At 63.6% G+C, this 54,690-nt stretch carries 54 protein-coding genes, 1 pseudogene and 1 riboswitch (1 of these 56 running past the window's edge); of the genes and pseudogenes, 22 read left to right on the top strand and 33 right to left on the bottom strand.

Annotated elements, in window-relative coordinates; all coding sequences use genetic code 11:
• Positions 1-286: 286 nt before the first annotated feature.
• Positions 287-1,249 carry a phosphatase PAP2 family protein gene (locus AB4Z53_RS07865; protein ID WP_441595467.1) on the bottom strand — a complete coding sequence of 321 codons (963 nt, stop codon included), beginning with the start codon at positions 1,247-1,249 and terminating at the stop codon, positions 287-289.
• A gap of 850 nt (positions 1,250-2,099) precedes the next feature.
• On the opposite strand from AB4Z53_RS07865, the gene AB4Z53_RS07860 reads away from it, so the two are divergent.
• A complete protein-coding gene (locus tag AB4Z53_RS07860; RefSeq protein ID WP_441595466.1) occupies positions 2,100-2,450 on the top strand; it encodes a hypothetical protein in 351 nt (116 codons plus the stop codon).
• 163 nt (positions 2,451-2,613) lie between these two features.
• Positions 2,614-3,630 carry a glycoside hydrolase family 26 protein gene (locus tag AB4Z53_RS07855; RefSeq protein ID WP_441595465.1) on the top strand — a complete coding sequence of 339 codons (1,017 nt, stop codon included), beginning with the start codon at positions 2,614-2,616 and terminating at the stop codon, positions 3,628-3,630.
• Between the two features lie 142 nt (positions 3,631-3,772).
• On the opposite strand, the gene AB4Z53_RS07850 is transcribed toward AB4Z53_RS07855, so the two are convergent.
• From AB4Z53_RS07850 to AB4Z53_RS07840, 3 genes are all read right to left on the bottom strand, one after another.
• The gene (locus AB4Z53_RS07850) at positions 3,773-4,012 is read right to left on the bottom strand and encodes a DUF982 domain-containing protein (RefSeq protein WP_057253209.1); all 240 of its coding nucleotides are present in this window, start codon (positions 4,010-4,012) and stop codon (positions 3,773-3,775) included.
• A 130-nt stretch (positions 4,013-4,142) separates the two neighbouring features.
• The gene (locus tag AB4Z53_RS07845) at positions 4,143-4,865 is read right to left on the bottom strand and encodes a GntR family transcriptional regulator (RefSeq protein WP_113540466.1); all 723 of its coding nucleotides are present in this window, start codon (positions 4,863-4,865) and stop codon (positions 4,143-4,145) included.
• Between the two features lie 103 nt (positions 4,866-4,968).
• Positions 4,969-5,763: a DUF1194 domain-containing protein gene (locus tag AB4Z53_RS07840; RefSeq protein WP_113540441.1), complete on the bottom strand. Its 795-nt coding sequence runs from the start codon at positions 5,761-5,763 to the stop codon at positions 4,969-4,971.
• Positions 5,764-5,920: 157 nt separating this feature from the next.
• On the opposite strand from AB4Z53_RS07840, the gene AB4Z53_RS07835 reads away from it, so the two are divergent.
• Entirely contained in the window at positions 5,921-7,228 is a 1,308-nt protein-coding gene (locus AB4Z53_RS07835; protein WP_441595464.1) for a glucoamylase family protein, read from the top strand.
• Entirely contained in the window at positions 7,225-8,073 is an 849-nt protein-coding gene (locus tag AB4Z53_RS07830; RefSeq protein WP_441595463.1) for a ferric iron reductase, read from the top strand. Before AB4Z53_RS07835 ends, AB4Z53_RS07830 begins: the two co-directional genes overlap by 4 nt.
• 44 nt (positions 8,074-8,117) lie before the next feature.
• Here AB4Z53_RS07830 and AB4Z53_RS07825 read toward each other — a convergent pair whose 3' ends face one another.
• From AB4Z53_RS07825 to AB4Z53_RS07815, 3 genes are all read right to left on the bottom strand, one after another.
• Complete coding sequence (locus tag AB4Z53_RS07825; RefSeq protein ID WP_113540439.1) at positions 8,118-8,915, bottom strand: CbtA family protein; 798 nt, start codon at positions 8,913-8,915, stop codon at positions 8,118-8,120.
• A 197-nt stretch (positions 8,916-9,112) separates the two neighbouring features.
• Complete coding sequence (locus tag AB4Z53_RS07820; RefSeq protein WP_034791966.1) at positions 9,113-9,289, bottom strand: CbtB domain-containing protein; 177 nt, start codon at positions 9,287-9,289, stop codon at positions 9,113-9,115.
• A 42-nt stretch (positions 9,290-9,331) separates the two neighbouring features.
• Positions 9,332-9,595, bottom strand: a riboswitch (cobalamin riboswitch).
• Entirely contained in the window at positions 9,594-10,286 is a 693-nt protein-coding gene (locus AB4Z53_RS07815; protein ID WP_441595462.1) for a TetR family transcriptional regulator, read from the bottom strand. It overlaps the preceding riboswitch by 2 nt.
• 104 nt (positions 10,287-10,390) lie before the next feature.
• On the opposite strand from AB4Z53_RS07815, the gene AB4Z53_RS07810 reads away from it, so the two are divergent.
• Entirely contained in the window at positions 10,391-11,221 is an 831-nt protein-coding gene (locus AB4Z53_RS07810; protein ID WP_441595461.1) for an NAD(P)H-binding protein, read from the top strand.
• Positions 11,218-11,697 (top strand): anthrone oxygenase family protein, encoded by a 480-nt coding sequence (locus AB4Z53_RS07805; protein WP_291150861.1) that lies wholly within the window; start codon positions 11,218-11,220, stop codon positions 11,695-11,697. Before AB4Z53_RS07810 ends, AB4Z53_RS07805 begins: the two co-directional genes overlap by 4 nt.
• A gap of 69 nt (positions 11,698-11,766) precedes the next feature.
• Here AB4Z53_RS07805 and AB4Z53_RS07800 read toward each other — a convergent pair whose 3' ends face one another.
• Genes AB4Z53_RS07800 through AB4Z53_RS07790 form a run of 3 tightly spaced genes read right to left on the bottom strand, consistent with a single transcriptional unit; the run spans position 11,767 to position 13,558 of the window.
• Positions 11,767-12,333 carry an SRPBCC family protein gene (locus AB4Z53_RS07800; protein WP_113540435.1) on the bottom strand — a complete coding sequence of 189 codons (567 nt, stop codon included), beginning with the start codon at positions 12,331-12,333 and terminating at the stop codon, positions 11,767-11,769.
• A complete protein-coding gene (locus AB4Z53_RS07795) occupies positions 12,330-12,692 on the bottom strand; it encodes an ArsR/SmtB family transcription factor (RefSeq protein ID WP_291150864.1) in 363 nt (120 codons plus the stop codon). Before AB4Z53_RS07795 ends, AB4Z53_RS07800 begins: the two co-directional genes overlap by 4 nt.
• 50 nt (positions 12,693-12,742) lie before the next feature.
• Positions 12,743-13,558: a crotonase/enoyl-CoA hydratase family protein gene (locus AB4Z53_RS07790; protein WP_441595460.1), complete on the bottom strand. Its 816-nt coding sequence runs from the start codon at positions 13,556-13,558 to the stop codon at positions 12,743-12,745.
• An 83-nt stretch (positions 13,559-13,641) separates the two neighbouring features.
• On the opposite strand from AB4Z53_RS07790, the gene AB4Z53_RS07785 reads away from it, so the two are divergent.
• Together AB4Z53_RS07785 and AB4Z53_RS07780 are read left to right on the top strand one after the other, a co-directional pair.
• Entirely contained in the window at positions 13,642-14,262 is a 621-nt protein-coding gene (locus tag AB4Z53_RS07785) for a TetR/AcrR family transcriptional regulator (protein WP_441595459.1), read from the top strand.
• 122 nt (positions 14,263-14,384) lie between these two features.
• Positions 14,385-14,735: a VOC family protein gene (locus AB4Z53_RS07780; protein ID WP_441595458.1), complete on the top strand. Its 351-nt coding sequence runs from the start codon at positions 14,385-14,387 to the stop codon at positions 14,733-14,735.
• Positions 14,736-14,781: 46 nt separating this feature from the next.
• Here AB4Z53_RS07780 and AB4Z53_RS07775 read toward each other — a convergent pair whose 3' ends face one another.
• Both AB4Z53_RS07775 and AB4Z53_RS07770 read right to left on the bottom strand, forming a co-directional pair.
• Positions 14,782-15,237 (bottom strand): hypothetical protein, encoded by a 456-nt coding sequence (locus tag AB4Z53_RS07775; protein ID WP_441595457.1) that lies wholly within the window; start codon positions 15,235-15,237, stop codon positions 14,782-14,784.
• Positions 15,237-16,520, bottom strand: coding sequence for a cystathionine gamma-synthase family protein (locus AB4Z53_RS07770; protein WP_291150876.1), 1,284 nt, complete (start codon positions 16,518-16,520; stop codon positions 15,237-15,239). Before AB4Z53_RS07770 ends, AB4Z53_RS07775 begins: the two co-directional genes overlap by 1 nt.
• 126 nt (positions 16,521-16,646) lie before the next feature.
• Between AB4Z53_RS07770 and AB4Z53_RS07765 the strand changes: the two genes are divergently transcribed.
• From AB4Z53_RS07765 to AB4Z53_RS07755, 3 genes are all read left to right on the top strand, one after another.
• On the top strand, positions 16,647-17,105 hold the full coding sequence (locus tag AB4Z53_RS07765) for an Lrp/AsnC family transcriptional regulator (protein WP_441595456.1): 459 nt from the start codon (positions 16,647-16,649) through the stop codon (positions 17,103-17,105).
• Between the two features lie 136 nt (positions 17,106-17,241).
• On the top strand, positions 17,242-18,531 hold the full coding sequence (locus AB4Z53_RS07760; RefSeq protein ID WP_441595455.1) for a mechanosensitive ion channel family protein: 1,290 nt from the start codon (positions 17,242-17,244) through the stop codon (positions 18,529-18,531).
• A 220-nt stretch (positions 18,532-18,751) separates the two neighbouring features.
• Positions 18,752-20,437, top strand: coding sequence for an alpha/beta hydrolase (locus AB4Z53_RS07755; RefSeq protein ID WP_441595454.1), 1,686 nt, complete (start codon positions 18,752-18,754; stop codon positions 20,435-20,437).
• On the opposite strand, the gene AB4Z53_RS07750 is transcribed toward AB4Z53_RS07755, so the two are convergent.
• Positions 20,431-21,345: a LysR substrate-binding domain-containing protein gene (locus AB4Z53_RS07750; RefSeq protein WP_441595453.1), complete on the bottom strand. Its 915-nt coding sequence runs from the start codon at positions 21,343-21,345 to the stop codon at positions 20,431-20,433. The two genes, AB4Z53_RS07755 and AB4Z53_RS07750, sit on opposite strands and share 7 nt — an antisense overlap.
• A 136-nt stretch (positions 21,346-21,481) precedes the next feature.
• Between AB4Z53_RS07750 and AB4Z53_RS07745 the strand changes: the two are divergent.
• The 4 genes and pseudogenes from AB4Z53_RS07745 (at position 21,482) to AB4Z53_RS07730 (ending at position 24,060) form a co-directional block, all read left to right on the top strand.
• Positions 21,482-22,142: pseudogene (locus tag AB4Z53_RS07745) on the top strand (cysteine hydrolase family protein).
• 98 nt (positions 22,143-22,240) lie between these two features.
• On the top strand, positions 22,241-22,543 hold the full coding sequence (locus AB4Z53_RS07740) for a GYD domain-containing protein (RefSeq protein WP_441595452.1): 303 nt from the start codon (positions 22,241-22,243) through the stop codon (positions 22,541-22,543).
• Positions 22,544-22,554: 11 nt separating this feature from the next.
• Entirely contained in the window at positions 22,555-23,370 is an 816-nt protein-coding gene (locus tag AB4Z53_RS07735) for a transporter substrate-binding domain-containing protein (protein ID WP_441595451.1), read from the top strand.
• A gap of 18 nt (positions 23,371-23,388) precedes the next feature.
• Complete coding sequence (locus AB4Z53_RS07730; protein ID WP_291150896.1) at positions 23,389-24,060, top strand: amino acid ABC transporter permease; 672 nt, start codon at positions 23,389-23,391, stop codon at positions 24,058-24,060.
• A gap of 15 nt (positions 24,061-24,075) precedes the next feature.
• Here AB4Z53_RS07730 and AB4Z53_RS07725 read toward each other — a convergent pair whose 3' ends face one another.
• Positions 24,076-24,951, bottom strand: coding sequence for a LysR family transcriptional regulator (locus AB4Z53_RS07725; RefSeq protein WP_441595450.1), 876 nt, complete (start codon positions 24,949-24,951; stop codon positions 24,076-24,078).
• A gap of 124 nt (positions 24,952-25,075) precedes the next feature.
• On the opposite strand from AB4Z53_RS07725, the gene AB4Z53_RS07720 reads away from it, so the two are divergent.
• From AB4Z53_RS07720 to AB4Z53_RS07705, 4 genes are all read left to right on the top strand, one after another.
• On the top strand, positions 25,076-27,523 hold the full coding sequence (locus tag AB4Z53_RS07720; protein WP_441595449.1) for a GcvT family protein: 2,448 nt from the start codon (positions 25,076-25,078) through the stop codon (positions 27,521-27,523).
• Positions 27,520-29,967, top strand: coding sequence for a GcvT family protein (locus AB4Z53_RS07715; RefSeq protein ID WP_291150905.1), 2,448 nt, complete (start codon positions 27,520-27,522; stop codon positions 29,965-29,967). Before AB4Z53_RS07720 ends, AB4Z53_RS07715 begins: the two co-directional genes overlap by 4 nt.
• A gap of 362 nt (positions 29,968-30,329) precedes the next feature.
• Entirely contained in the window at positions 30,330-31,874 is a 1,545-nt protein-coding gene (locus AB4Z53_RS07710) for a trimethylamine methyltransferase family protein (protein WP_441595448.1), read from the top strand.
• A 304-nt stretch (positions 31,875-32,178) separates the two neighbouring features.
• On the top strand, positions 32,179-33,411 hold the full coding sequence (locus tag AB4Z53_RS07705) for an aromatic ring-hydroxylating oxygenase subunit alpha (protein WP_441595447.1): 1,233 nt from the start codon (positions 32,179-32,181) through the stop codon (positions 33,409-33,411).
• Positions 33,412-33,453: 42 nt separating this feature from the next.
• Here the strand turns inward: AB4Z53_RS07705 and AB4Z53_RS07700 are convergent, their stop codons facing one another.
• Entirely contained in the window at positions 33,454-33,897 is a 444-nt protein-coding gene (locus AB4Z53_RS07700; RefSeq protein ID WP_291150915.1) for an Lrp/AsnC family transcriptional regulator, read from the bottom strand.
• Positions 33,898-34,011: 114 nt separating this feature from the next.
• On the opposite strand from AB4Z53_RS07700, the gene AB4Z53_RS07695 reads away from it, so the two are divergent.
• On the top strand, positions 34,012-34,596 hold the full coding sequence (locus AB4Z53_RS07695) for an isochorismatase family protein (RefSeq protein ID WP_441595446.1): 585 nt from the start codon (positions 34,012-34,014) through the stop codon (positions 34,594-34,596).
• Between the two features lie 117 nt (positions 34,597-34,713).
• On the opposite strand, the gene AB4Z53_RS07690 is transcribed toward AB4Z53_RS07695, so the two are convergent.
• From AB4Z53_RS07690 to AB4Z53_RS07645, 10 genes are all read right to left on the bottom strand, one after another.
• Positions 34,714-35,238, bottom strand: coding sequence for a hypothetical protein (locus AB4Z53_RS07690; protein WP_441595445.1), 525 nt, complete (start codon positions 35,236-35,238; stop codon positions 34,714-34,716).
• A gap of 215 nt (positions 35,239-35,453) precedes the next feature.
• Positions 35,454-36,593 (bottom strand): ABC transporter substrate-binding protein, encoded by a 1,140-nt coding sequence (locus AB4Z53_RS07685; protein WP_441595444.1) that lies wholly within the window; start codon positions 36,591-36,593, stop codon positions 35,454-35,456.
• A 3-nt stretch (positions 36,594-36,596) separates the two neighbouring features.
• Positions 36,597-37,352 (bottom strand): siderophore-iron reductase FhuF, encoded by a 756-nt coding sequence (fhuF, locus tag AB4Z53_RS07680; RefSeq protein WP_441595443.1) that lies wholly within the window; start codon positions 37,350-37,352, stop codon positions 36,597-36,599.
• A 237-nt stretch (positions 37,353-37,589) separates the two neighbouring features.
• Positions 37,590-38,081, bottom strand: coding sequence for an ester cyclase (locus AB4Z53_RS07675; RefSeq protein ID WP_291150927.1), 492 nt, complete (start codon positions 38,079-38,081; stop codon positions 37,590-37,592).
• A 60-nt stretch (positions 38,082-38,141) separates the two neighbouring features.
• Positions 38,142-39,569 carry a gamma-aminobutyraldehyde dehydrogenase gene (locus AB4Z53_RS07670; protein ID WP_441595442.1) on the bottom strand — a complete coding sequence of 476 codons (1,428 nt, stop codon included), beginning with the start codon at positions 39,567-39,569 and terminating at the stop codon, positions 38,142-38,144.
• 24 nt (positions 39,570-39,593) lie between these two features.
• Entirely contained in the window at positions 39,594-40,409 is an 816-nt protein-coding gene (locus AB4Z53_RS07665; protein ID WP_441595441.1) for an ABC transporter permease, read from the bottom strand.
• The gene (locus tag AB4Z53_RS07660) at positions 40,399-41,349 is read right to left on the bottom strand and encodes an ABC transporter permease (protein WP_441595440.1); all 951 of its coding nucleotides are present in this window, start codon (positions 41,347-41,349) and stop codon (positions 40,399-40,401) included. Before AB4Z53_RS07660 ends, AB4Z53_RS07665 begins: the two co-directional genes overlap by 11 nt.
• Positions 41,346-42,344: an ABC transporter ATP-binding protein gene (locus AB4Z53_RS07655; protein WP_441595439.1), complete on the bottom strand. Its 999-nt coding sequence runs from the start codon at positions 42,342-42,344 to the stop codon at positions 41,346-41,348. Before AB4Z53_RS07655 ends, AB4Z53_RS07660 begins: the two co-directional genes overlap by 4 nt.
• A 247-nt stretch (positions 42,345-42,591) precedes the next feature.
• A complete protein-coding gene (locus AB4Z53_RS07650) occupies positions 42,592-43,752 on the bottom strand; it encodes an ABC transporter substrate-binding protein (RefSeq protein WP_113540409.1) in 1,161 nt (386 codons plus the stop codon).
• Positions 43,753-43,935: 183 nt separating this feature from the next.
• Positions 43,936-44,844: a LysR family transcriptional regulator gene (locus AB4Z53_RS07645; RefSeq protein ID WP_113540408.1), complete on the bottom strand. Its 909-nt coding sequence runs from the start codon at positions 44,842-44,844 to the stop codon at positions 43,936-43,938.
• A gap of 159 nt (positions 44,845-45,003) precedes the next feature.
• Between AB4Z53_RS07645 and AB4Z53_RS07640 the strand changes: the two genes are divergently transcribed.
• Positions 45,004-45,918, top strand: coding sequence for an alpha/beta hydrolase (locus AB4Z53_RS07640; RefSeq protein WP_441595507.1), 915 nt, complete (start codon positions 45,004-45,006; stop codon positions 45,916-45,918).
• 63 nt (positions 45,919-45,981) lie between these two features.
• Here AB4Z53_RS07640 and msrA read toward each other — a convergent pair whose 3' ends face one another.
• Positions 45,982-46,701, bottom strand: coding sequence for a peptide-methionine (S)-S-oxide reductase MsrA (msrA, locus tag AB4Z53_RS07635; RefSeq protein WP_291150940.1), 720 nt, complete (start codon positions 46,699-46,701; stop codon positions 45,982-45,984).
• A 154-nt stretch (positions 46,702-46,855) separates the two neighbouring features.
• Between msrA and AB4Z53_RS07630 the strand changes: the two genes are divergently transcribed.
• Positions 46,856-47,257 (top strand): ACT domain-containing protein, encoded by a 402-nt coding sequence (locus AB4Z53_RS07630; RefSeq protein WP_441595438.1) that lies wholly within the window; start codon positions 46,856-46,858, stop codon positions 47,255-47,257.
• 13 nt (positions 47,258-47,270) lie between these two features.
• Here AB4Z53_RS07630 and AB4Z53_RS07625 read toward each other — a convergent pair whose 3' ends face one another.
• From AB4Z53_RS07625 to AB4Z53_RS07595, 7 genes are all read right to left on the bottom strand, one after another.
• Entirely contained in the window at positions 47,271-47,690 is a 420-nt protein-coding gene (locus AB4Z53_RS07625) for a GFA family protein (protein WP_441595437.1), read from the bottom strand.
• Positions 47,691-47,795: 105 nt separating this feature from the next.
• Positions 47,796-49,394: an MFS transporter gene (locus AB4Z53_RS07620; protein WP_441595436.1), complete on the bottom strand. Its 1,599-nt coding sequence runs from the start codon at positions 49,392-49,394 to the stop codon at positions 47,796-47,798.
• Positions 49,387-49,851, bottom strand: a complete 465-nt coding sequence (locus AB4Z53_RS07615) for an SRPBCC domain-containing protein (protein ID WP_113540403.1) — start codon at positions 49,849-49,851, stop codon at positions 49,387-49,389. Before AB4Z53_RS07615 ends, AB4Z53_RS07620 begins: the two co-directional genes overlap by 8 nt.
• Positions 49,852-50,030: 179 nt before the next feature.
• A complete protein-coding gene (locus tag AB4Z53_RS07610) occupies positions 50,031-50,597 on the bottom strand; it encodes a TetR/AcrR family transcriptional regulator (RefSeq protein ID WP_441595435.1) in 567 nt (188 codons plus the stop codon).
• Positions 50,594-51,088, bottom strand: coding sequence for an HPP family protein (locus AB4Z53_RS07605; protein ID WP_441595434.1), 495 nt, complete (start codon positions 51,086-51,088; stop codon positions 50,594-50,596). The genes AB4Z53_RS07610 and AB4Z53_RS07605 overlap by 4 nt, the downstream gene beginning before the upstream one ends.
• A gap of 109 nt (positions 51,089-51,197) precedes the next feature.
• The gene (locus AB4Z53_RS07600) at positions 51,198-53,192 is read right to left on the bottom strand and encodes a CocE/NonD family hydrolase (RefSeq protein ID WP_441595433.1); all 1,995 of its coding nucleotides are present in this window, start codon (positions 53,190-53,192) and stop codon (positions 51,198-51,200) included.
• A gap of 74 nt (positions 53,193-53,266) precedes the next feature.
• Positions 53,267-54,690: the 3' portion of an ABC transporter substrate-binding protein gene (locus AB4Z53_RS07595; RefSeq protein WP_291150960.1), read on the bottom strand. 166 nt of this gene lie beyond the right edge of the window; the window shows 1,424 of its 1,590 coding nt (coding positions 167-1,590); its start codon lies beyond the right edge, outside the window; it ends in the stop codon at positions 53,267-53,269.

The raw sequence follows: 54,690 nt of genomic DNA, 5'->3' as shown, positions 1-54,690 counted from the left end.
CGACAAGAGCGGGCGGAAAGATTTCCTGTCCCACTTTCTGCTAACTCATTGATTTTCAGTGGTTATGGCGCGACCTCCGGGCCCACCAAATTTAATCTATTCACAGACTTGTTGGGTGGTTAGCCACTCGGCTAGGCTGCCGATCCTTTGTGCGAACCAGCCTTTTTGCACCGAGCCGTTAGGTCGCGACATCGTCGAGATCGTCGCCTTTGGGAGAGGTACTGACTGGCGTCGCGGAGAATGCCTCCCGCAGTGCTATGAGATGTGACAGCCTGGAGTATTTCGCCTAGGCGACTTGAGGCGTTAGCCTTCGGGATTGGAACCGTGAGGCGATCCCGTACCAGATCACCAGCGTTGCGGCATAGGAAACGTAGGCGTCGACGGCATAGTGCCAGCCGAGGTGTATCGACCCCAGAAATATCAGCGCGCAATGGACCTTGAGCGCCCATTGTATGGCGGGGTGAAAGCTCCTTGAAGCCAGGACCATCAAGAGCGCCGTCGCATTGTGAAGGCTGGGCATGGCAGAGATGCCCATTTCGGTGCCGGCACCCGCGTAGCCCTGCCAGAGCAGGTTCTGTACGTTGAGAGCAAAAATCGGCGCGTTTTGGTCGGCGGCCCTTAGATAGGACATCAGATCGGCATATGGATTTTCCCCGAGGCCGAGATTGCCGAAGAAGCACGGGCCGGCGGATGCGAACGCGGTCGCCAGGAAGCTGCCGAGAATGATCCATGACAAGGCGAAAGTGACGAGAAATTGCATGCGCTGCGACCGCTCGCTGAACGCGACGGCCATCCAGAAGGTCCACATCACCATGAACCAGATGCTGTAGTTGATGCTGAGCAGGAAGGTGATGGGCCAATAGCCGAGGACCGGCTGAAGCCATTGCCACGGGAGCCAGCCGAAGTGGAGCGCTCGGTCGAGATCACTCAGCGTCTGGTCCCAGGAGAAGACAGGCAGGCGAGTCTTCCACTGCCAGAATACGCTGGTGAGGATCACTTGCGCGACGGCAACGGGAAAATAGGAGACTGCCGTTGCGAACGGCACGCTGCGGATGTCACGGACGATCGCCGTAATCGGGCGGTCCTCGCGATTGACCAGAACATGATAGGCACCCCGCACGCCCGCCGCGAACAATGCCGTAATCGCGACAAGACCCATCAGGGAAACGCCGAAATACCAGAACCACGTGCTGGGGGGCACTTCAAGCAGGCTGAAAGCCAGAAGCAGATAGGCGATCGGCAAAGACACGACGACAGCGTCTCTGCGTACACCGGAAAGCAATGCGCCCATAAATGTTCGAGGATCAAGCATAGCCGCCAAGAAATCCCGATTAATTTAGCAATTAGGATATTATCAATACCTGAAATTCCTCTTAATCATCAAACGATGATGCGCGTTCTCGATCAGGAGTAGGCTTCGTGTGCGCGCATAAGCACCGCGCCAGGTATCGGTGCCTCACCAAAGGGACGGGAAGGTGAGGGGGGCGGCACGAGGAAGGTCAGCTCTCAGCGCAAAAAAATGCCCGCTCGACGCGGGCAGTTTTGGAGTGGGCGCATACGCTCAACATGTTGCGCCTCGCACCAAGGTGGCCGTCATAGGTCAACGAACTGTAAATGCGTGATGGCTAAATATGAGGAAGGACGGTGCTGCGTCCGTTGCCGCTGTGTGCCGCTTGATCGACAAGCGTGGCGGTTTCTCCGCCAGTGCGGCCGATTTTGCGCCTTCATGCGAAAAAAATTTCCTTGCGAACCATCCGGCGTTTCCGGCGGCGCAGCTACCACCGGGCGTGGTGGACGGCGGTGCGGGTGGGCCTGCAAGTGGCGGGCGGGTTCGCCTTCGGGTCGGCCGTCGGGCAAGCATCTGGTTTTCCTGATTTGTCTTCCTGATCCTCGTGCGGCGCTCCAAGCCCAGCATGTGCCCAATCAGCGGCCGCATTTGCGCCTGGTGCCGGTGCCATTCGCTGCAACCGTCGGAAGAACGCCCTACGAAAGAATTCGTTAATTTTAGCAATTTATAATGGAGAGGGGGTTGAACAACGCCGCCATATCCCCCAAAGGAGGCATCGGGCGGCCAAGGTCGCTAATTCGAAAGGATGCTTATGCGAGATAAGACCGCATGTGCCGGCGCGAGCCGCACCCCCATTTCGGGTTTCAAGTATCTCGTACCGACCGCCTCAATTCTTGGCATTCTGCTGCTTTCCGGCTGCTCGTCGACGGTTATTGGAGAAACGCCGTTGTTCGCATCGGGCCATTCCAGCGCTTACGCGAGCCCTTCGGTCAAGATCCGCAAGGAAGAGAAGCAGCTGCAGGTCGCCGAAGCGGATGAGGATGTGGTCGCACCGCAGCCTGTGAGGAAGACCACCGCCGCCTATCTCGGCCGCGCACCCTACATCTGCTCGCCGAGCGGCTTCGGCCGTACGTCGCACTGCTTCCTCCGAGCTTCGCTCTAGCGGGATTGTCTCTGTTCGAGTTTGCGTAATTCCGGCGCGGCGAAGCCGCTCGGGAACGTTTGGGGGATCGGGGTCCCCGTCTTCGGCGGTGACTGACCGTCGCATGCGTGATGCGTCCGATTTTATTTGCGGCGTCGAGAGACGATCCGCCGGAGAAAGTTCGTTGTCTGCCAGGCTTTTGAGATCAGCCCTTGCCGCGGGAACACTGGCGCTTCTCGCCGTTGCCGGTACGCCGGCGGCGCGCGCGGACGATCCGGCCGATGGTATCGACCGGGGGCTGACGACGGCTGCGATCACGCCCGAGCCAAAGGGCGCGACGAAGCGGGCGGTTGCCATCGGCGTCTACGATCCGCATGACGCCGTTGCCGACAGTGATGCGCTCGAGCTCGAGCATGTGTTCGTCTATTGGCAGAAGCCGGACCGGGCGCTCTTGAAGCGCAAGATCGCGATTGCGGCGCGGCAGGGGCGAGCCCTGATGCTCTCGGTCGAGCCCTATACCCATGCGTCCGACTGGCGCGCCGGCGGCGAAAGGCTGTTTGCCGATATCGGCAAGGGCCGCTTCGACCGCGAGATCGGCGACGTCTGTGCCCGCGCGGCCGCCTTCGATGGCCCCGTCTATGTGCGCTGGGGGCACGAGATGGAGGACCCCGATGGCCGCTATCCCTGGGCACGTCGCGATACGGAAGGCTACAAGAAGGCGTTTCGCTATTTCGTTGGCAAATGCCGGGAGCTCGCGCCGCAAGCGCGGTTCGTCTGGTCGCCGAAGGGCCACCGCAATCTCGCCGGCTACTATCCGGGTGACGATGTCGTCGATGTCGTCGGAATCCCCATCTGGGGCTTGCAGAAAATGGATGTCGACTATTGGGGCCGCGAGCGCCGCTTCGCAGAAGCGCTGAACGAAAAGTACCAGCGTGTGGCAGGCTTCGGCAAACCGGTCATGATCGCCGAACTCGGCGTCTCGGGTTCGGCCGACTACAGGCGCGCCTGGTACAAGGAAATCCTCGATCAGCAGACCTATCGCCGGGCTTTCCCGCTGCTGACCACCGTCGTGTTCTTCAACGACAAGGAGCCTTACAAGTGGCCGCTCGGCTACGGCTCGCCGGATTGGCGGCTCGACAGGGAAGCACTGAAGGCGCTAGCCGAGCGTCAGGCGAAGCAAGCGGCAGAACTCGCCGACTGATCGTGCATAACATCCGTGGAAAAGTCAGGTAGCGCTTGTGCGATGGCGCAGCGCCTTTGGGGGGCGATGCGCCGATCGTCCTTCGGCGCATCGTAAAGACCCGATCTACGAACACATGGCCCCGGATCTTGGGACTTCCGCGTCAGGCCAGAAGCAGGCCCGATTCGCGGGCAGCGGCAGCAAAGCAGCGGCTGGCCCGGTCCGTACTCGTCAATCCATCCAGCGCGTCCAGGCAGCGCCTGAGAGCCGCGCGGTACTCCCGTCCACGGCGCCCAGGCCATTGCCGCAGCAACTCGACGGCTTCGAAGACCGTTCTGACGACGGTCTGCCGTTTTGCGGATAACCGGAGGGGGATGGGAGTGGCGAAGAACTTCTCGCTCATTTGCTTATCCTCGTTCTCAGTCTTTTTCGAGCGCGAGGCCAACGCTGTGGCGCGGCAATGGTTCCGTCGGATCACCGACTTTTTTCAGCCCGTGACCTTTTCGTGATTCGGCGCGTGCCGGGGGCGAGCTCTAAAGCTCGAGTGCAGCCTTGAGGTCGCTCGACTTGTGCGCGCGAAGATCGAGATCGGCTTCGATGTGGTCGATATGGTGGACCATCATCTTGGCAGCCAGGTCGATGTCGCCGCGTTCCAGCGCATTGACGATCTCGTCATGTTCGCTGTGGCCGCAGCTTGAAACGGTCGACTGGCCGTAAAGCGCGATGACGAGGGAAGAGCGGGCGACGAGCTCATCCATGAAACGCCGGAGGATGGCGTTGCCGCTGAGATCGGCGAGTGCCAGGTGAAAATCGCCCGAGGCCTTGATCTCGGCGCGGCGGGCCGACTGGCCGCGCTGTTCGGTGAGCTGCCGCTCCTCTGCCAGCATGCGCCGGAGCTCGCCGAGCTCGGTCTTGCCGATATTCGCCGCTGCAGCCCGCACGACGCCGGGCTCGATCAGGCGGCGGGTGGCGAAGATCTGGCGCGCCTCGTCGATCGAGGGATGGGCGACAAAGGCGCCACGGTTCTTCTCGACGCTGACGAGCCCTTCATAGGAGAGCGCCTGCAGTGCGGCGCGCACCAGGGTGCGGCTTACATTGAAGAGTTCGCCGACATCGCTTTCCGAAAGCTTGGTGCCGGGGGTAAGCCGCCGCTCGACGATCGCATCGCGCAACGTGTCGCGGATATGCTGACTGCCGGTGTCGGTGGCCGGGTCTGCGGCCATGTCGGCCGGTGGGGGCGTAGTGGTCAAGGACATGAATCGATCCGCGAAGCAACGGCTCATCTTATCGCCGGACGAAGCGAAGGGAAACGACAATCTGACGCGCGTGGGTTGCGCGGCAACAACTAGGCGGTGAAGCCTATTTGTCGAGTTCGGGATAGACACGGTCGAGGAAACCGGGCCTCAGCTTCTCGCCGATCAGGCAATCGGATGCCGGCAGCGCATCGGCCAGGCGAACGGTTGGCGGCGGCTGCAGGCCGCTGACCTCGAGCACCAGCTTCTGGCGGATGGCGATCGAAAAATCCTCCGGTTCGTGCACCGGCAGCACGAAGGAGCCGGGGCCACCGATGACGCATTCGGCGTAATACTGGTCGAGCGGGCCGGTCGAGACCGAGGGGCGAATGAGGATCGCCAGCCCGTTGATGGTGATGCCGCGGGCGATCGCGGTCTCGCGGGCCGGGATGACCGGCGGGCCGATGTTGTTCGGGCCGTCGCCGGAAACGTCGATGACCCGGCGTATGCCGTTGAAGGCGTTCGAATCGATCAGCGCCGTACCGTAGGTGATCGCGTTCGAGATCGACGTGCCCCGCCTGGTGCCGACCGGGCGTGCCTCGATCAGCTTGGCAAAGGCATCGGCGTCGGCGGCGGTGGAGATCACTTGCCAGGCGACGACGGAGGATTCGTTCACCGTGCCCGCCCATTCGAAATAGCCGATGGCGATCTTGCCCAGTTGCCCGCTTCCGACCGCGTCCAGGAAATCGCGGTGCCGGAGCGCCTCGACGTAACCGGCGCGCTGGATGCGCGCCTCATCCAGATCCATCGAGCCGGACATATCGACGGCCAGGATCAGTTCGACATCGACATCGGTCGGCACGGCGGTCGATGGGCTCGTGCCACCACTCAATGAGAGGATCAACGCCAACACGCTCAACATCGCTTCAACCAGTCATTGCGCGCGGTCAGATTAGAAGAATGTAACACAGGATTGGATTTCGGCGACCATTTGGGTGTAGTTGGCCTTCAACAAAGAGTGATTTTGTCGGGGTCGGCCCGGAAATATACTTGCGGCCGGCCAGGGCCGGAAAGGCGGAATGCTGAAACCGACGGAAAATGCCGAACTATTTCAGATCGATAGTCTGCAGAGGGCGGCGTTCGGCTACTTTCTCGAATATGTGGATCCAGTCACCGGATTGATCGCGGATACGTCGCTTCCGGGTGCGCCGTCGAGCATTGCGGCGACCGGCTTCGGCCTTTCCTGCTATCCCATCGGCGTCGAGCGCGGGTGGATCTTGCGCCGCGAGGCGGTCGGGCGGGTGTTGACCACGCTGCGTTTCCTGGCCGAAAGCCCGCAGTCGCGCGACCAGGGCGCGAGCGGCTATCGCGGGTTCTACTATCACTTTCTCGATATGCGGACCGGCGCGCGCACCTGGCGCAGCGAGCTTTCGACCATCGACACGGCGCTGCTGATCGCCGGCTGCCTGACGGCTTCGGCCTACTTCTCCCGCGAAGATGAAGAGGAAGGCGAGATCCGCGCGCTTGCCGAACGGCTCTATGCGCGGGTCGACTGGTGCTGGGCGTTGAACCGGAGTGAGACGCTGACGATGGGCTGGCGCCCACCGGGCCGATTCCTGAAGTATCGCTGGCAAGGGTATAGCGAGGCGCTGCTGCTCTATGTGCTGGCGCTCGGGGCGCCAGAGCACGCAATCGAACCGGAGCATTATACCGTCTTTACGGACGATTATGACTGGATCGCGGTTCAAGGCGGGTGTCATCTCCACGCGGCGCCGTTGTTCATCCACCTGTTCCCGCAGGCCTGGCTCGATCTTCGCGGCCTCGGCGATCGGCCGATGCGGGGGAGGGGAACCGACTATTTCGAAAACAGCCGGCGAGCTATGGGGCTGCAGCGTGACTATGCGCGGCAAAACCCGGGCCGCTTCGCCGGCTATGGCGAAGACCTCTGGGGGCTCAGCGCCTGCCACGCGCCACATGGCCAGCTGCGCCTCAAGGACGGGCGCTGGCAGCGACTTCGGGGCTACGCCAATCGCGGCGCACCTTTCGGTCCGGATGACGGCACGCTTGTGCCCTGGGCGGCGGCGGCCTGTCTGCCGTTCTGTGCGGATGCGTCGCTATCGGCGCTCAGCCACATGACGGCCAGCTACCCCGGGCTTCTGAAGGCGGGGCGCTTTCCGGGCGGCTTCAATCCGAGCCTCCCGGGCGAGGGGCCGGAGGGGTGGATCGACGCGCGCGTCGTCGGCCTTGACCAAGGGCTCGTCGTGATGATGATCGAGAACTGGCGGAGCGGCTTCGTCTGGGAGTTGACGCGTAGTCTGCCTGCGATCCGGCACGGACTTGAGCGTGCGGGATTTGAAGGTGGCTGGCTGGCGACGGAGACGGTATGAATTTGGGAGGCCAGCAACAGATTGCGCAGACCGGGGAAGGATATCCGCCCCGGGTGCTGGCAGTGGTCGAGCGGTTGTGCGCTCAGTTCCCTGACGCCGGTGTCTCGCTCGGGCCGGCGGACGGAGCCTTCAGCGCACCGGCCGGCTTCTGGGCTGCGGGCGGGGCCGGGATCGAGGAGAGCCTCGCCTATCAGGACTTTTTCGCAGTCGGCATGACGGACCGGATCCGGGCCGCGCATCTGATCGCCTTTTACAGTCGCCAGGTAAGTGTGGTTCTCGGCGCGCTCTATCTCGGTGCGGGCGTCCAGGCTGAGATCGCCGGCATTCGCTTAGAAGACTGGAGCCGCCTTCACCAGGACCGCGCGGTTGCCGGCAAACGCTATCATTTCCAAGTGGATCTGGCGGAGAGATTGCAGCAGCCGGAATGCATCGGCGTTTTCGAGCGCGGCTTCACAGCCCATCTGGCGCCGGTCATCGCGATCCTGAAGAAACGCTCGGGGCTTTCCTCCGGGGCGCAGTGGCGGCTGGCGGCGGATTCGCTTGCCGGCGCGTTCCTGGAGATCGGACGGGCGATCGGGGACGAAGCGCGCGGCATGGCTGAGGCGCTCGCGATCGTCAAACGGCCGGGTTCGCGGCTGTTTTCGGAAGAGATCGGCTACGAGGAGATCTCCGCCACCGATCCGGCAAGCGGCGCGCAACTGTCGCGCCAGTACCGAATCCGCTGCGGCTGTTGCCTCTATTTCAAGACGGAGGGCGGCAGCATCTGCGATACCTGCGTCCTGCTGGAGCCGGACGATCGCCGCGTGCGGCTGGCAGCGCGTCTGACGCAAAACGGCGGGGCTTGAACCCCGCCGTTTTATGTTCTGGTGCCTGCTAAGGCGCATTGGGTTCAATGCGATTTGAGGAAGCGCTCGTTGATGAAGCCGGAGACAACGCCGAGAACGATCCAGAAGGCGAGCGTGGTGGCGAGCGCGGCGACCGCGAACTCGGCGCCGAGCACGGCCGGGACGTTGCTGGAGATATCGAGTGGCTGCGGCGCGCCGTAGACATGGGGTGCGGCGATCAGCACGAGGCCGGCAACCTTGGATACGATTTCCTCGCGCAGAACCAGGAGATAGAGGCCGACTGCGGAGAGAGCGACGGTTGCCAGCCACCAGGTTTGGCGGTCGCCGAGTTCGGCTGCCGGGAAGCCCGGCAGTTCCGGCGGCAGGCCGATCGCCGGCAGCATGTGCACCGCGAGCCAGCCGCAAGCGCCCCAGAGCGCGCCGTTCCTAAGCGTGATCGGATAGCCGATCACCAGGCTGACGCCGGCGAGCAGCAGGCCGAAGCCGGAGCCGGTGACGAGGTTTGCCATCAGCGTGCCGGAGAAGCGGCTCAAACCGAACATGATGCCGCCTTCCTCATGTTCGCCTTCGTGCGCATAGGCCGGCGTGATCGGCGACAGCGCGTCGAGCACGGCGCCAAGCGGCGATACCGCCTTCAGCGACGAATGCTGGTCATGGCCCTCGGCGGCCGGCTGTGCCGCACCCGGCTGGCTGGCCGGCTGTTCGGCCGCGGCCGGAGCCTCGCCTTCGAATTGCTCCGCATGCAGGATCAGCGGCGTTACCCGCAGTTCCTGGGCGCCGGTCATGAAGACACCGGCAATCAGTCCAGCCACGATCGCGGCCAGAAGCGTTCTGACAATCATCTTGAATTCCCTCGATAACGGCAAACGCCACGCGTTTCGGCGTGGTTGTTGAGCCTTCCCATTCGCTGTGCCACACGGACGGTGCTTGCATGTTCGCCAAAGTGCCATGCGCAAACGCCGACATCCGGCGTGAGCCGGATGCATTCAGGTCCGTAGCTATTTCGATGCGGAACGTTGTTCACGTTCCGGCGCATCGTTTAGTGGCAGGGGAAGCCGTAGGAGTGGCGGGTGTCGTGCGCGGTGTCGTGCAGCACGGCCGAATTGGCCAGGCCGGCACCGAAGACGAGGAATGCGCCGATGAAAAGGGCGATGACGCCAGCGGTCAGACGATCGCTGAGGGAGAGCGGGGTGCTCGAAATGGTAGACGTAGCCATGACAACCTCCGTGATGGCATCGGGAAATTCCCGGTGTGGGCCCTATGCCCGTATCGAGTGGCAGGTTTCCTGGCTCACGGCGCTGGGCGAAATGCCCGGGATCTGCCTCGCCTTCCCAGTTCGACCCCCCTCTCGGGGCCTGTTCCAGTGGCTTCTTCCGGATTGCTCCGGAACGGCAAGATCAACGTCGCTCTACAGTCGCGGGGTCGGCCGTGATTTGAATGCCCAGCATGGGTCCATCCGTCACGTTCCCGTTTACTCCCGAAACGCGTTCGCGTCCCGGGAACCAATCGATCCAAAATGATTAGGAGCGTGTCATGGCATTGTCAATTGAGCCTGCGCCGCCGGCCGCTTCATCCGCGACAAAATCGCGAAGCATCATCTGCTTGTAGGCCTCGACGATGCGGTCGCCCTCCGGCCGATCGACCGAGACGGCAAGTCGCATGGTGCAGTCGCCGAGATGCATGATCAGGAAGGCAGCGCTGTCGATCGTTTCGCGCGGCGTCTCGGGCGCAAAGCGGGCCCAGACATCGGCCAGAAGCTTGCCGCCGGTGCGGCTTTGCTGGAGGTCGACCTCACGCAGCGCCTTGTCGGCCTGCATCGCCGACCAGATGTCGCGCATGACAGGCTCGGCCAGGAACATGTCGTAGTAGATGTCGAACAGCAGTGAGAAGGCGTCGCGCAGTTCTGCCATCGACGTGACCTTGGCCAGTTCGGCGGCGATGCACTCGTTGCACACGGCATTGTAGCGCTCGGCCAGCGTACGCACGATCGCCGCCTTGTCCGGGAAGTACTGGTAGAGCGACCCGATCGAAATCCCCGCCTTTTCAGCGACTTCGCTCATGCGCATGGCGTCGCTGCCCTTCTCCTGGATGAGTGCCGTCGCGCAGGCAAGGATCTGCTCCACGCGCTCGCGGCTGCGCTTCTGGCTGGGCGTCCGGCGCAACGTGGTCTCGTCGTCGGCGGGAAGTGTGGCGGGGCTTGCATCTGGAATCATGAGTAATGCTCACATTTTGACTTGACTCCTAAAATACGAGGATTTATCACATTTGCAAATGTGAGAGATGCTCATGTTTGTTGGTGAAACCTCAGGAGGAAAYGATGTCTCAGAAAGTCACACTGGTTTTGGGCGGTACCGGCAAGACGGGGCGGCGGGTGGCCGAGCGCCTTCGGGAGCGGGGCATAGCGGTGCGCATCGGCGCCCGTTCGGCGTCGCCGTCCTTCGACTGGACGGACGAGGCGACCTGGGCGCGCGTCCTTGAAAATGTCGATCGCATCTATGTCTGCTACCAGCCGGATCTGGCGGTGCCGGGCGCCGTCGACGTCATCGACCGGTTCTCGAGCCTTGCCGTTCGCTCGGGCATCAAGCGGCTGGTGCTGCTGTCGGGCCGCGGCGAGGACGAGGCGGAAGCGGCCGAGCGCGCGCTGCAGGCCTCCGGCGCCGACTGGACGGTCATCCGTGGCAGCTGGTTCTTCGAGAATTTTGACGAAGGCTTCTTGGCCGATGGCGTGATGAGCGGGTCGGTCTTCCTGCCGGTGGACGAGGTCACTGAGCCCTTCGTCAGCTGCGACGACATTGCCGATGTGGCGGTCGCGGCGCTTCTGGACGACGCACATATCGGCAAGGTCTATTCGTTGACCGGCCCGCGGCTGATGACCTTTGCCCAGGCCGTGGCCGAGATCGCCGTCGCGGCCAACCGCCGGATCGCCTATCAGCCGGTGCCGATTGACGATTTTGCGGCACAGCTCAAGGCCGACGGCGTGCCGGATGACTATGTCGCACTCATCCGCTATCTCTTCTCCTCGGTGCTCGACGGACGCAATTCCAGCATGACGTCCGATGTCGAGCGCGTGCTTGGGCGGCCCCCGCGCGACTTTGCGGATTATGCCCGGGAAACCGCAGCAACTGGTGTTTGGAGTATTGCCGCATGATCCCGCTGATCCCCGCTCTGGCGTTCGCCGCCGCGATCGGTTCCGGCCTGATGGCCGGACTGTTCTTCATCTTCTCGGTCTGCATCATGCAGGCCCTGTCGCGGCTGCCCCCGGAGCAGGGGATCGCCGCGATGAACGCGATCAATGTCGTCATCCAGAACCCGATCTTCCTCAGCGCCTTCATGGGCACCGCGCTGCTCGGTCTGGTGCTCGTCGTCATGGCCTTCCTCTCTGGCGGCGAGGGCAGGTGGTGGCTTGCCGCCGGCGGCATCGCCTATGTCGTCGGCGTGCTTCTGGTGACGATCATCTTCAACGTGCCGATGAACGATGCGCTCGCCGCTGCAGCCCCCGGTCAGGCGGCGACCGATCTCTGGCATGAGCGCTATCTGACCGATTGGGTCTGGTGGAACCACGTGCGCACCTTCGCATCGATCGGCGCGCTGGCGCTCTTCGTTCTCGGTTTCGCCCGCGCCTGACGAAAAGCGCCGGCAAGTCGATCCTTGCCGGCGCCTGTAGGCGTCTTGACCTCTAAGCCCATTCCGCCGTCACGGCTTCGGAATACGCGCGTCATATTGCGCTTCCAGGTCGGCAAACTTGCTCCAGAAGGCTGCCGGCTTTTCGCCTTCGAGCAGAGCGCGCAAAATGTCGAGATGCACGTGCCAGCCGGCGGAAAAGCTGGTCATGATGGCACGATCGGCGATGCGTTTATGGGTGACAACGAGCAGCACCTTGTCGCCGCGAGGGCTGAGCTCGAAGCGGACCTCCGAGGGCGTGCCGGTCTCTTCGTTCCAGGTATAGGCGAGCAGCCGCGGCGGCTCCCAGGCGAGCACGTGACCGTAATTGCGCACCTCGCCGGCATGCGCGGCATATTTCTGCGGCGGCCGATCGTCTTCCGCTGTCAGTTCCGAGTGGCGGAAGACGTGCTCGACCGCGGCACCTTCGCACGAGCCGATCGTGCCCGATGCCATCCAGAGCCGACGCTTGCTTTCCTCGGTCAGATAGGACCAGACCCGCTCGATCGGGCCCGGCAGCAGGCGTTCGATGCGCACCGCGTCCGGTGCGATGACGCGACCGTAATCGGTACCGGCAAAGGCTGTGGCAGACGAAGTCATGGCTTTTCCTCCGGATCATTTTGGATAGTGGCGTCTTCGGCCAGAAGCAGCGCCTCGAGTGCGTCGATGCGGGTCCGCCAGAAGGCTTCGTAATGGCGCATCCACTCCATGCCTGCATGCATCGGCGCGGCATCGAGCCGGCACACATGCGTGCGACCTTTCACTTCGCGGCGCACCAGACCTGCTCCTTCCAGCACCTTGATGTGCTTCGATGCCGCGGCCAGCGAGATCGAGAACGGCGCCGCAAGCTCACCCACCAGTCTTTCGCCCTGCGAAAGGTCCTGGAGCATGGCGCGCCGCGTCGGGTCCGAAAGCGCGTGAAACACGGCATCGAGATGTGCGTTCTGATATTCAACCATATCGTTGAATATCGTCGCGATCGAGCTCATTGTCAACCGTTCGGTTGAATTTAGGAGTATCGCGAAAAGAGACCGGGCCGCGGTGGATCGTCGTGGACGCGCCGTCCCTTCCAGGCAGCGAGCGCATCCGCGAGATCGTCGGTTGGCACCACCAGGGCAAACTGTTCGCTTTCGACCAGCAACCCCTCGGCGATCGACATGTTGAGGCCGCGGGTTACGGCATTGATGATCGAGCGGATGGCGAGGGGGGAGTGCGCCATGATGCGTTTTGCCAGGTCACGGGCGGAAGCGATCAGTTCCTCATGCGGGACGACGCGGTTGACGAGCCCTAGCTCCAGCGCGCAATCGGCCAGGAAATCCTCGCCGGTCAGGAGCAGTTCGATTGCGCGCTTGCGGCCGGCCAGCCGCGGCAGGCGCTGGGTGCCGCCGAAGGTCGGCGGCATGCCGAGCTTGATCTCCGGCTTGGCAAAACGTGCCTTGTCGCTAGCGATTGCCAGATGCACGGCCTCGGTAATCTCACAGCCGCCGCCATAGGCGAGCCCGTTGACGGCGGCGATCACCGGTTTCGGGAAGGCTTCGAGCCGGGCCGTCAGGCCCTGACCGCGGCGAACGAAATCGCGTACGGCCGGGTTCACGCCCTTGGCCACGCTTTGCGAGAACTCATGGATATCGCCGCCGGCGGAAAAGGCTCGCTCGCCGGCGCCGGTGATGATCACCGCGCCGATCTCGTCGTTCACTTCGATCTCGTCGAGAAGGCTCATGAGCCGGTCGATCAGCTCGTAGTTGAGCGCGTTGAGTTTCTGCGGACGGTTGAGAGTGAGGACGGCGATGCCCTCTGATATCTGCATCAGCACAGTGTTCGACATGGTTGCTCTCCGGCAGGTGTTGACGGGGAGAGGCTAGGTGAGGGAAGATGCGATGTATATTCACTAGTCGGTATACATCAGAGATGGCGAAACCAGAGAAATCGACCCGGGACGTGATCGTCGCAGCGGCGGAAAAGCTGTTTTATGCCGAGGGCATCCGTGCCGTCAGCGTCGATGCGGTGGCCGAGGCGGCGGGCGTGACGAAGCGCACGCTCTACTACCACTTCGAAAGCAAGGACGAGCTGATCGCTGCCTATCTCGAAGGTCGCGACCAGCCCAATCTCAAGCTCTTTCGGAAGTGGTTCGACACGGGCGACGGGGACCTTGCCGACAAGGTCGAGGCGATCTTCGTCAATCTGGCGCGGGCGGCGCGCCACCCGAAGTGGAAGGGCTGCGGTTTCCTGCGCACCTCTGCCGAGCTTGCCAACATGCCAGGACATCCGGCGATCCGGATCGGTGCGGCTCACAAGAAGAAGTTCGAGGCGTGGATGGCCGAGACCTTCACCGACGCCGGCGCCGCCGAGCCTGCCATGCTGGCAAAGCAGATCCTGCTGCTGCTCGACGGCAGCTTCGCCGTGGTGCTGCTGCACCGGGATGCCAGCTATATGGAGATGGCGGGCAACGCAGCGGCGACGCTGGTGCGGGCGGCGCTTGCCGACGCGAACCCGCACGCGTCATCGAAGCACGCGGGGGCTGCTTTCTGAAGCGATGCGTTTTCGCTTCAACTGAGTGCACTTGGCAGGCAGTATAGGCTGTATCGCGTTCAACAGAACAACTGGGGAGTGCCGATGTAGCCGTGTTGCGGCTCACCGGAGGAGAGCAATCCATGACCGTCAAGCGTATCGTCCCCAACCTCTACGCGCCGGACCCGCAGGCGGCACGCGCCTTCTACGGTGACCTCTTGGAACTGGACGTGGTGATGGATCACGGCTGGATCCTGACCTTTGCCGCCGAGGGCAAGGCGGCGATGCCACAGGTGAGCATCGCCAGCGAGGGCGGCAACGATACGCCCGTGCCGGTGCTTTCGATCGAGGTCGACGACGTCGACCGGGCCTATCAGCGCGCCAAGGCCGCCGGTGTCGAGATCGTCTACGACATCACCAACGAGCCCTGGGGTGTGCGCCGTTTCTACATGCGCGACCCGTTCGGCAATATCGTCAACATCCTGGCGCACTAAAGCAATTCCAGGAAAAGTGCGCAGCGGTTTTCCGTCCGGAATTGCGCTAGCCAAGCGAGCCAATTCCAGGAAAAGTGCGCAGCGGTTTTCCGTCCGGAATTGCGCCAGCCAAGCGAGCCAATTCCAGGAAAAGTGCGCAGCGGTTTTCCGTCCGGAATTGCGCCAGCCAAGCGAGCCAATTCCAGGAAAAGTGCGCGGCGGTTTTCCGCCCGGAATTGCGCCAGTCAAGCGAGCCAATTCCAGGAAAAGTGCGCAGCGGTTTTCCGTCCGGAATTGCGCCAGCCAAGCGAGCCAATTCCAGGAAAAGTGCGCAGCGGTTTTCCTCCCGGAATTGCGCCAGCCAAGCGAGCCAATTCCAGGAAAAGTGCGCAGCGGTTTTCCGCCCGGAATTGCGCCAGTCAAGCGAGCCAATTCCAGGAAAAGTGCACAGCGGTTTTCCGTCCGGAATTGCACATTTCAATTCAGCGAAGCGGCCGCCGGCTCGACCGGCGGCCGCTTGCATCAGGAGACCGACAGGGCGTTTGAAAGATCCGCGACGAGATCATCCGGATGCTCGATGCCGATCGACAGGCGGATGGTCGATTCCAGCACGCCGATACGGTGGCGCACCTCGATCGGCACGCCGGAATGGGTCATGGCCGCCGGGTGGCTGGCGAGCGATTCCGTGCCGCCGAGGCTGACGGCGAGCTTGAAGATCTGCAGCGCATTCAGGAAGCGGAAGGCCGCTTCCTGACCGCCCGTAATGTCGAAGGAGAAGGTCGAACCGGCGCCGGTGCACTGTGCCTTGAAGGTGCGGCCGACGGGCGTATCCTCGCCATGGAAGGGCAGGTAGTGGATACGCTCGACCTTCGGGTGCTCGCGCAGGAACTCGGCGACGATGCGGGCATTGTCGTCGGCCTTCTGCATGCGCACCGAGAGCGTTTCCAAGGAACGGCCGAGCATCCAGCAGGAATGCGGATCGAGCTGGGTGCCGATCGCGCCGCGCAGCGCCTTTACCTGCTTCATCACCGCCTTGGAGCCGAGCGCCGCACCGGCGATCAGGTCGGAATGGCCGCCGACATATTTGGTCAGCGAATAGAGCGAGATGTCGGCGCCGTGTTCGATCGGCCGCTGGAAGACCGGGCCGAGCAGCGTGTTGTCGCAGGCGACGATCGGCGTATGGCCCTGCTTTCGGCCGATCGCGTCGGCAACGCGGCGGATCATGGCGACATCGACGAGGCTGTTGGTCGGGTTCGCCGGCGTTTCTATCAGGATCACCGAGACACGGCCCTTGGCCATCGCCTCTTCGGCGGCGGCCGTCACCGCCGCTTCGTTGACGCCATCGGCAAAGCCGACGGCGGCGACGCCGAGATTGAGGAAGGTGCGGGCAAGCAGTGTCTCGGTGCCGCCATAGAGCGGCTGGCTGTGTAGCACCGCGTCACCCGGCTTGACGAAGGCGAGCAGGGTCGTGGCGATCGCCGACATGCCCGACGAGAACAGCGCGCAGCTCTCGGTGCGCTCGTAGACGGCCAGGCGGTCTTCGACGATCTCGCTGTTCGGATGGTTGAAGCGCGAATAGACGAGGCCGGCGCCGACGCCCGCCGGCGGCTCGCGGCGGCCGGAAACGAAGTCGAAGAAGTCGCGGCCCTCTTCGGCCGAGCGGAACACGAAGGTCGAGGTCAGGAACACCGGCGGCTTGACGGCGCCCTCGGACAGTTCCGGATCGTAGCCATAGTTCAGCATCTGCGTTTCGGGATGCAGCTTGTGGTTTCCGATATGGGTCTTGGAGGGATGAGGTGCGGTCATGACTTGTCTCCTGATGGGAAGCGGACTCGACTGACAGGCAAATTATATCAGATGCTTGGACTGATCCTTGCTATTTCCGGCTCGATGTCTTTGAGTTGCGCAAAGATCTGGCTGAGTTGAGAAGATATGGCACAGAAAATTGCCGACGAGATGGATCGCAGGATTTTGAAGGAACTGGTGGGGGATGCCCGCCTTACCAACAACGAGCTTGCCGAGCGGGTGGGGCTGTCGGCTTCGCCCTGTCTTCGCCGGCTGCGGCGGCTGGAGGAGACCGGCGTCATCCGCGGCTATACGGCGCTGATCGATCCGGCGATCGACGGCTGGACGATGACGGCGATCGCGACCGTCAGGCTCAGCCGCCAGCACGAGGACGAGATCGTCATGTTCGAGGAGGCAGTGCGCGGCTGGGACGAGGTGCTCGAATGCCATCTGGTGACCGGCTCGCGCGATTATGTGCTGAAGGTGATGAGCGCCGGCCTCGATCAGTACGAGCGCTTCATCAAGGAGAAGATCGCAAGGCTCAAATGCGTCGCCTCGATCGAGACCAGCTTCGTCATGAACACCATCAAGGAGCGGCGGATCTAGCGTCCACGCTTCACAAGTCTTTGAAGACGTTCGACTTTCTCCGGTCGGCTTTGAAAGCGTCGAGGATGCCCTAGATTCAAGGGGTCAGGGCGTCCCCAAACGCTCGGCGGGCGCCTTGATCTCTCGGAGAGAGACGATGGATTTCGCAACAGCGTTCGATGCCGTCGCTTCCTGGTTGCGCACGGTCCTTTTGAACGAGTGGACGTATTATCAGCTCGCCATCATCGTCGCCGGTCACCTGATCTGCGGCGCGCTGGCAAAGCGGACAGAGCCGCTGGTCGAAGCGCGCGCCCGCCTGATCAAGGGTAACCCGGACCTGCTGCGCGTGATCATCGCCTTCATGCGGCGGCTGCGGTGGCTGTTTCTGATCATCTGGCTCTGGATCGCCGACGGGATGATATTGCGCTTCGGATGGCCTTCCTATCGCTGGTTGGTGGCCACTGCGCTGACGCTGACGGCGGCATGGTTCGTCATCTCGGTGCTGACACGCATCATCCGCAACCAGATGCTGGCGCGGGTTACCGCCGTCGTCGGCTGGATCTATTTTGCGCTCTTTGCGGTCGGGCTCGATCGGGTGATCCTGACGACGCTCGACAGCGTTGCCATCAATTTCGGCGCGGTTCGTCTGTCGCTGCTGCTGGTCCTCAAAGCCATCGTGCTTTCTTCCGCGCTGGTCTGGCTTGCGGTGCTGATCGGCAACGTCTCTTCACACTGGATCCAGCGTTCAGCGGATCTGACGCCCTCCTTCAAGGTGCTGATCAGCAAGTTGGTCAAGATCGCGCTGATCGGCTTTGCCGGCGCAATCGCGCTGTCGGCAACCGGCATCGACCTGACGGCGCTGACGGTCTTTTCCGGGGCGGTCGGCGTCGGTATCGGTTTCGGTCTGCAGAAGGTGGTCTCCAACTTCATATCCGGCATCATCATCCTGCTCGACAAATCCATCAAACCCGGCGACACGATCACGCTCGGCGATACCTTTGGCTTCGTGCGCGACCTGCGCTCCCGCTTCGTCTCCTTCATCACCAGGGACGGAAAGGAGTACCTCATTCCGAACGAGGACTTCATCTCGCAGCAGGTGGTGAACTGGTCGTTCTCCAGCGACTTCGTCCGCATCGAGGTCAGTTTCGGCACCTCCTATGACAGCGATCCGCACGAGGTGGCGCGCATTGCCATTGCGGCTGCCAAATCGATCCCACGGGTTGCCAGCGGCCACGCGGAGCCGGTCTGCTGGATGACCGGCTTCGGCGCATCGTCGCTCGATTTCAAGCTGAGGTTCTGGATCTCCGATCCGAGCAACGGGCTCACCAACATTCGCGGTCAGGTGCTGATGGCGCTGTGGGATGCCTTCAAGGCGGCGGGTATTTCGATCCCGTTCCCGCACCGCGAAATCATCATGAAAACACCGGTCGAGGTGACCCACGTGTGAGGGCCGGAGTGCCGTTGACAGGTCAGGGCTCGCGCGTCTTCCGGTTGCGGCGATTGACTGGACACGAGCGGAAGGCGACATTGCTGCCGGCGCCTGCTGCACATTTCGTCAAATCGTCGCCGATTTGAGGATAAATGTGCAGCAATTCAAAGTGATACGGGACCTTCGCCGGACGGCCTCGGCCGTTGGGGGGACATGTCTGCATAGGGTGGGATCGGCCATGGCAAATCTTCAACAGACGCGACTGTCGAGACTGCCGGTGCCGCGCTTCGTTTCGGCGCTGCTTGCATCCTTCTCGACCTCCGGCCTGATTGTCGGCGTCTTCTTCTTTGCCATGTCGCTGACGCCGAGCCTGATCCCGCGCCCCTATGTGGTGCAGGCGGTAATCTCTGGCCTGTCGCTTTCCGCCGGCTATGCGATCGGCGTGCTCATGCGCTGGCTATGGTCCTTGCTCGACCTGCCGGAGATCCGCGGGCGCACCGGTTTCACCGTGAAGGTGGTGGCGGCGTTCGGCTGCATCGCGGTTGCGCTGACCTTCCTCTGGCGCACAGCCTACTGGCAGAACACGGTGCGCGAGATCATGGGGATGCACCCGGTCGAAAGCGCCGAGCCGTTCAAGCTCGGCCTGATCGCGGCCGTCGTCTTCGTCGTCGTCGTGCTGTTGGCGCGCCTGTTCCGGCTGACCTTCCGGTTTCTGACCAGGCGTTTCGAATATGTGCTGACCCGGCCGATGGCCAAGCTTGCCGGGGTGGTTGCGGCGCTCGCGCTCTTCTGGTCGGCCGCCGATGGTGTCATCTTCCGCTTTGTCCTGCATGCGGCCGACAGCTCGTTCCAGCGGCTGGACGCCTTGATCGACCCCGACGTTGCGCCGCCGACAGATCCTTCGAAGACCGGCAGCAGCGCGTCGCTGATGACCTGGGACGAGCTTGGCCGCCAGGGGCGCCAGTTCATCGCGTCCGGCCCGGCCGCGAAGGACATCGGCGCCTTTTTCGGGGCTGAGGCAAAGGAACCCTTGCGGGTCTATGCCGGTCTCAACTCGGCCGAAACCGCCAAGGAGCGGGCGAAGCTGGCTCTCGAGGAACTGAAGCGCGTCGGCGGTTTCGAGCGCTCCAATCTTTTGATCGTGGTTCCGACCGGCACCGGCTGGATCGACCCGCCGGGCCTCGATTCGCTCGAATATCTCTTGAAGGGCGATGTCGCGAGCGTCGCCGTGCAGTATTCCTATCTCACAAGCTGGCTGTCGCTGCTGGTCGAGCCGGAATATGGAGCGGAGACGGCCGATGCGCTGTTCGACGCGGTCTATGGCTACTGGACGACGCTGCCGAAGGACAAGCGGCCGAGGCTCTATCTCTATGGTCTCAGCCTCGGCGCGATGAACTCGCAAGGCTCGGTCGATCCCTTCGACATCATCAGCGACCCGTTCCAGGGCGCTCTCTGGGTCGGCTCGCCATTTCCGACGAAGACCTGGCTGCAGATCACGCGAAACCGCAATCCGGGCTCGCCGGAATGGCGGCCGCTCTATCGCGACGGCTCGGTGATCCGTTTCACCAACCAGGAGAATGCCTTGAACATCCCGGGCGCGACCTGGGGCAATGTCCGCATCGTCTACCTGCAATATGCAAGCGACCCGATCACCTTCTTCGATCCCTATTCCTTTTACCGCGAGCCGGACTGGATGAAGGCGCCGCGCGGCGCCGACGTCTCGCCGGCGCTCCGCTGGTTCCCGGTTGTCACCATGTTCCAGCTGCTTGCCGACATGGCGCTCGCAACGACCTCGCCGATCGGCTACGGCCATGTCTATGCGCCGAAACACTATATCGACGCGTGGATGCAGGTGATGGCACCGCCTGGTGTGACCGAGGCGGATGCCGAGCGGCTGAAGGCGCTGCTCAAGGGCCGCTACTGAGCCTGCTTGTCGCCCAAACGCTCGCCGCGCAGGTGGGCGGCGATCTGGTTGGCGAAGGCGTGGATCAGCGGCTCCTCAGCTTTTTCCGTGGGGCAGAGCAGGTAGTAGCCGGCCGACGCCGGTATTGCCGTCGGGAAAGGCTGGATCAGCCGTCCCTCATAGAGATAGGAGCGTGTCAGCACGTCGGAGACGAGGGCAATGCCCTGGCCTTGCAGCGCCGAGGCGACGGCGATCGCGACCGATTGCACCCGCACGCTGCGGCTGCCCTCGAGCGAGATGCGCGAGGCGGCCGACCAGCGCGCCCATTCCCGGCCGTCATCCTCATGCAGCAGCGTGACGTCGCGCAGCTTCCTCTCGCGCAGCGGTCCTTCGAGCCGGGGAAAGAGCAGCGGCGAGCAGACCGTGCGCAGTTTCACGTCGCTGACCGCCTGCCACCACAGGCCGTCGAAAGGCGGGTTGTCGTAGACGACGGCGAGATCGACGTCGTCCCAGGCGACGTCGCTGGCGCGAATGCAGTTGCGCATCGAAAGGTCGGTCAAACCACGCGCGCCGGCAAACTGCACCAGCAGCCCGGCCATCCAGGCAATCGCCAGCGCCGGTGGCAGGGCGACGGTCAGCTTGTGCTGGTGGCTTTCAAGCCGTCGGTCGGTGCCGTCTTCGACCGCAGCCGCGAGATTGCCGATCGCGTGGGAAACCGTCTGCGCGAAGTCGCGGCCGGCGGCGGTGAGCTTGATGTTGCGGCCGGATTTCTCAAGCAGCGTCAGGCCGGTCGTCTCCGACAGCCGGCGCAATTGCAGCGACACGGCGCCGGGGCTGAGGCCCAGCTCGTCTGCCGCCTGGCGCACGGAGCCGATGCGCGCCACAGCCTCGAACGCCCGGATATAGGGCAGGAAATGCAGCGCCTTCACATGGATTCTCCGCGTACCTGGTGGCCGTTTGAGGCTCATTATTGTTTAGCCAGACTGCACAATATCAAGCATAAAAAATCGCTATTCCCAATCGATTTTTGCTCCTATGAATCGAACCGGAGAGAGGGAGAACACCATGATCGAGGCACAACCGTTTGATTTTCCTTATGATGGAAAGCTGGTTCCGTCGCAGACCGCGCTGATGGTGATCGATCTGCAGATCGACTTCTGCTCGCCCAGCGGCTACTTCGCGTCGATGGGCTACGATCCGGCGCCGCTGGCCGCCATCGTGCCCTCGGTCAATCGGGTGATTGCAGCGGCGCGGGCTGCCGGCTGCCTGATCATCCACACGCGCCAGGGCTACCGCGCCGATCTCGCCGACATGACGCCTTACGAGAAATGGCGGCGCAAGCGCTCGGGGCTGGAGAACACGCAGGTGCTGTTGCGTTCGAGCCCGGGGTTCCAGCTCTTGCCCGAACTCGATGTCGCCGACACCGATGTCATCATCGACAAGACCTGCAACAGCTCCTTCACCTATACGGATCTCGAGCATGTGCTGAGGTCTCATCACCCACATGCTCTTTACCGGCTGCACCACCGATGTCTGCGTACACACGACGCTGCGCGAAGCCTGCGACCGCAATTTCCAGTGCCTGACGATTTCGGACTGCTGTGCCAGCGGCGAGCAGTGGGCGCATGAGGCGGCGATCAACATGATCTCGATCGAGAACGGCATCTTCGGCACGGTCTCGACCAGCGATGCGGTCATTGCCGGACTGGCCAGGGCCGCGCGCTAGCGCTCTGGCACCGCACTTTTCCGGGAATTCTCCGGGCGCGGCTCAATACCTCACATTTCCAAAGCCTTTTGCCAACCGTTTCAACGGAATGATGCCCTATGCAAAGATATATCTCGCTGATGCGACTGACCTCCAAGGGACTGGCCGAGCTCTCGGACAGCGGCGCCCGGCGCAAGGTGAGCGAGGATCGGGTCGCAGCGCTTGGCGGCCGCTCGGTCGCCTTCTATGCCACGCTCGGAGCCTACGACTTCGTCCAGGTTTTCGAGATGCCGGACAATGCGTCGATGATGCAATACGTGCTGACGGCGCGGCGTGATGGCTTTGTGGATCCGCTCATCCTTCCGGCCTTCGACAGCCAGACCTATGGCGACATCGTCGGCCGCGTTTCACGAGCACAATAAGGGGAATGACGATGTTCAGACTGGCATCCTGCGCAACTCTTCTTACAACCGCCGTGCTTTCGGCCGGCCCCGCACAGGCCGAGCCGCCGGCCTTTGCGGCGGATGGCGAGATCGGCGTCTGCACCACCGCCGCCTTTCCGCCGCTCTCCTTCAAGGAGCATCCGGCCGACGCGGCGCCGACAGGCATCGACATCGAGATCGCCGAAGCGCTGGCGGCGCAATGGAATGCGAAGGTGAGCTACACCGTCACCGAATTTGCCGGCCTGCTGCCGACGCTTGGGGCAGGGCGCTGCGATGTCATCATTAGCGGCATCTACATCAACGCCAAACGGCGCGAGACCTATGACGGCGTGCCCTACATGAAATCGGCAACTGCGATGGTCACCAAGGCGGGCCGCGATACGATCAAGGTGCCGGAGGACCTGAGCGGCAAGGTCATCGCGCTCGAAGCCGGCGCCTACTACAAGGAAGAGCGGATCGGGCCGCTGAACGAGGCACTCGCCGCCAAGGGCCTGCCGCCGGTCGAGGTGCAGGAATACCCGACACAGCAGGCGGCCTATCAGCAGGTTCTCGTCGGTCGCGTCGATGCGACGGTGACGGAAGAGGCCGAGGGCGCCTATCGCGCCTCGCGCTCCGACGGCACGCTTCAGCTTCCTTACATCTGGGCCTCGGATTTCAAGTACGGCATCTACAGCCGCCGCGACGGCGGTGATGCAGTCGCGGTCAAAGCGGGGCTGAAGGCGCTCAAGGAAAAGGGCTTCTTCGGTGATCTCGCCAAGAAATACGGCCTCGATCCGTCGCTCTTCGACGTCGATTACGACTCCTGATCAAAAAGGGGGCAGGGCATGAACTTCGACACCAAACTGTTTCTCGATGCCCTGACCATGCCCGTCATGCTGCAGGGGGCAGGCATCGCCATCCTGCTTTCGATCCTGGTGCAGGCGGCGTCGTTCCTACTCTGCCTGCCGCTTGCCGTCGCGCTGAATTCGGTGGCGGCGGTGCGGCGTACGGCAGCGCAGCTCTATGTCTGGCTGTTTCGCTCGGCGCCTCTGATCCTCGTGCTCCTGATCGTCTGGAACGGCGCGCCGCAGCTCTTCCCCGGGCTGACGCGGGCGCCCTGGTACACGCCCTTCGTCGCCGCCTTCATCGCGTTTACTCTGGTGACGGCGGCCTACATGGCGGAGGCGATGCGCGGGGCGCTTTCGGCAATCGGCCAGGGGCAGACGGACGCCGCCCGCGCGCTCGGCCTCAATCGCTGGCAGACGTTCTTTCTCGTGATCCTGCCGCAGGCGCTCAGGATCGTCATGCCGGTGCTGGTCAACGAATTCATCAACCTGATCAAGCTGACCTCGCTTGCCTATGTGATTTCAATGCGCGAGATCATGGCGGTCGTCAACGACGCGATCGCATCAAGCTTCCGCTTCGTCGAATGGTATTCGGCGGCGTTGATCTATTACCTCGCGATCGTCTCCATCCTGATGGTCCTGCAGCGGCTGATCCAGCGCCGCATGGCGTAACAGCTCGACATTGATCTAGGCGCTCTCTGTATTTGGCACCGGCAGCGTGGCGAGCAGTTCGCCCATGGCGGCGATGATCTTGCGGTGCTGGTGGGCGTGACGGGTGCGCAGGCTGGTTGCGGCATAGACCGTCTGCGGGATCACCGGCGCATCGTGAACGCGGGCGGCAAATCCGTCTGCAGCCAGCCGCTCCGCCGTGGCGGCGGTCACATAGGCCGAGCCGCCGAGGGCCGCGAGAACCCGGGTGATCGCCATGTTCTGGCCGGCCGAGACGAGCGCAGCGGAGAGATGCGGCAAGGCAAGCCGGTGCGCGCGGTCGAAGGTCGGCGAATAGCTCGAGCGGATGTAGTTTTCGGAGCGTACATCTGCGAGGTCGCGGGCCTCGGTGCTGACCAGCACGTAATGCAGATCGCCGATCCGTTCGTAGTAAAGGTCAGGCAGATAGTGGGGCGTATAGAGGATCGCCAGATCGAGGTCGCCGGCGCCGAGATCGCGGTTCATCTGGTTGGAGTAATCGGCCTCCATATAGACCTCGATGCCGGGCATGTCCCGGCGGATCGCCGCCATCCATTCCCCCGCAAAAGCCTCGGCCAGATCATGCTGGATGCCGAGCCGCATGGAACGCTCCAGCGCCCCGGCATTGGTGACCGCGCGCGTTGCCTCATGCCATTGGTTTTGCAGGGCTTTCGCATAATCTAGGAAACGCAGCCCGGCAGCGGTCGGCACGGTGCCGCCCTTGTTGCGGGTGAAGAGCTTGCGGTTGAACTGGGCTTCCRGTGCCTTCACCCGGTGCGAGACGGTCGATTGGGTGATGTTCAGCCGCTCGGCGGTGCGGTTGAAGGAGCGGCTCTCCATCAGGTCGAGAAAGGTTTCGATCAGTTCAACCTGCATGCCGTAGGCTCCTGTTGCTTGTCCCTCAATCTAATCGAATTCATCGATCAATAAAGCCTGTTTCTGTCGCTTGATGGCGCCGCGCTTCACCGGCAAGAATTCGGCCAAAACGAGGGAACAGTTGATGTCGAATTTGCCGTCGCACGCACGGGTCGTGATCATCGGTGGGGGAGCGATCGGCGCTTCCTCGCTCTACCATCTCGCGAAGGCGGGCTGGACCGATTGCGTGCTTCTGGAAAAGAACGAGCTGACGGCAGGCTCGACCTGGCATGCGGCCGGCAACGTGCCGACCTTCTCGTCCTCCTGGTCGATCATGAACATGCAGCGCTATTCGGCCTCGCTCTATCGCGATCTCGGCGCGCTCGTCGATTATCCGATGAACTATCATGTCACCGGTTCGATCCGGCTCGGCCACTCGAAAGAAAGGCTGCAGGAGTTCAAGCGCGTCGTGGGCATGGGCCGCTATCAGGGTATGGATCTCGATATCCTCTCGCCCGACGAGATGCGCGCCCGCTATCCCTTTCTCGAAACGCACGAACTGACCGGCGCGCTCTACGATCCCTATGACGGCGACATTGACCCGGCACAGCTGACGCAGGCGCTTGCCAAGGGCGCGCGCGACATGGGCGCGAAGATCATCCGCTTCTGTCCGGTCACGGGCGCGCGCCGCGAAAACGACGAATGGGTGATCTCCACGCCGCAGGGCGAGATCCGCTGCGAATATGTCGTCAACGCTGCCGGCTATTATGCCCGCGAAGTCGGCAAGATGTTCGGCCGCGACGTGCCGATGATGGTAATGAGCCACCAGTACATCCTGTTCGACGAGATCCCGGAGCTTGCCGCCTGGTCGAAGGAGGCCGGCCACAAACTTCCTCTGCTCCGTGACGTCGACAGCTCCTACTATCTCCGCCAGGAGAAGAACGGGATGAACCTCGGGCCGTACGAGCGCAATTGCCGCGCCCATTGGGTAACGCCTGACGACCCGATGCCGGAGGATTTTTCCTTCCAGCTCTTCCCGGACGATCTCGACCGGCTGGAATGGTACCTGAACGATGCCGTGGAGCGTGTGCCGATCCTCGGCACCGCCGGCCTCTCGCGCATCATCAACGGCCCGATCCCCTATGCGCCCGACGGCAACCCGCTGATCGGCCCGATGCCGGGCGTGCCGAACGCATTTGAGGCCTGCGTCTTCACCTTCGGCATCTGCCAGGCCGGCGGCGCCGGCAAGGTGCTCGCCGAATGGATCACCGAGGGCCAGACCGAGTGGGACATGTGGTCCTGCGATCCCCGGCGCTACACCGACTACACCGATCAGGACTACTGCATCGCCAAGGGCATGGAGATCTATGGCCACGAATATGCGATGCATTTTCCGAAGCATTATTGGGCGGCCGGGCGCGACCGCAAGCTGTCGCCGATCCACGACCGGATCGCCGCCCTCGGCGCCCAGTTCAAGCCCTATAACGGTTGGGAACGGGCGATGTGGTACGCCAAGTCAGGCGACGACACCTCCGAAGAGGCGACGCAGACCTGGGGCCGCGAAGGGCCATGGGCGAAACGCATCGAGGAAGAGTGCCTGGCCGTGCGCGATGCCGCCGGCATTCTCGACCTGCCGGGCTTCTCGCGCTTCCGGGTGAAGGGCGAGGGCGCGACGGCCTGGCTTTCGGGTCTCATCACCGGCCGGGTGCCGAAGCCCGGGCGCATCGGCCTTGCCTATTTTGCCGACGACAAGGGCCGGATCGTCACCGAGATGTCGGTGATGATGCTCGACGATGACTTCTTCTTCCTGATCACCGCCGCGACGGCGCAGTGGCATGATTTCGAATGGCTGACGAAGCACCGGCCCGCCGATGCCGCCTTCACCATCGACGATGTCACCAAATCCTTCTCCTGCCAGATCCTCACCGGGCCGAAATCGCGCGCAATCCTCACTGAAGTCAGCGACGCCGATCTGACCAAGGGCTGGCTGACGCATCAGACGGCGCAGATCGCAGGGCGCTACTGCCAGCTGGTGCGCGTCTCCTTCGCCGGAGAACTCGGCTGGGAGATCCACACCAAGGTCGAGGATACCGCCGTCATATTCGACGCCGTCTGGGCGGCCGGGCAGAAGCACGGGTTGAAGCCCTTCGGCATGGAAGCGCTCGATAGCCTGCGCATCGAGAAGGGCTACCGCGCCTGGAAGGGCGACCTTTCGACCGACTACACCATCCTGCAGGGCGGGCTGGAGCGCTTCGTCGATTGGGGCAAGCCTGGCTTCAAGGGCAAGGTGGCGCTGGAGCGCGAGAAGCAGCAGGGCGTTTCCAAGCGCTTCGTGACGTTGACGGTCGCCGCAGACGGTTGCGACGCACCCTACATGTCGACGCTCTGGTCCGACGGTCAGGTGGTCGGCGAAACGACCTCGGGCAACTGGGGCCACCGCGTCGGCAAGTCGATTGCACTCGGCATGCTGCGCGCCGATCTCGCCGTGCCCGGCACGGAAATCGAGGTCGAGATCTTCGGCGATCGCTTCAAGGCTACGGTTGAAGCGGACCAGCCGCTCTGGGATCCCTCCAACGAAAGACTGCGTGCATGACCAAGCCCATTCCCTCGAAAGCCCGCGCGGTCATCATCGGCGGTGGCGTCTCCGGCTGTTCGGTCGCCTATCACCTCGCCAAGCTCGGCTGGACCGACGTGGTGCTGTTGGAGCGCAAGCAACTGACGTCGGGCACCACCTGGCATGCGGCCGGGCTCATCGGTCAGCTGCGCGCCTCGCAGAACATGACGCGGCTCGCGAAATATTCGGCCGACCTCTACGTCAAGCTCGAGGCCGAGACCGGCATTTCCACCGGCATGCGCCAGAACGGCTCGATCACCGTGGCGCTGACCGAGGAGCGCAAGGAGGAGATCTACCGCCAGGCCTCGCTTGCGCGGGCTTTCAATGTCGACGTGCGCGAGATCACGCCTGACGAAGTGAAGGCGATGTATCCGCACCTCAACACCTCGGACGTGAAAGCGGCGGTGCATTTGCCGCTCGACGGCCAGTGCGACCCGGCCAACATCGCCATGGCGCTGGCCAAGGGCGCGCGCCAGAACGGCGCAACGATCATCGAAGGCGTGAAGGTGACCTCTGTTTTGAAGAAGGACGGCCGGGTGACCGGCGTCACCTGCGAACAGAACGGTGAGACCTACACGATCGAGACCGAGCATGTCGTCAATTGCGCCGGCATGTGGGGCCGGGAATTCGCGCGGCAATCGGGCGTCACGGTGCCGTTGCATGCCTGCGAGCATTTCTACATCGTCACCGAGGCGATCCCGAACCTCACGCGCCTGCCGGTGCTGCGCGTGCCCGATGAGTGCACCTACTACAAGGAGGACGCCGGCAAGATGCTGATCGGCGCCTTCGAACTGAAAGCCAAGCCCTGGGGCATGGATGGCATCCGCGAAGATTTCTGCTTCGACCAGCTGCCCGACGATTTCGACCACTTCGCGCCGATCCTCGAAATGGCGGTCAACCGCATGCCGATGCTGGAGACGGCCGGCATCCACACCTTCTTCAACGGGCCTGAGAGCTTTACGCCCGACGACCGCTACTATCTCGGCGAGGCGCCGGAGGTGAAAGGCTATTGGGTGGCGGCCGGCTACAACTCGATCGGCATCGTTTCCTCGGGCGGGGCCGGCATGGCGCTCGCGCAATGGATGAACGACGGCGAGCCGCCCTTCGATCTCTGGGAGGTGGATATCCGCCGGGCGCAGCCGTTCCAGAAGAACCGCGCCTACCTGAAAGACCGCGTCTCTGAAACGCTCGGTTTGCTCTATGCCGACCATTTCCCCTATCGCCAGATGGCGACGGCCCGCGGTGTGCGCCGCTCGCCGCTGCACGAGCATCTGAAAGCCCGCGGCGCGGTCTTCGGCGAAGTGGCGGGATGGGAGCGCGCCAACTGGTTTGCGAACGAGGGCCAGGAGCGCGAATACCGCTATTCCTGGAAGCGGCAGAACTGGTTTGAAAACCAGAAAGCGGAGCATCTGGCTGTGCGCAACGGCGTCGGCCTGTTCGACATGACCTCCTTCGGCAAGATCCGGGTCGAGGGGCGCGACGCGCTTTCCTTCCTGCAGAAGCTCTGCGCCAACGAGATGAACGTCGAGCCCGGCCGCATCGTCTATACCCAGATGCTGAACGGGCGCGGCGGCATCGAGAGCGACCTGACGGTGACCCGTCTTTCGGAAACCGCCTTCCTGCTGGTGGTGCCCGGCGCCACCTTGCAGCGCGACCTTGCCTGGCTGCGCAAGCATCTGACCGACGAGTTCGTTGTCATCACCGATGTCGGCGCCGGCGAAAGCGTGCTTTGCGTCATGGGGCCGAAGGCGCGGGAGCTCATGCAGAAGGTCAGCCCCAACGATTTCTCCAATGCCGCTCATCCTTTCGGCACGGCCCGCGAGATCGAGGTCGGCATGGGGCTCGCCCGCGCCCACCGCGTCACCTATGTCGGCGAACTCGGCTGGGAGCTCTATGTCCCGACCGACCAGACCGCGCATGTGTTCGAGGCGCTGGAGGCGGCGGGCGAGGGGCTGGGCCTGAAGCTCTGCGGCATCCACACGCTCGACAGTTGCCGCATCGAAAAGGCCTTCCGCCATTTCGGCCACGACATCACCGACGAGGACCATGTGCTCGAAGCCGGGCTCGGCTTTGCGGTCAAAGCCGACAAGGGCGACTTCATCGGCCGCGAGGCGGTGCTTGCCAAGCACAATCGCGGGCTATCGCGCCGGCTGGTGCAGTTCCGGCTTTCCGATCCCGAGCCACTGCTCTTCCACAACGAGGCGATCGTTCGCGACGGCAAGATCGTCGGCACGATCACGTCGGGCAATTACGGCCATCACCTCGGCGGCGCGATCGGGCTTGGCTACGTGCCGTCGGAAGGCGAGAGCGCCGACGACGTGCTCGGATCAAGCTTCGAGATCGAGATCGCCGGCACGCGGGTGAAGGCCGAGGCGTCGCTGAAGCCTATGTACGACCCAAGGGCGGAGCGGGTGCGGATTTAGGGCAGGCGGTTGGGCTCGTCCCTCATCCGCGCGGAAAGGCTAGAGCCCCTCATCCGCCTGCCGGCACCTTCTCCCCGCAGGCGGGGAGAAGGGAGACGCGGCCCCGGGTCATTCCCTCTCACCACACGCGGAGAGAGGTTGGAGTGAGGGGCGGTGGAAGAACGAGGCGGTGCAGAAGGCCAGCTAATCCTCATCCTCATGAACGCTGAGGAGAGGAACGAGCGGGCGCCACAAGTCCCTTCTCCCCGTCCAGACGGGGAGAAGGTGCCGGCAGGCGGATGAGGGGCAATCTCTCACCGCGCGGATGTGGGGCAGCGCCGCACGGCAGGAATCAGGGGCATGCGCCCCATTGGGAGATGATGATGGCTGATGATTGTGCAGTTGCGGCTTCGAGACGGTCCGGCGGGCGGGCGGCGCGGGTGGCGCTGCGCGCGGCTCCCTTGGCCGAAAACATCCGGCCGGTACGCCCTGGGCTTTCCGGCGGGCAATACAAGCCGTTGAGCGACGCCAATGTGAAGCGCATCCACGAGGCAGCACTCGATGCGCTGGAGCAGATCGGCCTTGCCAATGCGCCGAAATCGGGTGTCGAGATCATGACCGGCGCCGGCGCGATCCTCGGCGATGACGGACGCATCCGCTTTCCCCGAGCACTGGTCGAAGACATGCTTGCGATCGCCGCGCGCGACATCACGCTTCATGCCCGCGATCCGAAACAGGATCTCGAGCTCTCGGGCACTCGCGTCTATTACGGCACCGCCGGAGCCGCGGTACACATCGTCGATGTCGAGAAACGTGAATACCGCGAGTCGACCTCCAAGGACCTGCTCAATGCCGCGCAGCTCGTCCACCATCTCGACAACGTGCACTTCTTCCAGCGTGCCATGGTCTGCCGCGATGTGGCCGACAATTTCCTGATGGACGTCAACACGCTCTATGCCTGCTGCGCTGGCACAACCAAACATGTCGGCACCAGCTTTTCCGATCCCTCGCATGTCGATGGCTGCTTCGATCTCATCCACATGATCGCCGGCGGCGAGGACAAATGGCGGGCGCGGCCGTTTGTCTCCAACTCGAACTGCTTCGTCGTTCCGCCGATGAAGTTCGCGGAGGAAAGCTGCATCACCATGGAGAAGTGTATCCGCGCCGGCATGCCGATCCTGCTTCTCTCGGCGGGTCAGGCGGGCGCCACCGCGCCGGCGCCGCTCGCGACCGCGATCGTGCAGGCGGTTGCTGAGTGCCTGGCGGGTGTCGTCTATGTCAATGCCATGGCGCCGGGGCATCCGGCGGTCTTCGGCACCTGGCCATTCGTCTCGGATCTGCGCACAGGCGCAATGTCCGGCGGCTCCGGTGAACAGGCGTTGCTGACGGCCGGCTGCGCGCAGATGCACCAGTTCTATCGCCTGCCGGGTGGCGCGGCGGCCGGTATCGCCGATGCCAAGCTGCCGGATATGCAGGCCGGCTGGGAGCAGGCGATCTCCAACGTCATGGCCGGGCTTTCCGGCCTCAACATGGTTTACGAGGCCGTCGGCATGCATGCCTCGCTGCTCGGCTTCTGCCTGGAATCGCTGGTGCTCGGCGACGATCTGCTGGGCCAGGTGCAGCGCTGCATCCGTGGCATCGATGTCACCGAGGATTCGGTCTCGCTCGAGACCATGCGCTCGGTCTGCCTCGAGGGCCCTGGCCACTATCTCGGCCATCCGCAGACGCTGGGGCTGATGCAGACCGAGTACATCTATCCGGCAGTCGCCGACCGCACGAGCCCGAAGGAATGGGTCGAGATCGGCCGTCCGGACCTGGTGGCCAAGGCGATCGAGAAGAAAAAYCGCATTCTGGCGGAGGCGGCCCCTTCGGTGATCGCGCCTGAGATCGACCGGATGATCCGGGAGAAGTTTCAGATCTTCTGCTGAAGGCTCCGTCCCGGTCGCGGGACGGGTGTTGCGGGCGGCCGGACATGGTCGCTCGTTCCCTACAGATTGCAAGGAAATGCGACGGGCTGAGGTGTCGACCGAAGTTCGCGGCTGGTGACGTGTGCCTGGGGATGGAGACACACGCGTTTGGGCTGGCCCTGATGCGAGGGGGAGCGCCTCTCATCCGGCCTGCTTCTCCCCGTTTTGACCGGGAGAAGGAGACGCGTGGCGAGCCCCTTGCGTCAAAATGAAATACACGCGCGCCGGAACGCGGTCCTTCCGGTCCACTGTTGGAGTTCAGCCCATGCTCGTATCGGAGCTCAAGACCACAACTGTCACCGGCGACCGTATCGACCAGCTGGTCGCAGCCCATCGCGCCGGTCATGGGCTTGCCCGCGCCTTCTATCTCGATCCGGAGATCTACGAACGTGATCTCGAGCGGGTCTTCCGCCGCCATTGGCACTGCGTCGCCCATGAGAGTGCGATCCCGAATGCCAATGACTTCGAGGTCTTTCGCATGGCATCAGAGCAGGTGATCGTCACCCGCACGGCGAACGGCGAGATCCACGCGATGCTCAATGTCTGCCGTCATCGCGGCGCTGAGGTCTGCACCAAGGACAAGGGCAACGCCCGTGCTTTCGTCTGCCCCTATCACGCCTGGACCTATGGCAATGACGGGGCGCTGAAGGCGGCAAGGCTGATGCCCAAGGATTTCAGGCGCGAAGACCACGGGCTGAAGAAGCTCCATGTGCGCGTCACCGAAGGGCTGATCTTCATCTCCTTTGCCGACGAGTCGCTCGATTTCTCCGAGGTCGAGCATCTGCTGCACGCGACCTGCGGGCAGTACGGCTGGGGATCGGCGAAAATCGCCCATCGCCAGTCCTATCCGGTTGACGCCAACTGGAAGCTCGCCGTCGAGAACTATGTGGAGTGCTACCACTGCGGCCCGGCGCATCCGGAATATTCCGAGACACATGCGCTGGAACAGCCGTTGCACATGATCGAGGAGCTGAACGCCCGGATGGAGGCGCGCACTTGCGAACTGGGCATCGAGGTCGGTTCCGGCAACCACTGGCAGACGTCTGCCGGCGGCAAGGAGGCGGTGCATGCCTTCCGTTATCCGCTCTATGACGGCGCCAAGACCGGCAGCAAGGACGGCCAGGCGCTGAGCACGCTGATGGGGCGCTTCAGCGATTTCGACGGCGGCGTCACCTCCATCCACCTCGGCGGTACCACCTTCCTCGTCTGCTATCCCGATCACGGCATGATCTACCGCTTCGTGCCCAAGACGGCGGAGACCTCGGAGATGGAGCTGATCTGGCTCGTCGACGGTAACGCCGAGGAGGGGCGCGACTACGATCTGGAAAGGCTGACGTGGCTGTGGAAGGTGACGACCGAGGAAGACAAGGCGATCATCGAACATACCGCCCGCGGCGTGCGCTCGCACTATTTCGTGCCGGGGCCGATCGCGCCGATGGAGCACAACGAACTGCGCTACATCCATTGGTATCTCGACGAGATCAGCCGGCCGGCCTGAAGCAGGGCCTCAAATGTGTGGGATCGGCCAAGGCCGGCCCACCTAATCTCTTCGATCGAAATGCGTCCGGAGCGCCACATGCGTCTGCACGGTGGCGATGCCCGGGATCAGGGAAATCTGCCGGCGGATCGTGTCGAGATCGCCATTGGATGCGCATTCGACGAGCACCATCAGGTCGGTGGACCCGGCGAGCGACCAGCAGGTGACCACTGGCGGCATGGCGGAAAGATGCGGCACGATGTGATCGCAATTCTTGCTGGACTGGAACGTGATGGCGACCAGGGCCCTGACCGTCGGGTTCTTGTCCTCGACGCCGAGACGGATCGTGTAGCCGGCGACGACGCCTTTGGCTTCGAGGCGCCGCAGGCGCTCGTGCACGCCGCTGCGCGAGAGGCCGGCATGTCGGGCGAGCGCCACCAGGCTCTGGCGAGAATCCTGGCGAAGCGCTGCCAGCAGCAGCCGATCCTTGTCGTCGAGTTCCGTCAAATTGTATCTCCTTTCGTGCGAAGACCGGACATTTGTCCGGTCTGGCGCCATCTTGTCCAGTGAAACCGGACGATAGGACAGATAGCTTCCTTCTCGCAACGAAGGAGCCTTGCCATGAAATTACCCGTAGTGCCCGACAATGCCGTGCTGCTGCCGATCGACATGCAGCAGGCTTTCGACAGCGCCCCCTGGCCACGCCGATGGAATGCCGATATCGACCGGAATGGTCTCGCTTTGCTTGCCGCCTGGCGCGCCGCAGGCCGGCCGGTGATCCACGTACGCCATGATAGCGTCATGCCGGGCTCGACACTCGCCCCCGGTGCATCCGGCAACGCCTTCCGGCCCGGTTTCGAGCCGCAGGCCGGCGAGCCACTCGTCACCAAAAGCGTCAACGCAGCGTTCATCGGCACCGACCTCGACCTAAGGCTGCGTCGTCTCGGCGTCGATACAGTCGTTGCATTCGGCATTTCCACCGACATGTGTGTCTCCACCTCGGTGCGCGTCGGCGCCAATCTCGGTTACCGCATGATCCTCGTCGAGGATGCATGCGATTGCTTCGATCAGCCGGATGGAGATGGAACGGAAATCCCGGCACGGGACGTCCACCGAGCCCATGTCGCGACCTTGCGCGCCGAATTCGCCGAGGTGACGACGACGGTTGCTTTCGTCGAAGCCCTACGCCGTCCGCACGCCGCCTAGAATATCCCACTCTCCTGTCGAATCGCCGAGCGCGCGCTGTTCACAAGCGATTCCTGATAAACTTTGAAGCGGGTTTCCGCCGGAATTGTGTCGCATTCCGGGCACTGCGCACGCTGTTCACCGGTTTGTGCCGCGAACCTCGACGATATTGGTCGTCCATTTTGGGGCCGTCAGGCTCTGGCCCTCGCGGTTCGGAAAGGTGAGGAAAGTTTCGAACGGCCGGCTCTGGCCGGCCGGCACCCGGGCGAGGATGAGGGCCGCGTCGTCGCCGATCGCCTGGCAGGCATCGTCAGGGCAATCTTCCAGCGTGACCGAAAGCCGGAAATATTCGAGCAGAGTCTGGCCCCTGTTCGTCACCGTGCCACGCAGGCGGAAGCTTCGTTCCGGCTGGCTTTGCTCAAAGGTTAGCCCTTCCAACGCGATGTCGGCAGCGGTGAGGCCCGCGGGTTGCGTCGTCTGCGCCGGCTCCGGTGCTACGGGTTTGCGGCCGTCGCGATCGCTGAACCAGATGATGAAGGCGACGAGCAGGCCGACCGCTACGGCGACCGAGAGGATCGGTTCCGCCCATTGGCGAAAACGGCTGAAGCGCGCTGTCAGATACACAACGACAAGACCCAGCGGTAACGCAATCAACCAAAGCATCCAGATCCTCCTCACCGCATCATTCCTTGAATCGGATTCGATGCAAGAGGGAAACCATGCAGCCGATCAAAGCGTTAGACGGTCCTTGCCCTCTTAGAACAAGGCCGTGACGACACTTATATAGTGCGTCTTGCGGCAGACAACACGCGACGATAAGCATCGGGTGGCTATCCCGGCCGACCAGGGACGGACACAGGTCAAGTGAGGAAGGAGAGCTACTCCGCCGGCTTAAGGTCTACCCAGTAGGTGCCTTCGAACGGGACCGCTGCGAAACGGGTGTTGATTTCGTCAAGGCTCTTCTTCGGATCGAGATCACCAAAGAGATCCGGCCGGATCCAGGTGGCGAAGGCTTCTGCGGCGACGATGTTGAGTGGGATGGCGTTGAAGAAGTTCCAGAGTCCATGGACCTGCTTTTCCTCAACGGCGCGCATGCTCGTGAGCGCGGGCGCCTCGATGGTGCGGGCGAGCGTCTGGCGCGCTTCGTCCTGGCTGACACCGGGCCCGATCGAGAGCGTGCCGTATTTGCCGCCGGGCGAGGAGGTGGCGATGTAGATATCGGGGTTGGCGGCCATGACCGCTTCGGCATTGACCGTGCCGCCGGGGCGCGGCAGCACGCCTTCGGCGATGTTGCGGCCGCCGGCGATCGTCAGGAATTCGCCGAGACCGCCGGTGCCGTAGGCCCAGCAGCAACGGTCTGCCTGGGGGAAGGCATCCATCAGCACCAGCGGACGGGGCTCCGGCTTGGCGGCAATGCGGGCCTGGATCAGCGCCAGCCTGTCCTCGTAGAACCGGGCAAAGGCGTCGGCCTGCTCGTCCCGTTCGAGGATCCTGCCAAGCAGGCGCATCATGCGCGGCGTGCTCGTCAGCGGGTCGTTGTTGAAATCGACGACCACCACCGGCACGCCGATGCCGGTCAGATAGTCGATCGCGCGCTTGCCCGGCTCGGTATCGGCCTGCCAGTTGGCGAGGATGCCGAGGTCGGCTTTCAGCGTCAGCAGCGTTTCGAAGGAAAGGCCGGGGCCGGTTCCGTCGTCGATCTGCGGCACGTCGGCGATATCAGGGAATTTCCGCCGGAAGGCCTCATAGATCTCGGGATTGTCACCCTTCATGTCGCCGGACCAGCCGGCGAGCAGGCTGACGGGATCGGGATGGATCAGCGACAAAGCGACAAGGTTGAAGCCGCTTCCAAGCAGGATTGCCTTCGGCCTTGCCGGGATCGTCACCTCACGGCCCACCGCATCGGTGACGGTCATCGGCCAGTTGCCTTCGGCGCGGGCAGAAAAGGCGAAGAGCAGCGCGACAACGAGAGCGAGCGTCAGCCGAATGGCGGCCTGGAAGGGGCGGCGGGACGACAAAACCTATTGGTTCCTTTGGCTGGGGAGGGCGCAGAGGCTGCCGCAGCTCGGGATACCGGGCAGCAGATAGCGCAGGCAGCAGATCTTGCGGCGGCAGACACGGGCGCCGTCTTCTTCTTCGTGGCGAAGGCAATCGAAGAAGGGGTTGGGCGTGCCGTCCGGCAGGGACTTGCTGCCGATCAGCGCGTCGGCCTGGGCGTTCAGCGGCTCGATGCCGGAGGCCCGTAGCGCATAGTCGATATAGACGAGCGCGTTGTTCCAGGCGAGCTTCGGGGCGATGCCACCTACGGACTTGAGGTAGCCGACGACCTCGCGCAGGTGCCCGTGCATCGGCGGGCCAAGCGTTGCGAACACGTCGGTATCGTCAGCCTGCTGCCAGTCGCCCGATGTCGCCACGCCGAAGGTTCGGGGAAGGCCGTCTTCGCCGAGCGCCACTTTCATCTGGTCGAAGGTGACGGGAAGCACCTGATGGTCGAGCACACGCGCCACCAGATAGGGGATAGTGAGGGCCGAGAAATAATAGAGCGACCACATGGAGGCGACGGCGCGCCGGTCGCTGGCGCCGGATTTCGCCATGTAGATATCGAGCGCGTGGCCGAAGGCACCGGAGGAAAAGAAGTCGGGTAGCGCCATGCCATCGGAAAGCTCGTCCGAGAGCACCATCTTCTCGTTGCACCAGGCATGGGTGCCGGCGAAGGCGGCCGACAGGGCCTTGGGGCCGCCGATCTCGACAACCGGTTCGCAGGCAATGGCCGTCATGATGCCACTCGCACGCGGGCGCGCCCGATCGGAAATACAGCCGTGAAACTACGCCGTCCTGCCAGCATGCGACACCTTCTGAGCGCGGTCAGAAACTCATAAGGTGATCGTGTTACTCAAGATTTCTATCGACGCAAGTCATTTATGAGTTTTGAAGTCATGATTTGCGGACAAAAGCGGCAGGAAGCCGCAGGCTGGAGCCTGCGGCTTTCGAAGCGCAGGGCGAGGCACCGCCCGTTACATCAACCCGAGCTGCTTGTAGAAGCCGAGGGCGTCGTAATAGTCGTTCTGGGCAGCGATCTTGCCATCCTTGACGGTGAAGACCGAGGCGCCGGTGAACTTGAAGCTCTTGTTGGTCGCGGCCGTACCATCGGCCCAGGCTCCGGAATTGGTGCCGGAGAATTCCCACTCGAAGGACACCTTGTCGCCGCTAGCGATGGGGTCGCCCTTCATGGCCCAGACCGCGTCGGGCACCGCGTTCAGGAAGTTGTCGATGACGCCGGTCTTGGCGGCATCCTTGCCAGTGACCGGCTTGCCGACCGAGGCGTCGTAGTAGCTGACGTCGTCGGCGAAATAGGATGCGGCCTTGGCCGAGTCATGAGCGTTCCAGGCCGCGACATAGGCCGCGACCACGTCCGGCGCCGCGTCGGCGGCAAAGGCCGCTGGCGTCAGCACAAGGGCGCCCAAGCCGAGCGCGCCTGCAGCAACAAGCAATTGACGACGGTACATCGCAAACTCCTCCCGTTTGTTGTTCGTTTGCATGCGTTGTCCGGGGCCGGGCGGTGAGCCTCAGCCGTGGTTGATCATGATGTGGCGAACGGCGGTGTAGTCCTCGAGCGCATAGACCGACATGTCCTTGCCGTAGCCCGACTGCTTGACGCCGCCATGCGGCATCTCGTTGGTCAGCATGAAGTGGGTGTTGATCCAGGTGCAGCCGTATTGCAGGCGAGAAGCCGCCTTCATCGCCCTGGAGATATCCTTGGTCCAGACCGAGGAGGCGAGACCGTAATCGCTGTCGTTGGCCCAGGCGACCGCATCGTCGTTGCCGGTGAAGCGGGTGACGGAGACGACGGGGCCGAAGACCTCGCGCCGGACGATCTCGTCTTCCTGGGTCGCACCGGCGACCACGGTCGGCTGGAAGAAAAAGCCGTCCGAGCTGCCGGCACTGCCGCCGGTGGTGATCTCAATGTGTTTCTGGTCGGCGGCGCGCTCGACGAAACTTGCGACACGGTCGCGCTGGCGGCGCGAGATCAGCGGGCCGATCTCGTTTTCCGTGTCGTCGGCGAGATTGTAGCGGATGGTCGAGACGGCGGAGGTGAGGTCGGCGACCAGCTTCTCGTAGATGCCCGCTTCGGCATAGATGCGGCAGGCGGCGGTGCAGTCCTGGCCGGCATTGTAGTAGCCGAAGGTGCGGATGCCGTTGACCACCGCTTCGAGGTCGGCGTCGTCATAGACGATGACGGGGGCCTTGCCGCCGAGTTCCAGATGGGTGCGCTTGACGGTCTTGGCGGCGGCCGCCAGCACTTTCTTGCCGGTTGCGATGTCGCCGGTGATCGAGACCATCGAGATCTTCGGATGGTTGATCAGCGCATTGCCGACGGTCTCGCCACGGCCGGTGATGACGTTAACGACGCCTTCCGGCAGGATGTCGGCGAGCATGCGGGCGAGCTTCAGCGCCGTCAGCGGCGTCTGCTCGGAAGGCTTGAAGACGACGGTGTTGCCGCCGGCGATCGCCGGTGCCAGCTTCCAGGCCATCATCATCAGCGGATAGTTCCAGGGCGCGATCGAGCCGACGATGCCGATCGGGTCGCGGCGGATCATCGATGTGTGGCCGGGCAGGTATTCGCCCGCGGTCGGGGCGTGCAGGTTGCGCACGGCGCCGGCAAAGAAGCGCCAGCAGTCGACGATCGCCGGCAGCTCATCATTCTTCACGGCATTGATCGGCTTGCCGCAGTTCAGCGCTTCCAGCGCTGCGAAACCATCAGCCTCCTTCTCGATCGCGTCGGCGATCTTGAGCAGATAGTTGGAGCGCTCGGCCGGTGTCGTCTGCGACCAGCTGGTGAAGGCGCTCTCGGCAGCGTCGACGGCTGCCTCGACCTGGGCATGCGAGGCTTCCGGCAGATCGACGATCTTACCGCCCGTCCGCGGGTTCAGGATGTGTTCGTCGGCCTCGGTGCCGGCCTCGAAGCGCGATCCGATCAGCAGTTGGGTGTCCATGTCTGTTCTCCCTTGAAAGTCGAGTTATTTGCCGGCGCCGGCGATCTGGTCGCCGTCGCGGGTGAGGTAGTAGGCGCCGAGGATCGGCAGGAAGGTGACGAGCACCACGACCATGGCAACCACGTTGGTCACCGGGCGCTGGCGCGGGCGGATCAGCTCTTCGAGCATCCAGATCGGAAGCGTCGATTGCTGGCCGGCCGTAAACGTCGTGACGATCACCTCGTCGAAAGACAGCGCGAAGGCGAGCATGCCGCCGGCGAGCAGCGCCGTGCCGATGTTCGGCAGGATGATGTAGCGGAAGGTCTGGAAGCCGTCGGCGCCGAGATCCATCGAGGCCTCGATCAGCGAGCCGGAAATCCGCCGGAAGCGGGCGACCGCATTGTTGTAGACAACGACGATGCAGAAGGTCGCGTGGCCGAGAACGATGGTCCAGAAGGAGAAGGGGATATCGGCCATCGAAAAGGCGGAGCGAAGCGCAATGCCGGTGATAATGCCGGGAAGTGCTATCGGCAGGATGACAAGCAGCGAAATCGTCTCGCGGCCGAAGAAGCGGGTCTGGCTGACCGCGGCGGCGCAGAGCGTGCCGAGCACGAGCGCGACCGAGGTTGCGATCGAGGCGACCTTGACTGACAGCATCAGCGCCGCCCAGACGTCCGGCCGGTTCCAGGCAACGGCAAACCATTGCGTCGTCAGCCCCGGCGGCGGGAACTGGTAGCTCTTTTCCTCAGTCGTAAACGCGTAGAGGAAGATCAGGAGGATCGGCAGGTGCAGGAAGGCGAGGCCAGCGGCGGCCGCGATCTTCAAGCCCATTGGCGAGCGGTTGAGGCGATCAGAGCGCATCGAAGGCCCCCATGCGTTTGGCCACGTAGAGGTAGGCGCCCATGATCACGATCGGCACCACGGTGAAGGCGGCGGCGAGCGGGATGTTGCCGGCCGTGCCCTGCTGGGCGTAAACCGCCTGGCCGATGAAGAGGCGCGACGAGCCGACGATCTGCGGGATGATGTAATCGCCGAGTGTCAGCGAGAAAGTGAAGATCGAACCCGCGACGATGCCGGGCAGCGCCAGGGGAAAGAGCACATAGCGGAAGGTCTGCGCCGGCGTGCCGCCGAGGTCGGAGGAGGCCTCGATCAGGTTTCCCTGTACCCGCTCCAGTGCCGCCTGGATCGGCAGGATCATGAACGGCAGCCAGACATAGACGAAGACGATGAAGGTGCCGGTGTAGCTGACGGAGAGCGAGTTGCCGCCGACGACGGGCAGCGCCAACCAGCCATCGAGCAGCCAGAGCAGGTGCAGCTTGTCGAAGATCCAGGTGAGGATGCCTTCCTTGGCGAGGATCAGCTTCCAGGCGTAGATCTTGACCAGATAGCTCGACCAGAGCGGCAGCATGACGCCGAGATAGAAAAGCACCTTCCATTTTCCCTGCGCATAGCGCGCCGCGTAATAGGCGATCGGGAAGGCGATGACGGCGGAGGCGACGGTGACCGTCGCGGCCATCAGCACGGTGCGCAGGATGATGTCGAGATTGGTCTCGCTGAGGAGCTGGCGATAGGTCGCGAACGTGAACTCGTAGTTGATCAGGCCCGAGAAATCGTCGATCGAGAAGAAGCTCTGCAGCAGTAGTGCGAACAACGATCCGAGATAGACGACGCCGAGCCAGAGCAGCGGCGGCGCGAGCATCAGCGTCAACAGCAGGTGCGGATGGCGCCAGAAGAAGTCCGACAGGCGGCCCGCGGGGCCGCGGCGTTCGGGCAATACGAGGGGTTCGGCAAAGGCGGTCATGCGTCCTCCATCGGGTGCAGCTCGTCGGCGGCGAAGCTGATGGTGACGGGGCTGCCGACCGCAGGCACGGTCAGCGCGGCGGGGCTGGCAACGACGACGCGGGCGCCATCGACATCGACGACGATGCGATTGACAGCGCCGAGGAAACTATGGGCCGAGACGGTTCCGGAGAGGCTGAGTGCGCCGTCCCACGGTTTGGAAATGGAGATCGCCTCAGGGCGCAGGCTGGCGGAGGGCGCCTTCAGGCCGAGCCGCTGGCAAAGCTTTTGCGGCAGCACGTTGGACGAGCCGACGAAATCGGCGACGAACCGCGTCTTCGGCTGCTTGTAGACATCTTCCGGGCGGCCGAGTTGCTGGATGCGGCCATCGTTGAAGACGGCAATGCGGTCGGCCATCGAGAGCGCTTCGCCCTGGTCGTGGGTGACGAAGACGAAGGTGATGCCGAGCGACTTCTGCAGGCTCTTCAATTCTTCCTGCATCTGCTCGCGCAGCTTCAGATCGAGCGCGCCGAGCGGCTCGTCGAGGAGCAGCACCTTGGGCTTGTTGACCAGCGCCCGGGCGAGCGCCACGCGCTGGCGCTGACCGCCGGAAAGCTGGCCGGGGCGGCGGGTGCCATAGCCCGGCAGCTTGACCATGGCGAGCGCGTCTTCTGCCGCCTTGCGGCGTTCCTCGCGGCCGACACCCTTGACCATCAGCCCGTAGGCGACATTGTCGAGGATCGAGAGATGCGGGAAGAGGGCGTAATCCTGAAAGACGGTGTTGACGCTGCGGCGATAGGGCGGAACGCCCTCGGCGGTTTCGCCGAAGATTTCGATATGGCCGCCGGTCGGTTGCTCGAAGCCGGCCATCAGGCGCAGACACGTGGTCTTGCCCGAACCGGAGGGGCCGAGCATGGCGAAGAATTCGCCCTCGGCAACCTCGAGGTTCACGCCATCGACGGCGCGCACGGCGCCGAAGTGGCGGGAAACATTGTCGAAGAGAACGGCGGTGGTCATTGAATGGCTCCGGAAAGTTTAGCCCCTCATCCCCGCGGGGGGAAGGGAAGTGCCCCTCATCCCCGCGGTGAGGGTAAGGCCCTCATCTGCCCTGCCGGCCACCTTCTCCCCGCAGGCGGGGCGAAGGGAACACCAGGCGGGCGTTTTGCCTCAAGCGGTCCGTTGGCTTGGCCGGAGGCGTTCCCTCTCCCCGCGTGCTGGGAGAGGGCTAGGGCGAGGGGCAGAATGCTTGCTTTGTGGTCGCGGTTCAGCGGCCGCCGATCACGCCGATGTAGTCGGAGACCCAGCGGTGATAGGGTACGCATTCGCCCTGGCTTGCGCACTTCGTCACCGGCGTCTTCCAGAACTTGACCTTGTCGAAGTCCTCGTAGCCGTTGGTCTTGCAGCCGGCGTCGGTCAAGAGCTCGTTGCCCTTGCAGGCCGCACCGACCGACGGATTGGCGCCGAACCAGGCGGAAACGTCGCCCTGGACCTTCGGCGACAGCGAGTGTTCCATCCACATGTAGGCGCAGTTCGGATGCTGGCTATCGGCATGCAGCATGGTCGTATCGGCCCATCCGGTTACGCCTTCTTCCGGAATGGTGGATGCGATCGGCAGCTTTTCGGCTTCCATCAGGTTCACCTGGAACGGCCAGGAACCGGAGGCGACGACGCCTTCGTTCTTGAAGTCGTCGATCTGGATCATCGCGTCGTGCCAGTAACGGCCGACCAGCTTGCGCTGACCGCGCAGCAATTCGAGGGCCGCCTTGTACTGGTCTTCATTGAGCTCGTAGGGGTCCTTGATGCCGAGGTCCGGCTTGTGCGCCATCAGGTAGTTGGCGGCGTCGGCCACATGGATCGGGCCGTCATAGGCCTGGACGCGGCCCTTGTTGGACTTGCCGTCGGGCAGGTTCATTTCCTCGAAGACGACGTTCCAGCTCTTCGGTGCTTCACCCTTGAACGCATCCTTGTTGTACATCAAGACGTTCGGGCCCCAGACGTAAGGGGTGCCGTAGTGCACGCCGTTGACCGTGAACCAGGGCGCATTCTGCATGCGCTCGTCGATCGTCTTCCAGCTGGGGATGAGGTCGGTGTTGATCGGCTGGACGCGCTTGCCGGCGACGAGGCGCAGCGAGGCGTCGCCCGAGGCGGTGACGAGATCGAAGCCGCCTTCGTTCATCAGCGCCACCATTTCGTCGGAGGTGGCGGCGGTCTTGACCGAAACCTTGCAGCCCGTCTGCTTTTCGAAATCCGTGACCCAGTCGTAGTTCTTGTCGGTCTCGCCGCGCTCGATGTAGCCGGCCCAGGCGACGATGGAGAGTTCGCCTTCACCCTTGCCGAGTTCCTTCAGCGGCTCCTGCGCGAATGCCGGGGCTACAAGGCCGAGCGACAGGGTCAATGCCGTGCAGGATTTGAGCATCTGCTTCATCTGAATTCTCCCAGTTTTGAGCCGCGTTTTGCGGCTTCGTTCCCAATATGAAGCGTGCCTTGCTTTCACCGTATTCGCAAATTCATTAAACAGAATGTCGCTTTCGGTTTTTCCGATATCTATAGTCGGGAGGCACGCCAAGGGTGTGGTCAGTGGCGGGAGAAGGCTAATAAATCCAGGGAATTAGCGCGGTCTGGCGCTTCGGAGCGCCTCGGCGATGCCGACGAAATCGCGCGCCGATTGTGGCAGGCCGGAACCCTTGCGCCAGACCATGCCGACCTGGACGACGGGAAGGGCGCCCGAGACGTCGCGGCTTTCGATACGGTCGCCTTCCAGCGACCAGGGGCGGTAGACGAGGTCGGGAAGGAGCGCGATGCCGGCGCCGGTCGCGACCAGGCTGCGCACCGCTTCGACCGAGCGGGTACGGAACGCCACATGCGGGCGGGCGCCGAGCGCGGTCAGAAGCTTGCCGGTGTTCTCCTCGATTTCGTCCACCGTCAGCATGATCAAGGGCTCCTTGGCGATATCGCTGACGGAGATGATATCGGCGCTGACGAGCGGATGGCCGATCGGCAGCCACAGGCGATAGGGCGAAGTCTCGAGGATCTCCGCCTGCAGCGCCATGCGGTCGCGCAGGTTGGAGATGACCATGACGGCGACGTCGAGTTCGCCGCCGATCAGCAGATGTTCGAGATAGGAGCCGTTGTCCTCGATGGCGCTGACCTCGACGCCGGGGCAGGCGCGGCGATAGCGGGCCAAGAGATCGGAAAGCACATAGCCGGCAACGAGCGAGGTGACGCCGAGATTGAGCTTGCCGCCGGTCTCCTCGCGGCTGTCGGAAAAGCTGCGGCGCGCGTCCGAGACGTTGGCGAGGATCTTGGTCGCGTGGCGCAGGAACTGGTGGCCGTTATGGGTGATCGACAGGCCGCGCGGATGCCGATCGAAAAGCTCGACGCCGAGGTCGCCTTCGAGCTCCTTGATCGCCTCGGTGATCGAGGATTGCGAGATCGACAGGTTCTGCGCCGCACGGGTGATCGACCCCTGTTCGGCAACGGCGACGAAATATTGCAACTGTCTGAAAGTGAAGGCCATGGCGCGAGTTAATAGGTGCGGCGTGCGGCTGGCAAGCGCCGAAACGCTAGCGGATCGACGCTGATTTTTTCCTCTTATGTCGGTTTTCGGACAGGGAGCGGGATTGCCGATGCTAAGCTGCGAGCGGAGCGGAGCAGCGGGAGGATTGACGTGGACCAGATGACCAAGCGGCCGATGCCGACGGAAGAGGGGATCCTCGCCTTTCACCGCCGCTGCGAGGCGTTCTATCCGGCCGATGCGGTTGATGCGTCGATCGAGCAGCAGCGCAAATGGTACGATGCGCTCTGCGCCGAATTCGATGCGCCGAGCCCGGAAGGTCTCACCCGCGAGGATGCGCTCGTCGACGGCCGCATCAAGGTCCGGCGCTACCGGCCGGCGACGGTTTCGACGAACACCCGCATCTACTATATCCACGGCGGCGGCTTTGTCGTCGGCTCGCTTAACAGCCATGACGCGATCTGCGCCGAGCTTGCGGATATTGCCGAAGCCGAACTGGTGTCGGTCGACTACCGGCTGGCGCCGGAGCATGTCTGGCCCGCGGCCTTCGATGATTGCTACGCGGTGCTCCAGGCGCTTCTGTCCGACGGCCGTCCCGTCGTCGTTACCGGCGATAGCGCCGGCGGCAATCTCACGGCGGGCATCGTGCTCAAGGCCCGGGCGGAAGGCCTCACTGGCATCGTCGGCCAGGTGCTGATCTATCCGGGCCTTGGTGGTGATCTCGTCTCGGGCTCCTATGAGGAGATGGCCGAGGCGCCGGGGCTGACGACCGCCGATGTCAGCTACTATCGTGATATCCTGAAGGCGCCGGCCGACAATCCCTTCGCCGCGCCCTTGGCGGAAACGGACCTTTCCGGCTTGCCGCCGAGCTATATCACCGGCGCCTTCTTCGATCCCTTGCGCGACGATGCGCGTATCTACGCTGCCCGGCTTGCCGCCGCCGGCGTCAACGTCACCTTCCGCGAGGAGCCGCAGATGATCCACGCCTGGCTCAGGGCGCGGCACATGAGCGAAGGCGCGCGCGAAGGGTTTCAGCGGCTGGCGGAGGGTGTCGCTGTTCTTGCCGGCACCCGCTGACGCTCCCCTGCGAGACGCCGCAGCGCCTGCGTGAAAGCCACGTCGCCCGTTTCCCGAAATGGCCTAGCTCTTCGCCTTGAACACCAGCACCGGATTTGCCCGGAAGGCCTGCGGGAAGAGGGCCTTCAGGTTGTCGATCTTCGGCAGGTCGTTATAGACGATATAGGGGTGGGTCGGATTTCGCGTCAGGAAATCCTGGTGATAATCCTCGGCGGCGTAGAAGCCCTTGAAAGGCGAGACTTCCGTGACGATTGCCGCCGGGAAGGCGCCTGATTTGCCAAGCTGGGCTATGTAGCCATCGGCGATGTGCTTCTGCTCCGATGTCACCGTGAAGACCGCCGAGCGATATTGTGTGCCGTGATCGGGCCCCTGATAGTTGAGTTGCGTCGGGTTGTGGGCGACGGAGAAGAACACCTGCAGCAGCCGGCCATAGCTCACTTCGCGCGGATCGAAGGTCACTTCCACCGATTCCGCGTGGCCGGTCTTGCCGCCGCTCACGGTCTCGTAGTCGGCAGTGGCCGCCATGCCGCCGGAATAGCCGGAGACGGCTTTCCTCACGCCTTTCACATGCTGGAAGACGCCCTGGACGCCCCAGAAGCAGCCGCCGGCGAAGACGGCGATTTCCGTCGATGCGGATGATTTTTCGTCGAGCGATGGTGGCGGGATGACGACGGCCGGTTCCTGGGCTGCGGCGATCGGTGCCGAGCAGAGCAGCGCGGCCAAGGCAGCGGCGAGGATGACGGAGGGTCTGCCTGAAGCATTTGCCGACTTGCTGCGCGCCATCGTTTCCTCCACCACCCGGCTTCCACGCCGGACGTTTGATGACCTCATGTTTTCACGGGAAAGACAATGGTCAAATCGCGTTCGCGTGCTTCACGCCAACGTGACGATCCGCTACCACTTCTTGCGAAGAGGCGTTGCGCACGGGAGGAATGACATGGCCGGAGAAACGGATCTCGCGAAACTCCTGGCGACGATGAACCCGGTGCTGTTTCCGCAGACCTATGTCTATTGCACGGTCGCCTATCGGGATGCGGCGCGCTACGAGGCGCTGGAGCCGCTTGCCACCTATCGCGAGGACGAGGGGCTGACGCTGGTCGTTACGCGGGCCGCCGCCGACGGGGCGGGGCTCGGCTACGGCCCGTTGCTTCGCCGCATCACGCTCAACGTGCACTCGGCGCTCGAAGCCGTCGGGTTGACGGCGGCGGTTGCGGCGGCGCTGACGCGCGAGGGCATCAGCGCCAATGTGATCGCCGCCTATTACCACGACCACATCTTCGTGCCGGAAGCGGATGCCGATCGGGCGCTCGATGCGCTCCGGGCGCTGACCGTCGCGTGATAGGAGGCCACGCCTACATGAAGCGCGTGTCGGCGGGCGGGTTGAAGTGGTCGTTGTCGCGGCCGTCTTCATAGATGATCGGCGCCTCGGCGAGTTCCGCGTCGCTGACGCCATCGAGGCAGGCGACATTGACCGCGTAGAAATGGCCGATGAAATCCTTGTGGTAGCCGCGCGAAAAGGGCCGGACACCGCAGCGGCTGCAAAAGTAGTGATCGACGTCGCCTTCGATCCAGCTCGAATTGTCGGCTCGATAGCTCGTCAGCCGGTCCTTGCCTGACGTGATCTCGAATTCCTCGCGCAGAGCGAAGGACTTCTGCATCCGCGTCTTGGCGCAGAAGGAGCAGTTGCAGCGGCGGATGCCCTCGGCAAGATCGAGCTGGCCTTCGAAGGTGACGGCCTTGCAATGGCAACTGCCGCGATAGAGCTTCTTCATCGGTTTCCTCCCTGATTTCAGGCGTAGATCAGCGTTCGTCGACCGAATGGCCGACGTTGCCGGGTGCGGTGTGCGTTGATGCCGCGGCGACCTTCGCCGCGGGTGTCATCCGACGTTGCCGGATGGCGCTGCCTTGTCGAGCAGCCCAGGGTCGCCGCCGGTATCGCCATCGCGCGCCTTGCGCAGGAGTACGAAAGCGATGAGCGCGGTGGCAAGCGACAGGAACACGCAGATCGAGGCGGTGAAGGCGAAGGACTGGGTGAAGACACCGCGCGCTGCCGTCAGTAGCCGTTCGGCATCCGCTGCGGGCAGGTTGGACGCAACCGCGACGGCGCCGCCCAGCGTCTGCCGTGCCGCCGCGATCACTTCTTCCGGCAACCCGGTCACCACCAGTTCGTCCATCCGGCCGCGATAGGCGGATGTCAGCAGGCTGCCGAGCACCGCAATGCCGAGCGCGCCGCCGAACTCGAAGCTGGTTTCCGAGATCGCCGAGGCGGCACCTGCGCGCTCCGGCGGCGCGGAGCCAACGATCATGTCCGTCGTCAAGGTCCCGATCGAGGCGAAGCCGAGGCAGAGGACGACGAGGCCTGTGGTGACGAGCAGCGGGCTGCTCGACGTGCCGACCTGGGTGCAGATCGCAAAACCGATGGCCGCGAGCACGAAGCCGGAGGCGATCAGATTGGAGGCGGCAATGCGCGTGGCAAGCATCGGCACTCCCATCGAGGCGACGATCATCGCGACGCCCGTCGGCATCGACCAGAGCCCGGCGACGAAAGGCGAAAGCCCGAGGACAAGCTGCAGATACTGGGCGACGAACAGGAAGGCACCAAAGCCGACGAACATGCCGAGGATGTTGACGCCGAGCGCGGCACTGAATGTCGGCGTCCGGAACAGCCTGAGATCGATCAGCGGGTCGGCAAGGCGGAGCTGGCGCCGTGCAAACAGGATCGCGACGGCGACGCCAAGCAGAATGAAGAAGACCGCGGTCGTGTCGAGCCCGGCTTCGGCAATGTGCTTTACGCCGTAGATCACCGAAAGCACGGCCACAAGCGACTGGGCGGCGCTGGTGAGGTCGATCCGGCCGGCCTCGGGGTCCCGGAATTCCGGCAGCAGGATCGGCCCGAGGATCAGGATCAGCACCATGACCGGGACCGCGAGAAGGAAGACCGAGCCCCACCAGAACTGCGACAGCATGAGGCCGCCGACCACGGGGCCAATGGCACCGCCGGCGGAAAAGCTGGCAAGCCAGACGCCGATCGCGAAAGTGCGTTGCCTGTCATCCAGGAACATGTTGCGGATGAGCGAAAGGGTGGAAGGCGCAAGCGTCGCCGCCGCCACGCCGAGCACGGCACGCGCGAGGATCAGAGTCTCTGCGTTCCAGGCGAAGGCGGCGAAGATCGAGGCGATGCCGAAGGCGATCGAGCCGATCATCAGCAGGCGCCGTCGGCCGATACGGTCGCCGAGCGTGCCCATGGTGATCAGCGATCCTGCGACCATGAAGCCGTAGATGTCGATGATCCAGAGAAGCTGACCGGCGGAAGGTTTCAGTTCCTCGGTCAACTGCGGGACCGCGAGGTTCAGCACCGTCAGGTCCATGGAATAGAGCATGCAGGGCAGGGCGAGCACGGCGAGCCCGATCCATTCACGGCGGGTCGCCTTCGGACCGGGCGCGTTTTCGGTTTCAAAGTTCGAAATCTCAGACATGGTCGACGTAATCCCTGAGCCGCTCGAGGCACTCGCCCCAGCCATCCTGGTGCGAGTCGCGCTCTTCGACGGTCTCGAATGGTGTTTGCTGGAAGACAAGCCGCGTCTTGCCGCCGATGTCGGCAAAGGAAACGGTGACCAGCGTATCGCTGCCGGGCTGGCCGTCTTCGTCCCAGGCGAAGGTGAATACCAGCTTCTCGGGCTCGCGCACTTCGCGATAGAGGCCGCTCATCCAGTAGTCCTGCCCTTCGGGCGAGCGGATGCAAGCGCGCCAGGCGCCGCCCGGGCGGAAGTCCACGTTGACCGAATGGGGCGTGAAATCCCGCGGTCCCCACCAGCGCAACAGGTGCTCGGGCGTCGACCAGACCTTGAAGACGAGGCTTACCGGCGCTTCGAAGTCGCGCACGATCTCCAGGCTGATATCCTTGCGCGTTGCGTTGGCGGTCGCCGCTGTCATGAAGCCTCCTCCATGGGCGCCCCAATGCGCCCAGTCTTTAACCGTAGAGTTATTTAACTCATCGGTTAATATCTGCGCGCAGAGGCGGTTGTCAAGGAGGGCTCGAGCGGCGATCTGATTTTTGTCAACTTGAGGCTGAGGGAGGCCCGCCGGCGCGGCTTCCCCTCATGGTGCGCCCTTCACGACGGTACGGGCAGGCACCTTGCCTTAAGGCGAGCGAGGACCCGGCCGAAGACGCTGGGGTCGTCGAGGCTGCGGGCGAGGATCAACGCCCCCTGGATGCCGCCGACGATTTCTTCGGCAAGAGCAGCGCTTTCTGCCTTCTCCGTACCGCTGCGTACGAGTGTGACCGCGAGGTCGGAGCGCCAGTCGGAGAAGTAGCTGTTGAGTTCGCGCGCAAAGCGGTCGTGTGCCCCGCTCGCTGCGATCACGCCCATCAGGCAGAGGCGACGACCCTGGCGAAAATAGCCGTCGACGCCGGCAAACATCTGGTCGAGCGCTTTTTCCGCGTCCGTCGCGCCGCGCAGCACGTCAAAGATATGGGTCCGGAACCAGGCGGAGATATCGCCGAGCACCGCCTCGGCCATCTCTTCTTTGCCGCCGGGAAAGAAGTGGTAGAGGCTGCCCTTGCCGAGGCCGGTCTTCTCGGTGATCAGGCTGAGGCTTGTGCCATCGTAACCGTGCTCGCGGAAGATCTCCGCAAGCATGGCGATCACGTCCTTTCGCTCAGTGACGACGCGGCTCATGCCGGCTTCCTCACAAGCGGATACTCGACCTTGGCGAAGCGATGGAACAGCGCGCCAACGGTAACGAGTATCAGCGAGCCGGTCAGCACTGGAAAGAGCAGGAACTCGAAACCGGGATCGCCTGCAAAGACGACAAGCGGATTGGCGCCGGCCGGCGGGTGGGTGATGCGCAGCGCCGCCATCAGCGCGATTGCCGCGCCGACCGCGATCGCCACCGCCCACCATTCGTTTGGAAAGACTGACCTGAGGACCAGGCCGACGAGGGTGGCGACGAAGTGGCCGCCGACCACATTGGCCGGCTGCGACAGCGGACTGGCGGCCACCGAGAAGATCAGCACGCAGCTTGCCCCGAAGGGAGCCATCAACATGGGATGGCCGACGAGATTGGTGAGCGCGCCGACGGCGGCGATGGCCACGAGGCCACCGACGCCGGCGATGAGCCCGCGAGAGATGTGAATGGGAGGCTGATGACGCGAGAAGAAATGGCGCATGATTGTACCAATCGGTAAACTCTTTACCGATTGGTACAATGACTGGCGCGAGATGTCAATGCGGGATGGGGTAGGGGGCGGCACCCAAGAGCTCGCCGCCCCGTTCCCATCACATCAAGTCGCGGGGAATCCGCTTCTTGAAGTGCTTCTCGAAGATCTGCGTCTCGCCCTCGTAGGCGACGACCTCGCCCTCGGTGACCCACTCGCTTTCGGTGCAGTGGAGCGTCGATGTTGCCACTGTGCGCACCGACCAGCCGTCACGCTTGGCGACGCAGGTCCAGGTCGAGGTTCCGATCATCGACAGCGGATCGTCGGGTGCGATCGACCAGGTTTCGTCGCGGATGTCCTGGGTGGCAAGGCCGGTCTCCGGATGTTGGGAGAGGCCGGTGTCCTCGTAGATCCGGTAGTGGGTCATGCCGTGCGTCATGTCACGCTCGACGGTGCGGCTGGTGATGCCGCGTGCGAGTTCGCGATATTTCGGAAGCGGATCCGGGTTCTCCGGCTCGGGGACCGCTATTTCCCGATGGGCGCCCAGGAGCGGAAGTGCCAGCGACAGGCTTGCCGTGTCGATCGTCAGGCCCGGGTCGGTGGGCGACGGCAGGATCAGCGGCCAGTACGAGGTCGACAGCGAGACGCGAATGCGGTTTCCGGTGCGGAAACGGTAGCCGCAAGCATCGAGCACCAGCGTGATCCGCGTCTTGCGGCCGGGCTCCATGGCACGCGGCTGGGCGTTGCCGTCGCGGTGCGCCAGGTTGAGCACGCCGAAAGCGACCCGGGTGGCGTTGCCATCCGGATGCACGTCGACGAGACGGACGGCGAGATTGGCCGTTGCCGCCTGGCAGGTGACGTCGACGGTCAGCGTCGGCTGGCCCAAATAGTCGGCGGCTTCCAGCAGCGGTGCCGTCTCGAAGACAAGCGAGCCGGCATCATCGATGCGCTGGTCGCCGGCCATTTCGGCATCGGGCTTCAGCGTGAAATATTCGCCGGATGCCGTGCCGGTATCGAGTGGCGATTTGAGATAGATCTCGCCGATGCCGGTGCCGCCGGCCGACGGCGTCAGCCGGCCATCATGGGAAACGCCGAAGAGCTGCATTTCCGGTGCGGTCCAGGCGTCTTTCGCCACCCAGCGCCCGGGGTCGCTGTCACGCCGGAGCGACGGGCGCGGGCCGTCGAGGATATAGGCGCGCACCTGCGGCCCGTTCTCGGCGCCGTTTTCCTCGTTGCGCAGCCAGCGGTTCCACCAGCGGATCGCCTCGCCATGGAAATCGGCGCGCGGCTTCGGGAAGGCGAAATGCGGGTATTTGTGCACCCACGGGCCGATCAGTGCCTTGGCCTTGTCGCCGAGGCCTTCGACCGCTTTCAAGGGCGTGTTGCGGTAGCCATCGGCCCAGCCGGCGATGACCAGCGCCGGGATGCCGACCTTGTCAAAATCTTCGCAGATCGATCCGTGCTGCCAGAATTCGTCGCGACGCTGGTGCTCCAGCCACTCCTCCATGAAGAAGGGTTCTTTTTCCAGCCGCTCCATCCACATCTGCTTCCAGCGGTCGCCGACGATCGCCGGATCCGGCGAGCGCGCCTGGTAGCCGAGCATGGTCGCGGCCCAGGACAGTTGGGCGGAGAGGTGGCAGCCGTTCTTGTAGTGGATGTCGTCGTTGTAGCGGTCGACCGTGGAGGCAATGGAGATCACGGCTTTCAGCGCCGACGGCCTCAAGGCGGCGACCTGCAGGCAGTTGAAGCCACCCCAGGAGATGCCCATCATGCCGACCTTGCCGTTGGACCAGGGCTGTGCGGCGATCCATTCGACGATCTCGCAGCCGTCGGAAAGCTCGCGTGGCGTATATTCGCCGTCGATGACGCCTTCGCTCTCGCCGGAGCCGCGGATATCGACGCGCACGCCGGCAATGCCGGCGGCGGCAAAGACCGGGTAGGTGGACTCGTCACGCAAGCTCGTGCCGCCCTGCTTGCGATAGGGCAGGTATTCGAGCACGGCCGGAACCGGATCGGCCTTAGCGGCGGCGGGCATCCAGATGCGGGCGGCAAGCTCGGTGCCGTCCTTCAGCCGGATCCATTCGTTTTCGATGACAGTGAATTCGCGTTCTGACATGTCGTTCTAGCGATCTCTTTTGTTCTCTTGGGAAGTGCCGGACGCGAGCCCGCGTCCGGCTTTCGTCGCAAGGCTTAGCTGTCGAACCAGACGCGGCTGCCGACGTAGCCGTTGGAAAGGTCGTTGCCGATGTCGTCGACGAAGCCCTTGAGCGATGCCGAGGCGGCGTTCACATAGTCGTTGAAGACCGGCAGGATCAGCCCGCCTTCGTCGCGCACCGTCATCGCCATGGTGTGGTACATCTCCTTGCGCTTGGCCTCGTCAAGCTCGGAGCGGGCCTGGAGCAGAAGCTTGTCGAAGTCCTCGCGCTTGAAGCGCGTGTCGTTCCACTCGGCGGTCGAGAGGTAGGAGGTCGAGTAGCGCGAATCCTGCGTCGGACGGCCGCCCCAGTAGGAGGCGCAGAAGGGCTGCACGTTCCAGACATTGGTCCAGTAGCCGTCCTCCGGCTCGCGTCGCACTTCGATCTCGATGCCCGCCTTCTTGGCGCTTTCCTGGAAGAGCACGGCGGCGTCGGCAGCACCGGGGAAGGCGGCGTCGGACGTGCGCAGCAGGATCGGCCGGTCGTGGCCGGACTTCTTGAAGTGGAAGGCCGCCTTGTCCGGGTCATAGGCCCGCTGCTCGATGCCTTCGGGGGCCAGCGCGTAGTTGCCGTTGACCGGATAGTCGTTGCCGAGCGTGCCGAAGCCGCCGAGCACCCGGTCGAGGATCGCCTGGCGGTCGACCGCATATTTCAGCGCCAGCCTCAGGTCGTTGTTGTCGAAGGGCGCGGTGTCGCAATGCATCAGGAAGCTGTAGAAGCCCTTGCCCGAGGTCCTGATGATCTCGACGCGCGGGGCGCGCTTCAAGAGCGGCACGGTCTTCGGGTCGATGTTGTTGATGAAATGGACCTGGCCGGAGGAAAGGGCGGCGATGCGGGCCGTGGTGTCGTTCATCACGATGATCTCGACACTGTCGACGAAGCCGCGGTCGGAGCGCCAGTCGTCGGCGTTCTTCTCGAAGGTGGCGCGCAGGCCGGCCTCATAGCTCGAGAGCTTGTAGGGACCGGTGCCGATGGGCGAGGCCGGATTGTCGATGCCGCCCTTCGGTTGGATGATCAGGTGATAGTCGGTCAGAAGCAGCGGCAGGTCGGCATTGCCTTCGGTGAGCGTCAGCACCAGGCTGCCTGCCTTCTCCTCGATCGTCTTGATCGAGCGCATCAGCCCGAGGGCGCCGGACTTGGAGCCTTCGTCCGCATGGCGCTTCAGCGTCGCGACGACGTCGGCCACCGTCAGCTTGCTGCCGTCGTGGAAGCTGACATCGCTGCGGATCTTGAAGGTCCACTGCGACGCATCGGCCGAGGGCTCCCAGGATTCGGCAAGCGCCGGCAGCGGCGCGCCGGTTTTCGGGTCGGATTCGACCAGCGTGTCGCCCCAGAGGTGACCGATGACGAAGGAGACGGAACCGCTATAGGCGGCGGGGTCGAGCGAATCGGTTGTTGCACCGCCCTTGAGGCCGAGCT

It is taken from the genome of Ensifer sp. 2TAB8, assembly GCF_052115125.1.
Classification (GTDB): Bacteria; Pseudomonadota; Alphaproteobacteria; order Rhizobiales; family Rhizobiaceae; genus Ensifer.
This window is presented reverse-complemented; position numbering and strand designations above follow the sequence as displayed.

Coding starts and splice junctions, on each gene's coding strand:
- AB4Z53_RS07860 (WP_441595466.1), top strand. CDS start 2,100: ATGCGAGATAAGACCGCATGTGCCGGCGCGAGCCGCACCCCCATTTCG.
- AB4Z53_RS07850 (WP_057253209.1), bottom strand. CDS start 4,012: ATGAGCGAGAAGTTCTTCGCCACTCCCATCCCCCTCCGGTTATCCGCA.
- AB4Z53_RS07845 (WP_113540466.1), bottom strand. CDS start 4,865: ATGTCCTTGACCACTACGCCCCCACCGGCCGACATGGCCGCAGACCCG.
- AB4Z53_RS07840 (WP_113540441.1), bottom strand. CDS start 5,763: ATGTTGAGCGTGTTGGCGTTGATCCTCTCATTGAGTGGTGGCACGAGC.
- AB4Z53_RS07835 (WP_441595464.1), top strand. CDS start 5,921: ATGCTGAAACCGACGGAAAATGCCGAACTATTTCAGATCGATAGTCTG.
- AB4Z53_RS07830 (WP_441595463.1), top strand. CDS start 7,225: ATGAATTTGGGAGGCCAGCAACAGATTGCGCAGACCGGGGAAGGATAT.
- AB4Z53_RS07825 (WP_113540439.1), bottom strand. CDS start 8,915: ATGATTGTCAGAACGCTTCTGGCCGCGATCGTGGCTGGACTGATTGCC.
- AB4Z53_RS07820 (WP_034791966.1), bottom strand. CDS start 9,289: ATGGCTACGTCTACCATTTCGAGCACCCCGCTCTCCCTCAGCGATCGT.
- AB4Z53_RS07815 (WP_441595462.1), bottom strand. CDS start 10,286: ATGATTCCAGATGCAAGCCCCGCCACACTTCCCGCCGACGACGAGACC.
- AB4Z53_RS07810 (WP_441595461.1), top strand. CDS start 10,391: ATGTCTCAGAAAGTCACACTGGTTTTGGGCGGTACCGGCAAGACGGGG.
- AB4Z53_RS07805 (WP_291150861.1), top strand. CDS start 11,218: ATGATCCCGCTGATCCCCGCTCTGGCGTTCGCCGCCGCGATCGGTTCC.
- AB4Z53_RS07800 (WP_113540435.1), bottom strand. CDS start 12,333: ATGACTTCGTCTGCCACAGCCTTTGCCGGTACCGATTACGGTCGCGTC.
- AB4Z53_RS07795 (WP_291150864.1), bottom strand. CDS start 12,692: ATGGTTGAATATCAGAACGCACATCTCGATGCCGTGTTTCACGCGCTT.
- AB4Z53_RS07790 (WP_441595460.1), bottom strand. CDS start 13,558: ATGTCGAACACTGTGCTGATGCAGATATCAGAGGGCATCGCCGTCCTC.
- AB4Z53_RS07785 (WP_441595459.1), top strand. CDS start 13,642: ATGGCGAAACCAGAGAAATCGACCCGGGACGTGATCGTCGCAGCGGCG.
- AB4Z53_RS07780 (WP_441595458.1), top strand. CDS start 14,385: ATGACCGTCAAGCGTATCGTCCCCAACCTCTACGCGCCGGACCCGCAG.
- AB4Z53_RS07775 (WP_441595457.1), bottom strand. CDS start 15,237: ATGCAAGCGGCCGCCGGTCGAGCCGGCGGCCGCTTCGCTGAATTGAAA.
- AB4Z53_RS07770 (WP_291150876.1), bottom strand. CDS start 16,520: ATGACCGCACCTCATCCCTCCAAGACCCATATCGGAAACCACAAGCTG.
- AB4Z53_RS07765 (WP_441595456.1), top strand. CDS start 16,647: ATGGCACAGAAAATTGCCGACGAGATGGATCGCAGGATTTTGAAGGAA.
- AB4Z53_RS07760 (WP_441595455.1), top strand. CDS start 17,242: ATGGATTTCGCAACAGCGTTCGATGCCGTCGCTTCCTGGTTGCGCACG.
- AB4Z53_RS07755 (WP_441595454.1), top strand. CDS start 18,752: ATGGCAAATCTTCAACAGACGCGACTGTCGAGACTGCCGGTGCCGCGC.
- AB4Z53_RS07740 (WP_441595452.1), top strand. CDS start 22,241: ATGCAAAGATATATCTCGCTGATGCGACTGACCTCCAAGGGACTGGCC.
- AB4Z53_RS07735 (WP_441595451.1), top strand. CDS start 22,555: ATGTTCAGACTGGCATCCTGCGCAACTCTTCTTACAACCGCCGTGCTT.
- AB4Z53_RS07730 (WP_291150896.1), top strand. CDS start 23,389: ATGAACTTCGACACCAAACTGTTTCTCGATGCCCTGACCATGCCCGTC.
- AB4Z53_RS07720 (WP_441595449.1), top strand. CDS start 25,076: ATGTCGAATTTGCCGTCGCACGCACGGGTCGTGATCATCGGTGGGGGA.
- AB4Z53_RS07715 (WP_291150905.1), top strand. CDS start 27,520: ATGACCAAGCCCATTCCCTCGAAAGCCCGCGCGGTCATCATCGGCGGT.
- AB4Z53_RS07705 (WP_441595447.1), top strand. CDS start 32,179: ATGCTCGTATCGGAGCTCAAGACCACAACTGTCACCGGCGACCGTATC.
- AB4Z53_RS07695 (WP_441595446.1), top strand. CDS start 34,012: ATGAAATTACCCGTAGTGCCCGACAATGCCGTGCTGCTGCCGATCGAC.
- AB4Z53_RS07690 (WP_441595445.1), bottom strand. CDS start 35,238: ATGCTTTGGTTGATTGCGTTACCGCTGGGTCTTGTCGTTGTGTATCTG.
- fhuF (WP_441595443.1), bottom strand. CDS start 37,352: ATGACGGCCATTGCCTGCGAACCGGTTGTCGAGATCGGCGGCCCCAAG.
- AB4Z53_RS07675 (WP_291150927.1), bottom strand. CDS start 38,081: ATGTACCGTCGTCAATTGCTTGTTGCTGCAGGCGCGCTCGGCTTGGGC.
- AB4Z53_RS07670 (WP_441595442.1), bottom strand. CDS start 39,569: ATGGACACCCAACTGCTGATCGGATCGCGCTTCGAGGCCGGCACCGAG.
- AB4Z53_RS07665 (WP_441595441.1), bottom strand. CDS start 40,409: ATGCGCTCTGATCGCCTCAACCGCTCGCCAATGGGCTTGAAGATCGCG.
- AB4Z53_RS07660 (WP_441595440.1), bottom strand. CDS start 41,349: ATGACCGCCTTTGCCGAACCCCTCGTATTGCCCGAACGCCGCGGCCCC.
- AB4Z53_RS07655 (WP_441595439.1), bottom strand. CDS start 42,344: ATGACCACCGCCGTTCTCTTCGACAATGTTTCCCGCCACTTCGGCGCC.
- AB4Z53_RS07650 (WP_113540409.1), bottom strand. CDS start 43,752: ATGAAGCAGATGCTCAAATCCTGCACGGCATTGACCCTGTCGCTCGGC.
- AB4Z53_RS07645 (WP_113540408.1), bottom strand. CDS start 44,844: ATGGCCTTCACTTTCAGACAGTTGCAATATTTCGTCGCCGTTGCCGAA.
- AB4Z53_RS07640 (WP_441595507.1), top strand. CDS start 45,004: ATGACCAAGCGGCCGATGCCGACGGAAGAGGGGATCCTCGCCTTTCAC.
- msrA (WP_291150940.1), bottom strand. CDS start 46,701: ATGGCGCGCAGCAAGTCGGCAAATGCTTCAGGCAGACCCTCCGTCATC.
- AB4Z53_RS07630 (WP_441595438.1), top strand. CDS start 46,856: ATGGCCGGAGAAACGGATCTCGCGAAACTCCTGGCGACGATGAACCCG.
- AB4Z53_RS07625 (WP_441595437.1), bottom strand. CDS start 47,690: ATGAAGAAGCTCTATCGCGGCAGTTGCCATTGCAAGGCCGTCACCTTC.
- AB4Z53_RS07620 (WP_441595436.1), bottom strand. CDS start 49,394: ATGTCTGAGATTTCGAACTTTGAAACCGAAAACGCGCCCGGTCCGAAG.
- AB4Z53_RS07615 (WP_113540403.1), bottom strand. CDS start 49,851: ATGACAGCGGCGACCGCCAACGCAACGCGCAAGGATATCAGCCTGGAG.
- AB4Z53_RS07610 (WP_441595435.1), bottom strand. CDS start 50,597: ATGAGCCGCGTCGTCACTGAGCGAAAGGACGTGATCGCCATGCTTGCG.
- AB4Z53_RS07605 (WP_441595434.1), bottom strand. CDS start 51,088: ATGCGCCATTTCTTCTCGCGTCATCAGCCTCCCATTCACATCTCTCGC.
- AB4Z53_RS07600 (WP_441595433.1), bottom strand. CDS start 53,192: ATGTCAGAACGCGAATTCACTGTCATCGAAAACGAATGGATCCGGCTG.